This window comes from Paenibacillus sp. alder61 (assembly GCF_020179875.1).
GTDB classification, from domain to species: Bacteria; Bacillota; Bacilli; order Paenibacillales; family Paenibacillaceae; genus Fontibacillus; species Fontibacillus faecis.
Map to the genome: position 1 here is coordinate 1 of NZ_JAIUDG010000008.1, position 57,671 is coordinate 57,671.

At 55.8% G+C, this 57,671-nt stretch carries 50 protein-coding genes (1 of these 50 running past the window's edge); 19 read left to right on the forward strand and 31 right to left on the reverse strand.

What is annotated here, in order from left to right:
• Positions 1-338: 338 nt before the first annotated feature.
• Positions 339-788 carry a V4R domain-containing protein gene (locus LBW89_RS09785; RefSeq protein WP_148453138.1) on the reverse strand — a complete coding sequence of 150 codons (450 nt, stop codon included), beginning with the start codon at positions 786-788 and terminating at the stop codon, positions 339-341.
• Between the two features lie 319 nt (positions 789-1,107).
• Here LBW89_RS09785 and LBW89_RS09790 point away from each other — a divergent pair, with 319 nt between their 5' ends.
• Positions 1,108-1,890, forward strand: a complete 783-nt coding sequence (locus tag LBW89_RS09790) for a Crp/Fnr family transcriptional regulator (RefSeq protein ID WP_225039074.1) — start codon at positions 1,108-1,110, stop codon at positions 1,888-1,890.
• 61 nt (positions 1,891-1,951) lie between these two features.
• Here LBW89_RS09790 and abc-f read toward each other — a convergent pair whose 3' ends face one another.
• The 7 genes from abc-f to cidR form a co-directional block, all read right to left on the reverse strand.
• The gene (abc-f, locus tag LBW89_RS09795; protein WP_148453141.1) at positions 1,952-3,838 is read right to left on the reverse strand and encodes a ribosomal protection-like ABC-F family protein; all 1,887 of its coding nucleotides are present in this window, start codon (positions 3,836-3,838) and stop codon (positions 1,952-1,954) included.
• 407 nt (positions 3,839-4,245) lie between these two features.
• Positions 4,246-6,138, reverse strand: a complete 1,893-nt coding sequence (locus LBW89_RS09800) for an ABC transporter ATP-binding protein (protein ID WP_148453145.1) — start codon at positions 6,136-6,138, stop codon at positions 4,246-4,248.
• A complete protein-coding gene (locus LBW89_RS09805) occupies positions 6,135-7,862 on the reverse strand; it encodes an ABC transporter ATP-binding protein (RefSeq protein WP_148453148.1) in 1,728 nt (575 codons plus the stop codon). The genes LBW89_RS09800 and LBW89_RS09805 overlap by 4 nt, the downstream gene beginning before the upstream one ends.
• Before the next feature lie 24 nt (positions 7,863-7,886).
• Complete coding sequence (locus LBW89_RS09810; RefSeq protein ID WP_225039169.1) at positions 7,887-8,354, reverse strand: MarR family winged helix-turn-helix transcriptional regulator; 468 nt, start codon at positions 8,352-8,354, stop codon at positions 7,887-7,889.
• A gap of 177 nt (positions 8,355-8,531) precedes the next feature.
• Positions 8,532-9,296, reverse strand: coding sequence for a delta-lactam-biosynthetic de-N-acetylase (gene pdaA / locus LBW89_RS09815; protein ID WP_148454483.1), 765 nt, complete (start codon positions 9,294-9,296; stop codon positions 8,532-8,534).
• Between the two features lie 196 nt (positions 9,297-9,492).
• Entirely contained in the window at positions 9,493-10,896 is a 1,404-nt protein-coding gene (locus LBW89_RS09820) for an amino acid permease (RefSeq protein WP_148453154.1), read from the reverse strand.
• A 115-nt stretch (positions 10,897-11,011) separates the two neighbouring features.
• Positions 11,012-11,938 carry a cidABC operon transcriptional activator CidR gene (gene cidR / locus LBW89_RS09825; protein ID WP_211373306.1) on the reverse strand — a complete coding sequence of 309 codons (927 nt, stop codon included), beginning with the start codon at positions 11,936-11,938 and terminating at the stop codon, positions 11,012-11,014.
• A 151-nt stretch (positions 11,939-12,089) separates the two neighbouring features.
• Here cidR and LBW89_RS09830 point away from each other — a divergent pair, with 151 nt between their 5' ends.
• Both LBW89_RS09830 and LBW89_RS09835 read left to right on the forward strand, forming a co-directional pair.
• A complete protein-coding gene (locus tag LBW89_RS09830; protein ID WP_148454488.1) occupies positions 12,090-12,455 on the forward strand; it encodes a CidA/LrgA family protein in 366 nt (121 codons plus the stop codon).
• Positions 12,452-13,135 (forward strand): CidB/LrgB family autolysis modulator, encoded by a 684-nt coding sequence (locus LBW89_RS09835; RefSeq protein ID WP_148453157.1) that lies wholly within the window; start codon positions 12,452-12,454, stop codon positions 13,133-13,135. Before LBW89_RS09830 ends, LBW89_RS09835 begins: the two co-directional genes overlap by 4 nt.
• A gap of 1,064 nt (positions 13,136-14,199) precedes the next feature.
• Here LBW89_RS09835 and LBW89_RS09840 read toward each other — a convergent pair.
• Positions 14,200-14,610, reverse strand: a complete 411-nt coding sequence (locus LBW89_RS09840) for an exosporium protein C (protein WP_148453160.1) — start codon at positions 14,608-14,610, stop codon at positions 14,200-14,202.
• Positions 14,611-14,934: 324 nt separating this feature from the next.
• On the opposite strand from LBW89_RS09840, the gene LBW89_RS09845 reads away from it, so the two are divergent.
• Together LBW89_RS09845 and LBW89_RS09850 are read left to right on the forward strand one after the other, a co-directional pair.
• The gene (locus tag LBW89_RS09845; protein WP_148453163.1) at positions 14,935-16,317 is read left to right on the forward strand and encodes an MBOAT family O-acyltransferase; all 1,383 of its coding nucleotides are present in this window, start codon (positions 14,935-14,937) and stop codon (positions 16,315-16,317) included.
• A gap of 50 nt (positions 16,318-16,367) precedes the next feature.
• Positions 16,368-17,780, forward strand: a complete 1,413-nt coding sequence (locus LBW89_RS09850; protein ID WP_148453166.1) for a stalk domain-containing protein — start codon at positions 16,368-16,370, stop codon at positions 17,778-17,780.
• 57 nt (positions 17,781-17,837) lie between these two features.
• Here the strand turns inward: LBW89_RS09850 and LBW89_RS09855 are convergent, their stop codons facing one another.
• Positions 17,838-18,815 carry a Gfo/Idh/MocA family protein gene (locus tag LBW89_RS09855; protein WP_148453169.1) on the reverse strand — a complete coding sequence of 326 codons (978 nt, stop codon included), beginning with the start codon at positions 18,813-18,815 and terminating at the stop codon, positions 17,838-17,840.
• 191 nt (positions 18,816-19,006) lie between these two features.
• On the opposite strand from LBW89_RS09855, the gene LBW89_RS09860 reads away from it, so the two are divergent.
• On the forward strand, positions 19,007-19,651 hold the full coding sequence (locus LBW89_RS09860) for a nitroreductase family protein (protein WP_148453172.1): 645 nt from the start codon (positions 19,007-19,009) through the stop codon (positions 19,649-19,651).
• A gap of 356 nt (positions 19,652-20,007) precedes the next feature.
• Entirely contained in the window at positions 20,008-21,387 is a 1,380-nt protein-coding gene (gdhA, locus tag LBW89_RS09865) for an NADP-specific glutamate dehydrogenase (protein WP_148453175.1), read from the forward strand.
• Between the two features lie 111 nt (positions 21,388-21,498).
• On the opposite strand, the gene LBW89_RS09870 is transcribed toward gdhA, so the two are convergent.
• The 3 genes from LBW89_RS09870 to LBW89_RS09880 form a co-directional block, all read right to left on the reverse strand.
• A complete protein-coding gene (locus LBW89_RS09870) occupies positions 21,499-22,677 on the reverse strand; it encodes an NAD(P)/FAD-dependent oxidoreductase (protein ID WP_148453178.1) in 1,179 nt (392 codons plus the stop codon).
• Positions 22,678-22,737: 60 nt separating this feature from the next.
• Positions 22,738-23,187, reverse strand: coding sequence for a DUF1641 domain-containing protein (locus tag LBW89_RS09875; RefSeq protein WP_148453181.1), 450 nt, complete (start codon positions 23,185-23,187; stop codon positions 22,738-22,740).
• Between the two features lie 232 nt (positions 23,188-23,419).
• Positions 23,420-24,322 (reverse strand): LysR family transcriptional regulator, encoded by a 903-nt coding sequence (locus LBW89_RS09880; RefSeq protein ID WP_148453183.1) that lies wholly within the window; start codon positions 24,320-24,322, stop codon positions 23,420-23,422.
• A gap of 293 nt (positions 24,323-24,615) precedes the next feature.
• On the opposite strand from LBW89_RS09880, the gene LBW89_RS27480 reads away from it, so the two are divergent.
• On the forward strand, positions 24,616-24,741 hold the full coding sequence (locus tag LBW89_RS27480; protein ID WP_263639110.1) for a hypothetical protein: 126 nt from the start codon (positions 24,616-24,618) through the stop codon (positions 24,739-24,741).
• Between the two features lie 292 nt (positions 24,742-25,033).
• Here the strand turns inward: LBW89_RS27480 and cydC are convergent, their stop codons facing one another.
• The 8 genes from cydC to LBW89_RS09920 all read right to left on the reverse strand — a co-directional run bounded on the left by cydC (position 25,034) and on the right by LBW89_RS09920 (position 36,305).
• Entirely contained in the window at positions 25,034-26,824 is a 1,791-nt protein-coding gene (cydC, locus tag LBW89_RS09885; protein WP_225039075.1) for a thiol reductant ABC exporter subunit CydC, read from the reverse strand.
• Complete coding sequence (gene cydD, locus LBW89_RS09890) at positions 26,821-28,560, reverse strand: thiol reductant ABC exporter subunit CydD (protein WP_225039076.1); 1,740 nt, start codon at positions 28,558-28,560, stop codon at positions 26,821-26,823. The genes cydC and cydD overlap by 4 nt, the downstream gene beginning before the upstream one ends.
• Positions 28,560-29,576: a cytochrome d ubiquinol oxidase subunit II gene (cydB, locus tag LBW89_RS09895; protein ID WP_148453195.1), complete on the reverse strand. Its 1,017-nt coding sequence runs from the start codon at positions 29,574-29,576 to the stop codon at positions 28,560-28,562. Before cydB ends, cydD begins: the two co-directional genes overlap by 1 nt.
• Positions 29,563-30,966, reverse strand: a complete 1,404-nt coding sequence (locus LBW89_RS09900) for a cytochrome ubiquinol oxidase subunit I (RefSeq protein ID WP_148453199.1) — start codon at positions 30,964-30,966, stop codon at positions 29,563-29,565. Before LBW89_RS09900 ends, cydB begins: the two co-directional genes overlap by 14 nt.
• A gap of 223 nt (positions 30,967-31,189) precedes the next feature.
• Positions 31,190-31,744: a nitrous oxide-stimulated promoter family protein gene (locus tag LBW89_RS09905; protein ID WP_225039077.1), complete on the reverse strand. Its 555-nt coding sequence runs from the start codon at positions 31,742-31,744 to the stop codon at positions 31,190-31,192.
• Positions 31,745-32,202: 458 nt separating this feature from the next.
• On the reverse strand, positions 32,203-33,870 hold the full coding sequence (locus LBW89_RS09910) for a hypothetical protein (RefSeq protein ID WP_148453205.1): 1,668 nt from the start codon (positions 33,868-33,870) through the stop codon (positions 32,203-32,205).
• A gap of 3 nt (positions 33,871-33,873) precedes the next feature.
• Entirely contained in the window at positions 33,874-34,662 is a 789-nt protein-coding gene (locus LBW89_RS09915; protein ID WP_148453208.1) for an ABC transporter ATP-binding protein, read from the reverse strand.
• A gap of 176 nt (positions 34,663-34,838) precedes the next feature.
• Positions 34,839-36,305: a catalase gene (locus LBW89_RS09920; protein ID WP_276508698.1), complete on the reverse strand. Its 1,467-nt coding sequence runs from the start codon at positions 36,303-36,305 to the stop codon at positions 34,839-34,841.
• 182 nt (positions 36,306-36,487) lie between these two features.
• Between LBW89_RS09920 and LBW89_RS09925 the strand changes: the two genes are divergently transcribed.
• A complete protein-coding gene (locus LBW89_RS09925) occupies positions 36,488-37,585 on the forward strand; it encodes a serine hydrolase (RefSeq protein WP_170287098.1) in 1,098 nt (365 codons plus the stop codon).
• 109 nt (positions 37,586-37,694) lie between these two features.
• On the opposite strand, the gene LBW89_RS09930 is transcribed toward LBW89_RS09925, so the two are convergent.
• Genes LBW89_RS09930 through LBW89_RS09945 form a run of 4 tightly spaced genes read right to left on the reverse strand, consistent with a single transcriptional unit; the run spans position 37,695 to position 41,391 of the window.
• The gene (locus LBW89_RS09930) at positions 37,695-38,717 is read right to left on the reverse strand and encodes a siderophore ABC transporter substrate-binding protein (protein ID WP_148453214.1); all 1,023 of its coding nucleotides are present in this window, start codon (positions 38,715-38,717) and stop codon (positions 37,695-37,697) included.
• A gap of 31 nt (positions 38,718-38,748) precedes the next feature.
• A complete protein-coding gene (locus LBW89_RS09935) occupies positions 38,749-39,507 on the reverse strand; it encodes an ABC transporter ATP-binding protein (protein ID WP_148453217.1) in 759 nt (252 codons plus the stop codon).
• Positions 39,501-40,451 (reverse strand): iron chelate uptake ABC transporter family permease subunit, encoded by a 951-nt coding sequence (locus LBW89_RS09940; RefSeq protein WP_148453220.1) that lies wholly within the window; start codon positions 40,449-40,451, stop codon positions 39,501-39,503. Before LBW89_RS09940 ends, LBW89_RS09935 begins: the two co-directional genes overlap by 7 nt.
• Positions 40,441-41,391 carry an ABC transporter permease gene (locus tag LBW89_RS09945; protein WP_148453223.1) on the reverse strand — a complete coding sequence of 317 codons (951 nt, stop codon included), beginning with the start codon at positions 41,389-41,391 and terminating at the stop codon, positions 40,441-40,443. The genes LBW89_RS09940 and LBW89_RS09945 overlap by 11 nt, the downstream gene beginning before the upstream one ends.
• Positions 41,392-41,779: 388 nt before the next feature.
• Between LBW89_RS09945 and LBW89_RS09950 the strand changes: the two genes are divergently transcribed.
• The 3 genes from LBW89_RS09950 (at position 41,780) to LBW89_RS09960 (ending at position 45,593) form a co-directional block, all read left to right on the forward strand.
• Positions 41,780-43,498, forward strand: coding sequence for an ABC transporter ATP-binding protein (locus tag LBW89_RS09950; RefSeq protein ID WP_148454492.1), 1,719 nt, complete (start codon positions 41,780-41,782; stop codon positions 43,496-43,498).
• Entirely contained in the window at positions 43,495-45,345 is a 1,851-nt protein-coding gene (locus LBW89_RS09955) for an ABC transporter ATP-binding protein (protein ID WP_225039078.1), read from the forward strand. Before LBW89_RS09950 ends, LBW89_RS09955 begins: the two co-directional genes overlap by 4 nt.
• A 119-nt stretch (positions 45,346-45,464) precedes the next feature.
• A complete protein-coding gene (locus LBW89_RS09960) occupies positions 45,465-45,593 on the forward strand; it encodes a DUF4023 family protein (protein ID WP_148453229.1) in 129 nt (42 codons plus the stop codon).
• A gap of 69 nt (positions 45,594-45,662) precedes the next feature.
• On the opposite strand, the gene LBW89_RS09965 is transcribed toward LBW89_RS09960, so the two are convergent.
• The 3 genes from LBW89_RS09965 to LBW89_RS09975 form a co-directional block, all read right to left on the reverse strand.
• Positions 45,663-45,851 (reverse strand): hypothetical protein, encoded by a 189-nt coding sequence (locus LBW89_RS09965; RefSeq protein ID WP_148453233.1) that lies wholly within the window; start codon positions 45,849-45,851, stop codon positions 45,663-45,665.
• 466 nt (positions 45,852-46,317) lie between these two features.
• A complete protein-coding gene (locus LBW89_RS09970; protein ID WP_225039079.1) occupies positions 46,318-47,046 on the reverse strand; it encodes a DUF6081 family protein in 729 nt (242 codons plus the stop codon).
• Between the two features lie 66 nt (positions 47,047-47,112).
• Positions 47,113-48,039, reverse strand: a complete 927-nt coding sequence (locus LBW89_RS09975) for a prenyltransferase (RefSeq protein ID WP_225039080.1) — start codon at positions 48,037-48,039, stop codon at positions 47,113-47,115.
• 199 nt (positions 48,040-48,238) lie between these two features.
• On the opposite strand from LBW89_RS09975, the gene LBW89_RS09980 reads away from it, so the two are divergent.
• From LBW89_RS09980 to LBW89_RS09995, 4 genes are all read left to right on the forward strand, one after another.
• Complete coding sequence (locus tag LBW89_RS09980; RefSeq protein ID WP_148453242.1) at positions 48,239-48,748, forward strand: hypothetical protein; 510 nt, start codon at positions 48,239-48,241, stop codon at positions 48,746-48,748.
• 510 nt (positions 48,749-49,258) lie between these two features.
• A complete protein-coding gene (locus tag LBW89_RS09985; RefSeq protein WP_148453245.1) occupies positions 49,259-49,789 on the forward strand; it encodes a PadR family transcriptional regulator in 531 nt (176 codons plus the stop codon).
• Positions 49,790-49,887: 98 nt separating this feature from the next.
• Positions 49,888-50,586, forward strand: coding sequence for an ABC transporter ATP-binding protein (locus LBW89_RS09990; RefSeq protein WP_148453247.1), 699 nt, complete (start codon positions 49,888-49,890; stop codon positions 50,584-50,586).
• 14 nt (positions 50,587-50,600) lie between these two features.
• Positions 50,601-51,377, forward strand: a complete 777-nt coding sequence (locus LBW89_RS09995; RefSeq protein WP_148453250.1) for an ABC transporter permease — start codon at positions 50,601-50,603, stop codon at positions 51,375-51,377.
• Here LBW89_RS09995 and LBW89_RS10000 read toward each other — a convergent pair.
• The gene (locus LBW89_RS10000; protein ID WP_148453253.1) at positions 51,370-52,539 is read right to left on the reverse strand and encodes a Gfo/Idh/MocA family protein; all 1,170 of its coding nucleotides are present in this window, start codon (positions 52,537-52,539) and stop codon (positions 51,370-51,372) included. The genes LBW89_RS09995 and LBW89_RS10000 overlap by 8 nt on opposite strands.
• Before the next feature lie 173 nt (positions 52,540-52,712).
• On the reverse strand, positions 52,713-53,663 hold the full coding sequence (locus tag LBW89_RS10005; RefSeq protein WP_148454494.1) for a 1,4-dihydroxy-2-naphthoate polyprenyltransferase: 951 nt from the start codon (positions 53,661-53,663) through the stop codon (positions 52,713-52,715).
• Positions 53,664-54,194: 531 nt separating this feature from the next.
• Here LBW89_RS10005 and LBW89_RS10010 point away from each other — a divergent pair.
• The 3 genes from LBW89_RS10010 to LBW89_RS10020 all read left to right on the forward strand — a co-directional run bounded on the left by LBW89_RS10010 (position 54,195) and on the right by LBW89_RS10020 (position 56,575).
• Positions 54,195-54,488 (forward strand): hypothetical protein, encoded by a 294-nt coding sequence (locus LBW89_RS10010; RefSeq protein WP_148453256.1) that lies wholly within the window; start codon positions 54,195-54,197, stop codon positions 54,486-54,488.
• Positions 54,489-54,507: 19 nt separating this feature from the next.
• Positions 54,508-55,695 carry an LCP family protein gene (locus LBW89_RS10015; RefSeq protein ID WP_148453259.1) on the forward strand — a complete coding sequence of 396 codons (1,188 nt, stop codon included), beginning with the start codon at positions 54,508-54,510 and terminating at the stop codon, positions 55,693-55,695.
• A gap of 205 nt (positions 55,696-55,900) precedes the next feature.
• Complete coding sequence (locus LBW89_RS10020) at positions 55,901-56,575, forward strand: hypothetical protein (protein WP_148453261.1); 675 nt, start codon at positions 55,901-55,903, stop codon at positions 56,573-56,575.
• Between the two features lie 287 nt (positions 56,576-56,862).
• Here LBW89_RS10020 and LBW89_RS10025 read toward each other — a convergent pair whose 3' ends face one another.
• On the reverse strand, positions 56,863-57,671 hold the final stretch of the coding sequence (locus LBW89_RS10025; protein WP_148453264.1) for a glycosyltransferase. The gene runs 2,017 nt beyond the window's last position; the window shows 809 of its 2,826 coding nt (coding positions 2,018-2,826); its start codon lies beyond the right edge, outside the window; its stop codon occupies positions 56,863-56,865.

Consider the following 57,671-nt stretch of genomic DNA (forward strand, 5'->3'; position numbering starts at 1 on the left):
ATCGCTTCTTTCACAACTTTTAAACGTTTTTCTTCATTCAACCTTTTTCCCATACCGATCATCTCCCTTTGTCCTAAGTTTAAATTATTGGGCAGGGAGACTCCAGTTTAATTAGGGGGCCTTAGAGAATCTGCAGGTATTTCTACCGTTTTCCGAGGGAATAGGACGAATTGATGCAAAAGTGCAGGAATTTTGCCCTTTTTCCAGAGCATCGCATCTTTCACTCGGTAATTCCTGCAGATTTGCAGGAATTCCGCAATTCACGTCCCTTTCCCGAAAAAAACCTGCAGATTTGCAGGAATTTTGATCAGAAGTGTTCGGCAAACTCGCAAGTTACCTCAATAGATCCGCACCTCATATTCGCAGTGTTCGTCACCGCTTACGTTGCATTTGGTTTCCCTGACACTCACTTTTCGTTCCATAATGCGGCCCAGTGCTCCTTCGAGAATCGCTCCTTCCAGGTCACACACCTTTTTTCCCTCCATCAACGGTAATCCCTTGCAAAAACAGTCCTCCACCACGATCCGAATCAACTTGTCATCCCGATACACGATGCGCGGGAGTCCGATTTGCAGCGCGGCAAAATGGTCAAGCAGATCCTCCAGTGTACTTACCGGCAGACTCTCGCCGATTTTACGGCCGATGGATGCCGTCGTGCCCCTGCCTTCCAGCGGCAGCCCCTCACGCATCCCGATGAGTCGGATAGCCCGGAACAACTCAAGCGGTACCTCTTTCCCCAAGGTTTTTCTGTCGATTTTCCGCATATCCTCAAATGTAAAACGCTCCATGTTCATCCATCCTTTCATCTGCTAGGGAATGATCCGGGACTCGGAGTTCCGGGCGGTACTTCCCGTGACGGCACTTCTGGGTCTGTACTTTCCGGTCTGTACTTTCCGGTCGGCACTTCCGGGTCTGTACTTTCCGGTCGGTACTTTCCCGCCCGCCTCCTTCTCGCCCCCTTCTTCTCGCTGCCTCTATTTAACTTCACTCCATCAAAGAAATCCTTGATATGGGTCAATGAATATCCCTTAACTTTGTGATGATAGTCACAAGTCAAACACGGATCGGCTGATAGATTTAAGGAAAAGAAGACAATGGAGGCGATGAATGATGAATATGGTCTTTACTCACACGCCACCTGCCATAGCCGGCCCCTGCACCTCGGAGACCTCCTCGGCTTCCGCAATCTGCGCGCTCTCCCGTTCCTCCGGCCGTCCCGTACCTTCCTGCCTCTCCCGCGTCCCGGTCTTCAGCCAGCTACGGCCGGAGGAAGTCCATCTGCTTCACTCCGTCATGCGGCCCCGGCATTCGTCCAAAGGCGAGGTTATATTCCGGGAAGGAGACCGGTCGGATACCCTATACGTCCTGAGCCGGGGAGTCGTCAAGCTGACCAAGTTGGCGGACAACGGCAAGGAGCATATTTTGCGCCTGCTCTTCCCGGGCGACTTCTTCGGGCAGTTCTCGCTGCTGCAGGAAAAGCCTCACTATGCCAACGCAAGCACGGCCGACGAAGCCGATATCTGTCGGATTCATCGGGCGGATTTCCTGGAGGTGCTGCGTCGCAGCCCCGACACGGCAGCGCGGTTTATGAGCGCCTTGAGCTCGCAGTTGGAAGAGGCCGACAGTTGGGCCTCCGTGCTGACGCTGCTGGAAGCCGAGCGGCGGCTGGCCAAAATGCTGCTATATTTCCGGCAGAAAACTGATCCAAGTGCGAATGAATTCAAGCTGCCGGTCAGCAAAAAAGAGCTTGCGGGAGTGATCGGCGCCACGCCGGAAACCCTCAGCCGCAAGCTGGGACAACTGGCTGACGCGGGAATCGTGTCCGTCAGCCGAAGAGTGATCCGCATTCGGAAGGAGGCCGAATTGCGCCGCCTTGCGGGGGAGGACTAGCCCGCACCTCGCGGCCGGCTATGCCTGTCCCTCCTCCGCCAACCCGGGGAGGGCTAGCCCGCTATTCCTTCGCCAGCTCGGCGATCCGGTGCCGGAGGTCGCGGACTTCGGCCATCAGCCGTTCGCGCTCCTCGGCTTCCTCCGGCTCCGGGCTGCTCATCAGCGCGGTCAGCCGGAATCCGAGCTGTTCGCGCCGGTTCGCCCGGAGCTGTTCCTCCCCGCTCAAAGGCCGCTCCCGGCGGTCCGCTTCATATTCTTCGTAGGTCCCTTCGTAAAGACGAGGACCCGACGTTCCGCCGAGAAGAAGCAGCCGGTTCGCGGTCTTGCGGGCCAGATACCGGTCATGCGTGACCAGGATCATGGCCCCCGGGTAGCCTTCCAGCGCCTGCTCCACGCGTTCGCGGGTGTCTACGTCCAGATAGTTGGTCGGCTCATCCAGTACAAGCAGGTTGGCCTGGCCGAAAAACAGCTTAAGGAAAGCTACGCGGCATTTTTCGCCCATGCTGAGATCCCGGATCGTCTTAAATACATCCTCCCGCGAGAACAAAAAACAGCCCAGAATGGTGCGCGCATAGGACTGGGTCATCCCCGGCAGGACGAGCAGGCTGTCCAGAATCGTCATATCCTCGTCCAGGTCGTCGAGCTCCTGGGCGAAGTAGCCGATCCGGGTCTGCGGATGCGGGACGACGCGGCCCTCGGTCGGGACCAGCTGGCCCGTCATCAGCTTCAGCAGCGTCGATTTGCCGGACCCGTTCGGCCCCAGGACCGCGATGCGGTCGCCGCGGCGTACCGCAAGGTCCAGCCCGCTCACCAGCGGCTGCAGCGACTGCGTCGGCCGGACTGCACCGCCTTCATCGGCTTCCCCTTCTCGGGATGCGATCGCATAAGCGAAGCCGACGTTTTCGCAGCGAAGCAAGGTGGAAGCCTCAAACGCCGCTTCCTCGAGCCGCATCTTCAGCCCGGCCTTCTCGCGCGGCTTCTCCACGCCGTCCTTCTCCAGCCGCTGCAACGCGGTTTCTTTGGCGTGGAGGCGGGAGACGTTCTTTTTCGACTTCGCCCGTAAAAAGTCGTTCTGTCCCGCCGCATGGTGCGCCTGCTGAAACCACTCGGAGTAGCGCCGGATGCTCTCCAGCAGCTCCTCCCGCTCGCGTTCCTGTTTCTTGTACAGCGCCTCCTGGCTGCGAAGCTCCAGCTCCTTTTGATTTCGGAACTCCGTATATCCCCCCGGGTATATCCGGCACCCGTCCGGTTCCAGTTCCAGCACAGCCGTAGCCGTCCTGTCGATGAACGTCCGGTCATGGGAAACGTACAGAATCGTACCGGTATAATCCCGAGCCCATTCCTCCAGCCACAGCAAGGAGTCCGTATCCAGGTGATTGGTCGGCTCGTCGAGCAGCACGAACCGCGGCTCCCGGACCAAAATGGACGCCAGCTGAGCCCGGGTTTTCTGGCCCCCGCTAAGCGCGCTGAACGGGAGCGGCCATAGTTCGGGAGGAAGGTTCAGGCGGCCGAGCGTTTTTTCCACTTGGACCTCCCACGCGTAGCCGTCCAAAACCAAATAGCGTTCATACGCTTCGCTGTAGGATTCCAGCGAACCCGCCGTCCCCCCGTTCGCTCGCAATTCGGCTTGCAGTCGCTCCATTTCCCGCTTGACGGCATAGACTTCGCCGCATCCGACTTGAACAAATTCCAGAAGCGGACGGTCTTGCGACCCGTCCAGAACATGCTGGTCCAGCCAGCCCCATTCCCGGACGGGCAACAGCCGCTGAACTTCCCCTCCCTCAAAAGGGAGCCTTCCCAGCAATCCCTGGAGCAGCGAGGTTTTGCCGACGCCGTTGCGGCCGAACAACGCCAGCCGGTCTCCTTCCCGCACGTCAAAAGACACGTTCGAGAACAGCGTGGTGCCGTTCCACTCTTTTTGCAAATTTTTAGCTTTGAGTATAAACATAGGTCATTCCCCCATATCGTGATCTGTCGAAACACAAAAAAACCGCAGCCAGCGGCATACGGTTTTTGGATACGCGGAAATAGGGGGAAGCAGCGGCAGGCGGTCAGACCGCCCCCGTCATCTCCTGTTGTGACACAAAAAGATAGACCCCTATATGGACGCACGTATCCCTGACCGGCGCTGAGGATGCTGAAAATCTTCGCTTAAGCAGCCTCGAGCGCACCGCTAGCCTCGCCTGCTGAACAGGCGGTGATGGTTAACTAGTCAGGAATTCCGTGCTTAGTTCATCGTCCAGGGGTCCTCCGTTAATTCTCTAAGTTTAATATGCGTTTATTATAAAGTGCCACTGCACTCATTTCAAGTTTCTTCCACCAGCTCTGCAAAAAAGAGCGGGAAGAGAGTCCGGTTTACCCGGCCTCCTGATCCATGCCGCCTTTCGAGAACTGACTGTTGTACAGATCGGCGTAAAATCCGCCCTGTTCAAGCAACTGCTCGTGCGTCCCCTGCTCGATCACCGTACCGTGATTCATCACGAGAATGAGATCGGCATCCCGGATCGTCGACAGCCGGTGGGCGATAACAAAGCTCGTTCTGCCTTTCATCAGCTCATTCATCGCTCTCTGGATGTAAACCTCCGTCCGCGTATCGACGCTGCTGGTCGCTTCGTCGAGAATCAGAATCGCCGGGTCGGCCAGGATCGCCCGTGCGATCGTTAGCAACTGCTTCTGGCCTTGCGAAATGTTCGACGCTTCTTCATTCAGCACCGTGTCATAGCCCCCGGGCAGCGTGCGGATGAAGTGGTCGGCATGGGCCGCCTTGGCGGCTTGCACCACCTCTTCTTCCGTAGCACCCTCCCGGCCGTAGGCGATATTTTCACGGATCGTACCGTTGAACAGCCAGGTGTCCTGAAGCACCATACCGAACAGGCTGCGCAAATCGCCGCGCTTCATTTCGGTAATGTTCACGCCATCGATGGTGATCGCGCCGCCTTTCACTTCGTAGAAACGCATCAGCAGGTTAATCAGCGTCGTTTTGCCCGCCCCTGTCGGTCCGACAATGGCGATGGTTTGTCCAGGGGATACGCGGATGTTCATATCCTCGATCAAGCTCTGATTCGGCTCATAGCCGAATTTCACATGATCGAACACGACATTCCCCTTCGGCTCCTCGATCCGGGCCGGCTTCGCGGCTTCCGGCGTCTCCTCGGCCTCGTCCAATATTTCAAACACGCGTTCCGCCGAAGCCACGGTGGATTGAATAATATTGGCGATGTTCGCGGTCTGGGTGATCGGCATCGTAAACTGCCGGGCATATTGGATAAACGCCTGCACATCGCCGATCTTGATCGTCTGTTTGGTGACGAGAATGCCGCCGACTACCGAGATGAGCACATATCCGATGTTGCCGATAAAGCTCATGATCGGCATGATGACGCCGGAAATAAACTGCGCCTTCCAGCCGGCCTCGTACAGCCGGCCGTTGATTTCATCGAATTGCTGCTGCGATTTGCGCTCGCGGCCGAACACTTTAATGATCTTGTGCCCGGTGTACATTTCCTCGACGTGACCGTTCAGTTGGCCCAGCTCTTTTTGCTGCCGGACGAACTGTTTCTGCGACCGCTTGGCGATCGAGGTGATCGCGAGCACGCTGACCGGCAAAGTCAGGATTGCGATCAAGGTCAGAAGCGGGCTGATCGTCAGCATCATCACGATAACGCCGATGATCGTCAGGATCGAAGTGATCAACTGGGTCAAACTCTGCTGCAAGGTGTTGCTGATATTGTCCACATCATTCGTAACCCGGCTCAGAATTTCCCCGTGCGTCCGGGCATCGAAGTATTTCAGAGGCAGCTTGTTCAGTTTCCCGTTGACGTCCTGGCGCAAATCGTAGACGGTCTTCTGGGCCACGCCGGCCATTAAGTACTGCTGGACATAGCTGAACAAGGAACTGAGTAAATACAGACCAATCAGATACAGAACGATTTCCCAAATATATTGAAAATCGATGCTTGCCCCGGGAATTCCCTGTAGCTTGCCGTATATCCCTTCAAACAGCTTCGTTGTCGCCTCCCCCATCACTTTGGGGCTGACGATACTAAAGATCGTGCTTAGTACGGCCATCGCCAAAACGGCGATGAGCTGCAATTTATGGGGACGCAAATAACGGATCAGCCGCTTTAACGTCCCCTTGAAGTCCTTGGCCTTCTCCACCGGCATCGCCATGCCCGGTCCGCCAGGCCCATGGCCCCCGCGTCTTCCTCCGCTGCGCTGCGGCATCTTTTCCGATTGTTCCCGGCTCATGCGATCTCCTCCTCCGAAAGCTGCGAATACACGATTTCCCGGTAAACATCGCAGGTTTCCATCAGTTCGCGATGCGTGCCGATCCCGGCGATCCGGCTCTCGTTCATGACGATGATCCGGTCCGCATCCATGACGGTGCTGACGCGCTGCGCCACGATAATGACCGTCGATTCGCGGGTTTCCTCCTTCAAAGCGGCGCGCAGCTTGGCATCGGTTTTAAAATCGAGCGCCGAGAAACTGTCGTCGAAAATGTAAATTTCCGCGCCCCGCACCAGCGCGCGTGCGATGGACAACCGCTGCTTCTGTCCGCCCGACACATTCGTGCCGCCTTGGGCGATGACGGAGTCATATCCGTTCTCCATTCCGCCGATAAAATCGGCGGCTTGGGCGATTTCGGCCGCGTGCCGCACTTCCTCGTCCGTGGCGTCCTCTTTGCCGTAACGGATATTTTCCCGAATCGTTCCCGAAAACAGGACGGCCTTCTGCGGCACGAATCCGATCTTGGAGCGGAGATCCGCCTGCGTCATCTCCCTGACGTCCACCCCGTCGACCAGCACCTGGCCGCTCTCGACGTCGTAGAACCGCGGGATCAGGCTGATGAGCGTCGATTTGCCCGAGCCCGTTCCTCCGATGATCGCCGTGACTTCTCCGGGGCTGGCGCTAAAGGAAATATGCTGCACCGCCGGTTCCTCAGCCCCCGGATAACTGAAGGTCACATCGCGGAATTCCACATAGCCTTTGCGGGACTCCGGCGTTTTCGTTACCCCCGTGTCCTTGATGATCGGCGCCATTTCCAGCACTTCATTGATCCGTACCGCCGAAGCTGAAGCCCGGGGCACCATGACGAACATCATGGACACCATAATCAAAGAGAACATGATTTGCATCGCATACTGCAAAAAGGCCATAAGATCGCCGACCTGCATGTGGCCCGCATCGATTCTCAACCCGCCGAACCAGATGATCGCGACGGAGGACACGTTCATGACCAGCATCATCACCGGCATCATGAACGCCATGATTTTGTTGACCTTGATCGACGTCTCCGTCAAGTCGGCGTTCGCCGCTTCAAAGCGTTTCTCCTCATGCTGGATCCGGTTGAAAGACCGGATAACCCGAATCCCGGTCAACGCTTCGCGCATGACCAGATTGAGGCGGTCAATCTTCTTCTGGATCGCCTTGAACAGCGGGATACCTTTGCCGGCAATCAGGAAAATCGCTCCCGCAAGCACGGGCATGATGACAACGAAGATCAGCGACAGTTTCGCATCCTTGGATACCGCCATAATGATCCCGCCGATACACATCATCGGCGCCATGACCATCATCCGCAGCATCATGATCAGCACCTGCTGGACCTGGGTAATATCGTTCGTGGTCCGGGTAATCAGCGAGGCTGTCCCAAGTTTATCGAACTCCTCCAGGGAAAAGTTGGTCACGTGACCGAATACCTTGGCCCGCAGGCTCATCCCGAATCCGGAAGCCGCTTTGGATGAATAATAGCTGGCCGCGATCGAACAGGCCATGCCTCCAAGCGCTACCAACAGCATAAATAGACCCACTCGCCAGATGTACGGCGTGTCGCCCTTGACGACCCCGGTGTCCACGATATCGGACATCAGCGTCGGGAGGTACAGTTCGGAGAGCGTTTGAAAAAATACGAACACCAATACGGCCGCCACCAGCCACCGGTATGGTTTCAAATGTCGGAAAAGCTTGATCATTCCCCATCATCTCCACTTTTATCTTTAAATTTCGGATTGCTCCGTCTCCCGCTTATGCTTCTCCTCCAAAAAGCGGTATACGAGTTCCAGCAAATCGGCCAGTTGATCGCTCCGGGCTTCGCCTAAATAATCGTACAATTCCTTGAAGTGACGAATGTACACCTCCCGGCTTTCCCGGCGGATTCGCACCCCCTTCTCCGTAAGCCTAACCCGGACGACCCGCCGGTCTTCCTCGTCATGCGAACGGACGATCAGGCCATTGGACTCCAGACTGCGGACGAGCGGAGTCACGGTGGGGGGGCTGACCCGCATCAACTCGCTGATTGCCGAGATGGTGACGCCCCGCGCGTCGTCGAGGCACCCTTTTTCAATCATGGAAAGAACGCGGAGCTCGCTGGGTTTGTAACCCTCGAGGACCTTCTTGTGCCAGTCCGCCCTCCTGAAACGGGCAATCGACTCCATCAGTCGCTGGGCTCCCGGTTCACCGCCCATATTCACTTGATCCCTCCTAATATTTATACAGTTTAATATTTAGCTTTAATATTTATTAGCAAACCTAATTATAGGAGCCGCCAAGTGTAAAGTCAAGAAGCCTGATTTTTCCGTTCAATATAAAAAAACCGCTTGGAGCGCGGAGTTGAAGGGTCTCCGGCTCAAGCGGTCGATGATTTAGCGGGTAGGTTGTCCGGGCGATGCGGGAGATGGTTTCTCCTTCCGGCTGCGCATCAGATCGTCCAGGCTTCGGAACTCATAACCCTGGCGTCTGGCTTCATCGATGATCGCCCCCAACGCGGCGGCGTTATCCTTGGACACCGAGTGCAGCAGGATCACCGCCCCGGGATGCAGCTGATCGATGACTTTGCGGTAAGCGTAAGGCGCTCCTTTCTGGTCGTTCACATCCCAGTCTTTGTAAGCGATCGACCAAAAGACGTTCGTATACCCAAGTTCCCTGGTGACCCTGAGCACACGTTCGCTGAAAATCCCCCGCGGCGGCCGGAGATAGGCCATGCGATCCGTTCCCGTCAACTTGGCGGAAGCCTGCTTTACGCGATCCAGTTCGTCCTTGATTTGACTGTCGGAAATCGTCGTCATGTCCGGATGACTCCACGAATGATTTCCCACCAGATGGCCTTCCGCGGCCATACGTTTCACAAGCTCCGGCTGATCCTTTACATAATGGCCTGTAATAAAGAAGACGGCCGGCACCTTTTTCGCCTTCAAGGTATCCAGAATCGGCGCCGTATATCCGTTCTCGTACCCGTTGTCGAAGGTCAGGAACAGATCTTTGCGGGTCGTGTCGCCGAGAAAGATCGCCCCGTGTTTATCCACGATCGCTTTAAACCCCTCTTGGTCAATAGAAGGAAGTTGTCCGCCGACGCTCTTTTTGAAGCCAAAATGAAAAGGCGTATCGGCAGAGGCCGCAAGAACCGCCATGCTATCCGATTTGGCGGACGTGGCCGGGACTTCAGCGCCATGCGCATCCGCAACCCCTCCGCTCAACGGGCTTAGAAGAAAAGCGGCGAGCAGCCCCAAAATCAAGGAATCCTTCATAAGGAAAGTTCTCTCCTTCATCTTCTTGGAATGTTCGTACCTCCGCTTTAATTTCAACCGTTTTCTACCGGAATATGCATTAATCCGCCGGCTTGTCCGCCAAACGGCTGTGTCTGCGTCCATAGGCAAAATAAACGATCAACCCCAGCGCCATCCAGATGAGAAAAGCGATCCAGGTGATTTGCGGCAGATTGATCAGCAAATACGCGCAGGATACCACCGCGAGAAGCGGAATCCAAGGCACGAGCGGCACCTTGAACGCACGCGTCAGATCCGGACGGGTCTTACGCAAAATCATCACCCCGGCCGAAACGGAGATGAACGCAAACAACGTTCCGATGCTGACCAGATCCGCCAGCTTGTTCAGCGGAATCAGCCCCGCGAATACGGCGACGGCAATGCCGGTCGTCCAGGTGCTCACCGAGGGTGCCCCGGTTTTCGGGTGCAGCCGGGACAGCTTCTCCGGAAGCAGGCCGTCGCGGCCGATCGCGAAGAAGAGCCGTGCCTGCCCGAACAGAAGAACGAACAGCACCGTGGTAATCCCGACGATGGCCCCCAGCGAGATAAAGCCCGCCACCCAGTTCTGATGAATAAACTGCAGGGCGAAAGCGACCGGATTTTTGACATCGAGCATGGTATAAGGGACCATTCCCGTCAGTACGGCTGTTACCGCAATATACAGAATGGAGCACACGACAAGCGACCCGATGATCCCCCTCGGCAGATCTTTTTGCGGGTTTCTCACCTCTTCGGCGGCCGTCGCCACAACGTCAAAGCCGAGATAAGCCAGAAATGCGGTGGCCGCCCCGGTCACGACGCCCCCGAAGCCGAACGGCATGAACGGCGTCCAGTTGGAAGGTTTGATATAAAAGGCGCCGATGACGACGAACAGGATAATGACGGCCACCTTTACGAGCACCATCAGCGAATTGAGCCGCGATGACTCCTTGGCTCCCCGCGATACGATATACGTCAGCAGAAGCACGATGACCACGGCGGGCAAATCCAAATAGGTGCCGGCTCCGGGATTCAAGGCGCTGCTGAGCGCCTTCGGAATTTCTATGCCGAATCCGGCGAGAAGCCCCTGGACGTAGCCGGACCAGCCGCTGGCGACCATCGAGGCCGCAAAGCCGTATTCCAGAATCATATCCCAGCCCAGGACCCAGGCGATAATCTCGCCGAAAGTCGCGTAGCTGTAGGTGTAGGCACTCCCCGACACGGGAACCATCGAGGCGAATTCCGCATAGCACAACGCGCAAAAGGCGCAGAGGATTCCCGCCAGCAAAAAGGACAGGATCAGTCCGGGCCCGGCGTGCTTGGCGGCGGCCACCCCGGTAAGCACGAAAATCCCCGTCCCCACCACGCAGCCGACGCCGAGCATCGTAAGATCGAACGCACCGAGTTCTTTCCGCATTCCCCGGGAACCTTCCGCCGCCTTTTCTTGTAGCATGAATGCAATTGATTTTTTTCTGAACACGCTCATTCAGGTTCTATCCCCTATAAAACGAATTTAAAAATCACATTCAGCTATTATATAAAAACTAGACTGGTATGGATAGTTCGGATTGCATGGGTAGTTTATCCAATAGATGAACATTCTATGGTTTTTTGCTCCGGCGCATTTCCCCCGAACCGCTTGAAGGGGAAGAGAGAACCTCTTGCGCAAAGCGGATCCACTCCCGGGTCGCGAACGACAAATAGCGGTCTTCCCGCCAAACTAGACCCAGCTTCCAGGGAATGACCGGATGAATCAAGGATAAGATCCGCACGCGTTCTTCATCGATTTCCCGGCAGATCGTTTCCGGCAATAGCGTGATTCCCAGCCCGACCGCCACCATTTCGCTAATTAAATCCCATTGCGAGCTTTCGTATATGACTCGGGGCTGAAAACCCGCCTTCTTGCATTCGCCGATAATCCGGTCATGCAGCGTAAAGTCCTCGCGGAACAGGACGAATCCTTCCTCGGCCAGTTCGTGCAATTCAACGCGCTTCCTGTCGGCCAGAGGATGATCCGTCGGCACGACGAGCTTCAGTTTCTCTTCCACAAAAGGGAAGCTGCTCAGCCCCTCTTGTACCGTGGGGAGCACAACCACGCCGACCTCCAACAGCCCGTCCGCCACATCGGACTCGACCTTTTTCGCCCCGTCCTCAAACAATTGGATCGTAATCTCCGGGTAGCGCTGATGAAACTGGCCGATGACCCGCGGAAAAAAACTCGAGCCAACCATCGGCGGAAGGCCGATCCGGATATGGCCTCTTTTCAGATTGCGCAGATCGTCCAGTTCGGCCGTCAAGTTTTGAAAAGAAGCGACGATTTGCTGGGCCTGGGCCACGATCAGCTGCCCCGCATCGGTCAGTTCGACCCTTTTTCCGACCCGGTCAAACAGGACCACCCCGAGCTCCTCCTCCATTCCTTTGATCGTTTTGCTGATCGAAGGCTGCGTAATATAAAGGGCGTCGGCCGCTTTTGTGAAGCTCTTGAGCCGGGCCACCTCAATCAGGCACTGCATTTGCCGTACATCCACCGTTAACCAGCTCCTTTTCCCCGCTTTTTCCATAACCATATGGAATCTCATCCATTCAGTATATTCATTTTACTCATGAAAGCAATTGATGTAATATTTCATTACCAACTTTACAACAAGAAAGGAGCCACACAGCGTGGGAAATCTAAAAATGATCGGCCGCATTGTGCTGCAAATCGCCGTTCTCATTCTGTTCTCTCTGGGCATGAACTTCCTTGCGCAGGCGCTTCATTTGCCGATTCCGGGCTCCATACTGGGCATCGTTATTTTGTTTGCTTTATTGAAGACGGGCGTCATCAAACTGGCCTGGATCGAGCAAGGGGCCAATTGGCTGCTTGCTGAATTGCTGCTGTTCTTCATTCCGGCCGCGGTCGGCGTGATGAAATACATTCCGCTGCTGGAACACGACGGGGTCCGGATTCTGACCGTCGTCATTCTCAGCACGTTGACCGTTATGGTCAGCTCGGGGCTGATCGCCTCGCGCATCGCCAAAAGAAAGGAGCATAAACCGTCATGATTCAAGGCTGGATTTGCCTGTTCGTCACCCTCGCCGTCTATGTCGTATCCAAGCAAATTTACCGCATACGGCCGCGGGTTTATTTGTCCCCCTTGTTGATTACGCCGCTCGTGCTGGTGATCGGTCTGCTCTGGATCGACGTTCCTTACGAAACCTATCACTCCGGGGGGAAATGGCTCAGCGCCATGCTGCAGCCGGCGACGATCGCATTCGCCGTTCCCCTTTACAAATACTATAATGTCCTGAAAAAACACGCCGTCGAGATTCTCGTCAGCGTGCTGACCGGCTCCGTCGTCGCCATGTGCACCTCGGTGATCCTGGCGGAGTGGATGCATCTCGACAACCGGTTGATCAGCAGCCTCGTTCCCCGCTCGGTCACAACCCCGATCGCCATGAACGTGTCCCAGGTCATCGGAGGCGTCCCGAACATTACGGCCGTCTTCGTGATTATCACCGGCCTGCTGGGGGCTATGCTGGGACCGCTGGTCGTCAAAATGTTCCGCATCGAAGGCGAGGTTGCCCGCGGCGTCCTCTTCGGCACCAGCGCCCACGGAACCGGTACATCCAAGGCGTTTGAGCTCAGTTCGCTCACGGGCACGATCTCCAGCATCTCGATGATTTTGGCCGCCCTGTTCACGCTGGGCGTAGCCCCGATCCTGATTTCCGTACTGATTCGTTAAGTACGGTCAACCCTAACCCCGGTTTCCTCCTAATGTTCACATATAGATTTCTCTTATGGACCCTGCCTTTCGGCGGGGTCGATTTTTATTTTGGGCTTTAGCCAGTTGAGCTCGCGAAGCGTGCGAAACAAAAACCACCTGTCTGTGCGGGTGGTGTAGTGATGCTTGTAGCAAAAAAGCCTAGTGTGCTTTCAGCTTCCAACTCCAAAAAGATGCAAATCTGCAGGTATTTAGGCCGATCCCCGCGGGGGAAGACGAAAAAGATGCAAATCTGCAGGAATTTCCAGCGAATTTAGTGAAACGATCCGGTTTCGTCGAAAATTCCTGCAGATTTGCAGGGATTTTGAAATTTTGAGTCCAAACAGGAAAAAAACATGCAGATATGCAGGAATTTTATGTTATCAAGGTTGTTTGACGAGGTATTAGGGGTTTAGTAATAATCGCACCCTTCCGGGGTAGTCAAAAGCCGCAACGGCATAGTAGCTTGAACGCAGCGAAAGCAAGCGCCTTTAGACGCGAGCCGCTAATAAAGGCTTATAGCCTTAGACAAACCACCCGTTTGACGGGTGGTTATGATCCGTCCGCTATAATAGCGGCGATTCGGGCTGCTATTATAACGGGCGGCAAGTGAGATTGCGGAGTCGGCAGCACCATGTCAGGTTTAATGCAACGCCAGTGCGCTTTTCCCTAAAATAAAGCCCCAAAGGACCTCTATTTCTCAGCGAAGGGACGAATTCGACAAAATCACGCCTCAAAAAGCCCTTATCCACCCACCCGGCTTCTAAGAGAGGCGGTTACGGCTTTAGACCCTTCGGGTTAATGCAACGCCAGTGCTTTTTTTACCGCTATTATCCCTTGAGAGCTGGAATCCGCCACAATAGCGCCTATAAATGCCGCTATTACAGTGCGGCTAGCCATTTCGGCGAAGGGCACCGGCAGAACTGCATCTTTCCCGTTCGAGATAAGCTTGCGATATGTACCCGTCAAGGAATACAAAAAAACGCAGGGACCGCGCTTAAAAGCGCGGCCCTGCGATAGCGGTCCTTCGCGATCCGGTTGTTCGATTAAGCTGTAGCCAAAGCGGTAAAGACGATCGGGCCGATGACTCTGGCTTGAGTTCCCGCCGCCAGGTTTTCCACGGACAGCACATAGTCATGAACCCCCGGGGCTACATTCACGTCAGCGGCAATCAGGGAGGTGAGGTTCACATTTTCAAAGTCGGTTTCAACCGCTTGAACCGCATAATAAATCTCGTGGCCATCCCGGAAAATGCGGAAAAGCACTCTCGGAATTCCCGTGATTCCCTGCAACCCTACTGTAGCGTCCAACTGTACCTTGTTCGCCGGGCGGTTTGCGGGGATGGTGACTCTCACTAGGGCAATCCCTTGCCCCGCCGGCGTCTGCGGCACGTTGATGGCGGCACCGTTCGTAATCGGGGTGGGCACGTTAACGACATGATCCAAAAGCTCTGCCATTCTTTCTTCAACTCCTTCCTGGAATTACTACATTCTATGAAGGGCTGCTAGATTAGGAATGGACGAGTTGACTGATATATTTGCATATTTTCATGATTTAATAGACTCCTGCGTTTATGGGACTATCATGCAATCTTAATGTTCGCTTTCCTTCACAAAGTTCGCACTTTTTTTAAAGAAAAAGGGAACTTTTTGCGGACTTTTTTTGTCTAATTATATGTATCGCTCCCGTGGAAGCCCCGTACATTGTCGAATCGGGCCAACTAGGGTATGATCATATTATTTGGGTGTGACTTTTATTCCAGTAAAGAGGTGTGCTAAGGTTTGCTTTTTAACTCTTACGAATTTTTATTCGCCTTTTGGCCCATTACCTTTGTCGTCTACTTCTTAATGAACCGTTTTTGTCCGCCTATTGCGGGGAAAGTCTGGCTCGCGGCTGCTTCTCTCTTCTTCTATTCCTGGTGGAGTATCAAGTCGCTGCCTTTGATTCTCGCTTCGATCGCTTTTAACTACATCATGGGGCGGAGCATCAGCCACGCCCGGCAATTACGAACGCGCAAGCTGCTGCTTACGTTGGCGATCGTCGGGGACGTTCTTTTCCTGGGCTACTATAAGTATGCCGACTTCCTGATCAGTAACGTAAACTCGCTGTTTTCCGCGCAGATCGATTTGCTCCGGCTCGCACTGCCGCTTGGCATCAGCTTCTTTACCTTTACGCAAATCGCCTACTTGGTCGATGCTTATCGGGGAACGGCCAAAGAATACAGCATCGTTAACTATGTTCTGTTCGTCACCTTTTATCCGCATCTGATCGCCGGACCTATTCTGCATCATAAAGAGATGATGCCTCAGTTCGACCGCGCCCGCAGCAAAGTGATTATTCCCGGCAATGTCGCCCGGGGGTTGTTCATCTTCTGTATCGGTCTGTTCAAAAAAGTGGTGATTGCCGACACGCTGGCGCCGATCGCCACGCAGGGCTTTGACGTATCGACGAACCTGAGTCTGGTGGAAGGCTGGACGACTTCGCTGGCCTACACGATGCAGCTCTACTTCGACTTCAGCGGTTATTCCGACATGGCGATCGGGATAGCGCTGCTCTTTAATATCAAGCTGCCGATCAACTTTAATTCGCCGTACAAGGCCGTCAGCATCCAGGACTTCTGGCGCCGCTGGCATATGACCCTGAGCCGTTTTCTTAGAGACTATATTTACATCCCCCTGGGCGGTAACCGCAAAGGGCATTTCCGTACCTATTTCAATCTGGTGGCCACCTTCGTCATCGGCGGGATTTGGCATGGAGCCGGCTGGACCTTCATCGCATGGGGGCTTTTGCACGGGATCGCTCAGGTGATTCAGCGGCTGTGGAAAAAAACCGGCATCGTCCTCCCGCACTGGGTCGCCTGGTTTATTACCTTCATGTTTATCAACTTCAGCTGGGTGTTCTTCCGCGCCAAGGATTGGGACGATGCGCTCAAAGTGCTGCGGGGAATGTTCAATTTCGGCCACATCGGCGTGTCCACGACGCTGCTGGGACAAGTCGCCCTGGTCGGCGCCGCCATACTGGTTGCCGTGTTCGCCCGTAATTCGATGGAGATGAAGATGAAATTCCGGCCCAACGTCCGATATGCCGCGTTCATCGCGTTTCTGTTCGTTTTTTCGGTGCTCTACTTTAACCAGGTCAGCGAATTCTTGTACTTCACTTTTTAATGCCGTCGGGACGTATAAATTCTCTGTGATTCAGAAAGGGAGATCACCTCTTGAAGAACTTGCGTTTTATTGGTACGTTTCTGGCCTTTGTGCTGCTGTTTGGGGCCATTGTCGGAACGTTTGTCTTTGCCGTGGATCCTCTGCAATTCTATCGGAAGGCTTCTTACCCGCCTCTCTTTTCGCGGGAGCAGCGCTATCAGAACCCGGGCCTGGCCAAAAATTACGATTATAATATGATTATCATCGGCAGTTCCATGACCGAAAATTTTCTCCCCACCGAGGTTGGCAAAAAACTGGGCGGGGACGTGCTCAAGCTCTCCACGGAAGGATCGACCGCCAAAGAGCAGCGGATGATGGCCGACTTGGCCGTAGGGACGGGACAGGTCAAAAAAATCCTCTGGGGGCTGGACTACTTCTCCCTCCGCGAAAATTCCGTAAGGGACGAAGCGTCCTTTCCGTTCTATCTGTATGATGACAATGTGCTGAACGATTATAAATACATTTTTAACATTTCGAACGTAAGACATGCCTTCGGCGCCTTGTTCCTGCCCAAAGACCAGAAGCCGCAGTACCGTAATTTGGAGACGCTCAACAACTGGAGCTACATGTCTTCCTACGGAGCCAAAAAGGTTATGGCCAAATGGAAGGAAGCTTGGCTTGCCGAACAGACCTCCGGCACTAGCGAGCCTTCGCTCGACCTCGTCAAGGAGAGATTTCATGAGAACATTCTCAGTTTGGTAAAGGCGCATCCCGAAATCGAATTTATTTTCTATTATCCGCCGTACTCCGTCATCCGCCAGCAGGTTTGGTACAGTCTGAACCCGCAGCGTTTCGCGAATCAGCAGGAAATGAAAGTCTATATGTACGAGCAGTTAAGCGCATTTGACAATGTCAGCATCCATGATTTCCAAAGCGACAGCTCCATAACTTACGACCTTACGAAGTACAAGGACCTGTCTCACCACTCGGGATCGATCAATCAGCGGATCGTCGATGAAATTGTCGGGGGGACGCATAAAGTGACCGCCTCCAATCTGGAGCGGTTTAATCAGGACTTGGAGCGGCAGGTAAGCACTTTGGTCATCAATGAGAACGGACCGATTTTCTCGCTGACGATCACGGTGAACGGGCAGCCGGCCACCTTCGGCCAAGTCCCGACGACTTCCAAAGACCAGGTGCGGGTTCCGTTGAAAGATTTTGCCGAGGGGATCGGAGCGGAGTTCGATTACGACACCGGTACCAAAGAAGCGACCCTTATCAAGGGAGGGAACAAGCTTGTGTTCAGCGTGGGAGATCCCATCGCCAGTCTGAATGGACAAGCTGTTGAGCTGAAGTCACCGGCGGTTATCGTTAAGGAGCGGTTGGTCGGACCGGTGAAGCAAATCACCGAACTGCTGGGCGGCCATGTGACCGAAACGGAAACGGACGGTCCGTACTTCCTTAATTACGATTTGTCTTTCTAAAAAGATAGGGGCGATACCGCGAGCACCTGAGTGCAACGGTATCGCCCCTTCTATTTATTAATTTTCAATCTTGACCGGTTTACCGGTCGAAGCCGATTCCAGAGCCGCGCATGTGACGCGCTGGGTCTTCAAGGCGTCGGCGTAGTCGGATAGAATCCCCGAGGTATCCCCGGTGCGTAAGGCGTGAATAAAGGCCTCATTCTCTTTAAGATACGGATTGTCTCCGAGCTTGTAAGAGGTGCTTTCTTCCGTTCCGACGATGTCCAGGCGATCGGGATTCCAGTGCAGCATCCCCGACCCGGTGTACAGTTTCAGGCCGACTTCGCCCACGCCGCCCGGCAGCGCACAGGTGTTGGAAATGTTCGCGATAGCCCCGCTGCGCAGTTTCAAAGTAACGGTGCCTACATCGGGAACGCCCACCTGCTCGAACTGAGTATGCACGATGCGGTTCGCATAGGAGGCGTACACTTCTTCGACTTCACCGGCCAGATAACGCAGCAGATCGACGATATGGGTCGTTTGCTCGATAAACTGTCCGCCGGAGCCCTCTTGTCTTCTCCACCAGGAAACTTGCGGCATATCTCCCATCCAGGTTCCCAAGGCCATCGCGAGCGTCTGGCCGGCCATGCGTTCCTTCATCATCTGAATCGTCGCTTTATAACGAAAATGATAGCCTACCGCATGGACCAGCGGTTTGCTTTGCAGCTTGCCGGAAATTTCCGTGGGAATATCCATATTCGTACCGATCGGCTTCTCCACCAAAAAGGGGATCCCCCGCTCGATCAGTACAGATTCAATTTCCCCATGCGCCATGGGCGGGACACAGATATAGACCGCGTCAAGTTTTTCCCGGTCCAGCATTTCCGTCAAGCCGGCATACCCGCGCGCCCCCGGGTAACGGACTGCCATCGCTTCCGCCTTCGCCTCGCTGGTCCCCAATACGGCGGCGACCCGGACCCGGTCCATCCCGGCCAAGATGTCTCCATGCACTTTGCTGAACCAGCCTGTCCCAATGATTCCGATATTTAAATCCACTTGCTGCAGCCTCCTTTGCCCTCGGCATATGGTTTCTTTAAGCGTAGCGCTTCCATGAAAGAAGCACAAGCGAAACCATTCCAAAACTTTATTCGCTTTCCTCAAAACTGTACTTGAAAAGTTAACAGTTAACCCGTATACTAAATTTACCTAAAAATTAAGATGTAAATATAAGGAGGATTCGGAGAGAGATGAGTATAACAGAGAACGTGAATTTGAATGATTTTTATACGGTATTAAAAGAACGGCATTCGGTTCGAGCTTATGATCCCAGCGTAGAGATCTCCAGAGAAGAAATGACGGAAATGCTGGAGCTCGCTTCTTCCGCCCCTTCTTCTTCCAACCTGCAGCCATGGCGTTTCCTCGTCATCGACGACCCGAGCTTGAAGGAAAAGCTGCTGCCCATCGCCAACAACCAGCAGCAAGTGGTCGATGCCGCGGCCGTCGTTGCCGTGCTTGGCGATTTAAAGTCCTATGAACAGGCGGATGCGATTTATTCCAAAGCGGTCGAAGCCGGATACATGGACGAAACGACGAAAAATTCCTTTGTGGAACGGCTCCAAAGCATGTACGGCGGACTGAAGCCCGAACTGCTGCACCAGGTGAACGTGCTTGACGCGGGTCTCATTTCGATGCAATTCATGCTTATTGCGAAGGCAAAGGGTTATGATACCGTTCCTATGGGCGGTTATGATGCCGTTAAATTTGCGGAAGCCTTCAACCTGCCAGAAACGCTGAAGCCCATTTTGCTGATCGCCGTGGGGAAAGCCGCCAAACCGGCACATAGCACCGTTCGCTTGCCGATCGGGCAAATCACCCACTGGAACAACATATAAGTCGCGTTTCCCCGTTAATAGAAAGATCATCCACACCGGCCCGCATGGGCCGGTTTTCTATTTCCATTTTTACCATGTCAAAGCTGGTTTTGATTGGGGCTTATGGTGACAATGTGCAGTATTATGGAGGGACGGACGCGAGAAAATAACGGGTGGAGGGAAAGCGCCTAAGTCCGTAGGTCCGGTTCCAATTTCCAGGAAAATCTAACATAGGCTGTAAAGTTCATCTCAAATGGTCATCAACTTCATCTAAATAAAGTTTTGTTTATATCTTACATGGATATTACAATAGGAGTTAGAAAAATCGTGAAAATTGGAACAAATGATAGGTGACAAAACGAAAGGTGGAGAAAAGATTGGCTATTACAACACAATCGAGCCCTGAACTTCAAGCGGCCCAGTCCTATGTGAATGAAGTGTATGAAACCGTCAAGAAGCGCAACCCGGGAGAAAGCGAATTTCACCAGGCCGTTAAGGAAATTCTTGACTCCCTTGTGCCGGTTTTTGCGAAGAACCCCAAGTACAAGAACCATGCGATCCTGGAAAGAATCGTCGAGCCCGAAAGACTTATTACCTTCCGCGTACCTTGGGTTGACGATCAAGGGAACGTGCAAGTCAACCGCGGTTTCCGGGTACAGTTCAACAGCGCCATCGGCCCGTACAAAGGCGGACTTCGCTTCCACCCTTCCGTAAATGCGAGCATCATCAAATTCCTCGGCTTCGAGCAAATTTTCAAGAACTCCTTGACCGGTCAGCCGATCGGCGGCGGTAAAGGCGGTTCGGACTTCGATCCGAAGGGTAAATCGGACAACGAGGTTATGAAATTCACGCAAAGCTTTATGACGGAACTGTCCAAATACATCGGTCCTGACGTTGACGTACCGGCGGGCGATATCGGTGTAGGCGCCCGTGAAATCGGCTTTATGTTCGGGCAGTACAAACGCCTCCGCGGCGGTAACGAAGCGGGTGTCCTCACGGGCAAAGGCCTGACTTACGGCGGAAGCTTGACGCGTACCGAAGCGACCGGTTACGGCCTCGTTTACTTCACGGACGAGATGCTGAAAACCAAAGGCGAAAGCTTCGCCGGCAAAACGGTCGTCGTTTCCGGTTCCGGCAATGTGTCGATTTATGCGATTGAGAAAGCGCAGCAGCTCGGCGCCAAAGTCGTGGCCTGCAGCGATTCGAACGGATACGTATACGACAAGAACGGCATCAACCTTGATACCGTGAAGCGGCTGAAAGAAGTGGAAAGAAAACGGATCAAGGAATACGTGAACGAACATCCGTCGGCCGAATATCATGAAGGCTGCGAAAATATTTGGAACATTCCTTGCGACATCGCGCTGCCTTGCGCAACGCAAAACGAAATAAACGAAGAGGCGGCCAAAACATTGGTGGCCAACGGCGTAAAATTTGTTGCTGAAGGAGCCAATATGCCTTCCACCCTGGAAGCGATCGAAGTTTACCTCAGCAATGACGTGTACTTCGGACCGGCCAAAGCGGCCAATGCCGGCGGGGTTGCCGTTTCCGCTCTGGAAATGGCACAGAACAGCGCCAGACTTGCCTGGTCCTTTGAGGAAGTGGACGCCAAACTGAAGGACATCATGAAGAACATTTACAGAAACAGCGTGAATGCGGCTGAAGAATACGGCCATCCGGGCAACCTGGTGGTTGGCTCCAACATCGCCGGCTTCCTGAAGGTCGCCGACACGATGGTAGCCCACGGCGTTATCTAATCGCATTATCTAATACAGATGTCTGTCGGCCAATGAGGCCGGCGGGCATTTTTTTATAAAAAAGAACCTTCCCTCGATCAATGAGGGGAGGTTCTTTCGATTCAAGTGAGATCAGTATGCCAAAGCGTCCAGCGCTTTGATGTGGGACAGGTAGCGGATGTTGCTCGCTTCCTTCATCAGCGTGGCCGGCAATCCGCGCAGTTGCGTGTTGCTTGCGCCGATCGTCGCCACCGCATCCTTGCGGCCCAAGCTTGCCAGCGTACCCGAGTTCACCGGGCTGAACGTTTCCATATGTCCGCCAGTCAGGTTAGCGTACAGGTTGTAGCCGATCAGCTCGCCCATTTGCCAAGCGATTTGCGCCGTTGGCGGGTACGGACGACCGTCCGCGCCGAAGTATACGGCACTGTCGCCGGCGACGAATACGTCTTTATGCGATGTGGATTGCAGGAATTCGTTGACCGTCGCGCGGCCGCGGTTGACCTCGAGGCCCGATTCGCCGACCAGCGGATTTCCTTGCACACCGCCTGTCCATACGAACGTGTTCGCCACGATTTTTTGCCCGTCCTGCAGATCGATCGTGTTGCCTTCCACTTTCGTTACAGGCAGCCCGGTCAGGAATTTGACGCCGCGCTTCTCCAGGCTTGTCGTTGCGCGTTCGATCAAGTTGTCCGGCAGTACCGGCAAAATTTTAGGGCCGGCTTCGACCAGCATCAATTGAACTTCTTCTTGTTTGATGCCGTATTTCTTGCTCAGCTCAGGCAGCTTGTCGGCGATCTCGCCCACCAGTTCGACCCCGGTCAAACCGCCGCCGCCGATCAAGATCGTAGCGTCCGCCGGATTTTTCGATTTCGCGTATTCCGCCAGTTTCTCTTCGATATGACGGTGGATGCGGTTGGCGTCATCGGCCGATTTCAGCACCATGCTGTACTGCTCCAGCCCCGGAATCCCGAAGTAAGCCGTGATGCTGCCAAGCCCTACAACCAATGCATCATAAGTCAAAACCGTGCCGTCGTGCAATTTAACTTGCTTGTTGTCGACCGAGAAGCTGTCGACTTTGGCGATACGAAGGTCGATGTCTTTGCCCTTGAACAGTTTCTCGAGAGGCAGCGCCACCGCGCGTTCCGCAATACTCCCCGCGGCCAGGCGATGCAGCTCGGTAATAATCTGATGTGTCGGATATTGGTTAACAACCGTAACCCGTGCTTGTTCTTTGGTCATGTATTTCCGGATATTCAAAGCGCTCAGTACGCCGCCGTAGCCGGCGCCCAGGATGACAATATGTTTAGACATAGTAATTCTCCGTCCTCCGTTCTGACAAATTGAGATGGTAACACCTTAAAGATAGCGCGTCTATTTTTGTTGTTGTCTGCTCTTTTCGCCCGCGACTTGAAGATAAGCGTTCACGAAACGGAACAGCTTTTGCGCTTCCGGGTCCTTGAGCATTTTGAGCAGCCCGAACAGACCGATAACTTCTTGACTTGCGTCAGCACGGTCTTTGGCTTCAATCACGGTAGCTGCGATATTTTTAACCGTCCCTACAACAGGACCGGCGATTTCGGAAATAGCGCCCACCGTGTCGCTCTTTAAAGTTTCATCCGTCGCAACGGTTTTGGCAAAATCATAAGACTTCGTCAGAATATTCACCAGCTCGGTCAATTTCGGCAGCTGTTGAACCAGGACTGTCAAGGATTCCTGAACCTCAGGCTTGAGCAGTTGATCAACGATATCGCGTTGCGCATTGTCGCTGGACGTGATCGTCGTTTCTTGTGCAGATTTTGTTTCCGTGTTCGCTTCCGACATACCAATTCTCCTTTACATTAAGCCACAGTGCTTGAATTTTGGGTTAGAAGGGTCCCAATTCCCTCACCGAACTCGCTAGAGTTAGTGAAAAATTGAACATTTAATCAGTAAACAACCCGTAATAGATTGTAACATACTTTCAACAAAAATAGTCATTAAGTTTTAACTTAATGACTATAATCTGAGATTTTTATCATAGTTTGTCCGATTCTAGGAATCGTATTCGGCACGGTTAATATTTAAAATCGAATCGGGGCGCGATCTCTTGTAAATAATCATAAAAAAGCTTCTCCGTCGGCGGCAGCTCCCGGGTAGCCGGTACGATCACCCCTACGTCCCGGGTGACCTCCGGCTCCGTGATCGGTAAAATCACAATGCTGGAGGCGATATGCTCGCTGAGCGCGATCTCCGGTAGAACGGTGAGACCCAGTCCCGCCGACACAAGGCCTTTGATCGCGTCCAGATCATCCCCCTCAAACGCCACCTTGGGCTGAAAGCCGAGATTGCCGCAGGCTTTCACGACGATGTCGCGCAGCACGAAGCCTTCGGGAAACAGCACGAACAAGTCCTCTTTCAGTTCGTTCAAATTGAGCGATTCTTTCTTCGCCAGCGGATGGTCCGCCGGAAGCAGGGCGACGAATTTCTCCTGAAACAGCACCGTTCCTTTAATTTGCGCTTCCTGCTGCGGGACGGGGCCCATGATCGCCAGATTCAGGTCGCCTTTGGCCACCCAATCGACCAACTCCCGGTAAGAGCCGTGCTGCAGTTGAAAATGCACCGCCGGATACCGCTCCCGGAAGCCTGAAACCGCCTTCGGAATCATCTGCGCCGCCATACTGCTCGGAAAGCCGATCCGCACCGTCCCCCGCTCGGGGTCCAAATATTCGCTGATTTCCTGCTGGGCGTTTTCAATCACCTTCATCAGGTGCTCCATATGCCCGAGAAATAACCGCCCGATCGGGGTCAGCTTCACCTTGCGTCCTTCATGAATGAACAGGTCCACCCCCAGCTCGGCCTCCAGCTTGAAAATTTGCCTGCTCACCGCCGACTGCGAAACATGCAGCGCATACGACGCTTCGGTAACATGCTCCAGCTTCGCGACCTCGATGAAATATTGGATTTGCCTCAGTTCCACGTCCGCACCTCCCCTAACAAAGAACGTCAGGTCTTTCAGGTTTTAATCCCCATTATATAGGTTAACCGCCGGGAACGGAAGCCCGCGGGATTCGCACCAGGAAAAGCCCGGCGCAGAGCCAGATGGGACCGCACGCTCAGGGGCAAGCGACAGGGCGGGTAGAGCCTCCGGCGACCAAAGACTGGGTGGAGTAGCCATATGGGGGGGGGAATAGCTGCGCGGAGGGCGGAGTTACTTCGCGGGAAGCGAGAGTTGCTGCGCCGGAAGCGGGGTTACCGCGCGGGAAGCAAGAGTTGCTGCGCCGGAAGCAAGAGTTGCTGCGCCGGGAGCAAGAGTTACTGCGCGGGAAGCAAGAGTTGCTGCGCCGGGAGCAAGAGTTGCTGCGCCGGAAGCGGAGTTACCGCTTTTCCGGACATTAACGGGATTTTCTCCCGCTAATTTCCGGCAAAACCGCTGTTTCCGTGATTTAACTGGAATTTCTCCAGTTAAATTGGGCAGAAAGAGTTCAATTCTCCCCCGGGGGTACAATTAGCGGGAGAAATTCCAGCTAATTTGTTCAACTGAAGCTGATTCGGCATAATTACCGGGAGTTTTTCCCGTTAATCATCATCATCATTAAGCGGCATCAGATTGGCAGCATAGCACAGCCCCCATCAGCAGCAGCATACCATCGAAAAAGCCCAAAGGACGATATCCTTTGGGCTTCCGAATTCACCATTGAGGGCGATCCAGCTCATACAGGTTCCGGTACCGCGGCTCTCGCTCCATCAGTTCGGCGTGAGTCCCCCGCATGAGCACGCGGCCTTCCTCCATAAAAAGGATCTCATCCATCTCTTCCGCAAAAGCGAGATGGTGCGTGACCCAGATGAGCGTTTTGCCCGCCGTCGACCGGAAAATGGTCGACATCAGCTCACGTTCGGTTCGCGGGTCGAGCCCCACCGTCGGCTCGTCCAGGATCAGCACCGGCGTGTCCTGCAGCAGCACGCGCGCCAAGGCGACGCGCTGCCGCTCCCCGCCGGAGAAGCGCTGCCCGGTCTCCCGCATCGGCGTTTCCAGCCCCTGCGGGAGACCGGCGAGCAGTCCGCCGAGCTGCGCCCGCTCCGCGGCTCGGCGAATATCCTCCATCTCCGCGTCCGGACGACCCAGCCGGATATTGTTCGCCACCGTCGTGTCGAACAAATGCGGGCTCTGGTTCAGCACGGAGATGATGCGGGGGATGCCGTCCCCGTAGGCGGCGGACGGCACCCCGTTGATCGTGACGGCCCCGGCCGCCGGGACCAGGGCCCCCTGAATCAGCTTCAGCAGCGTCGACTTGCCCGCTCCGCTGCGGCCGATAACGGCGACCCGCTTGCCCTGCGGGAGATCCAGCGTCACGCCGTCCACGGAGCGCGGCCCCTCCGTGCCGTAGGCGAAGGAGGCCCGCTCCAGCTTGACGTGCGCCCGCCGGGCCGCCGTCTCAAGCTCGGCGGCAGAGGGAACCGCCGCCGCAGCGCCCCCCGTTCCGCCTGTCGGCGCGGCATCCGCCGCGTTGGCCTCTTCGCTAGCGCCGCCGCCCGAAATCCGCTCCAGCCGGTTCAGCGATTCCCGGTATTCCGGCAGGCGCTGGACGGCCTCGGATACCGGCAGGAACGCATCCGCCAGCGGGAAAACGACCAGCACAAAAGCGGCGATCAGCGTCGGGTTCAACTGCCCGGCCGCCACTTGGCCGCCGGACCAGTAAATCATCGATACGACCGTCAGCCCGACGACAAGCTGGCCGATGAAGGCCCGCCAACGCGCCCAGGCTCGCAGCTTCCGCTCCTTGCGAAGCACGGCTTCCTCGTCGCGTTCGTAGTCGTTCAGAAAGTCGGCCGCTCTTCCGCTGATCACCCAATCGCCGATCCCCATCACCGCATCGGTCAGCTTTTGATACAGCCCGTTTCGCTCCCGCTTGAGTGCGGCGTCGGCTCTCCGGGTCAGCATCAGCGAGATATAAGGCAGAACGGCGACGAGGATTAAAATGTAGAGGGCGACCAGAAGCGCAAACCACAGATCGAACACGCCGAGCGCAATCACCGCGGTCGCGTACAGCACCAATGCGATCAGGCTGGGGAAAACGGTGCGGATGTATACGTTTTGCAGCTGTTCGATATCGTCGGCCAACGCGCCGAGAATGTCCCCGGTCCGGTACCGGGAGCGGATGAACAGCGCCTGCGGTTCCAGAATCCGGTACAGGCGCACCCGCATTTTGGACAGGATCCGCAGGACCGCGTCATGCCCGACCAGCCGCTCCACATAGTGAAGAACGGCGCGGCCGATCCCGAAGGCGCGAACGCCGACGATCGGCACGTAAACGAGCAGGATATTGTAAGGCATCGTCGCCGATTTGGAGATCAAAAAACCGGAGGTAAACATCAGCATGGACGCCGCCAAAAGCGTCAACACGCCGAGAAGAAGATACAGGGCGAACCGGCCGCTGTACATTTTAAAATAAGGAATGATCCAGTCTTCCCGCCGCTTCATGCGTTCATCCCCTCCTGCTGCAGCGTCGCCAGCTTATAGTAGGCTCCCCGGCGGGCCATCAGCTCTTGATGGGTACCGCTTTCGGCCACCTGTCCCCGCTCCATGACGATGATCCGGTCCATCTCCCGCATCCAGTGCAGGCGATGAGTGGCCAGAATGACAAGCTTGCCGGAGAACAGCGGAAGCATCGTTTCCTTCAGCTCATACTCCGTCTCGATATCGAGATGGGCGGTCGGCTCATCGAGCAAAATCACCGGCCGCTCGCTGAGCAGCGCCCGAGCCAGCGCCACGCGCTGCTCCTGCCCGCCGCTGAGCGGACGCCCGCCGCCGCCGATCGGCTCGTCCAGCCCGCGCGGCAGGCTGGCCACCAGGGCGCCGAGGCCGGCGGCTTCCGCGGCCCGCAGGACATCGTCCGGCCGGGCATCCGGCTTGTTAAAGCGGATATTGTCAGCCAGCGTACCGCTGAAAATGTAAGGCTTTTGCGGGATATAGGTGATTTGCTCCCGCCACCGTTCCGGGCTCAAATCGCCCAGCCCACAGCCGTTCAGCTCGAAGCTGCCCGAGGTCGGCCGCAGGAAGCCGCCGAGCACGTCGATCAGCGTCGACTTGCCCGCCCCGCTCTCGCCGATAATGCCGATTCGGCCCATACCGCTGAACGTCAAGTTCACCCCGTCGAGGGAGGGATCTCCCTCTTCCTCGTGGCGCACCCCGATCCCCCGTAGCGCCAACGTGCTCCGCGGGGTCCACGTCAAATCGGCGCCGGCCGGCACCGGCGAGGCCTTCGCCGCCTCTTCCCCGGCGGCTCCGATAATCGCCTCCATCGCTTCGCCCGCCTCTTTGCCGTCCAGCGTCGCATGGTAGTCGGCGCCGACCATCCGCACCGGCAGGAAATACTCCGGCGCCAGGATCAGCACGGTCAGCGCAGGCAGCAATTCGATGCGCCCCTCGATTAGCGGCAGGCCCAGGCTGACGGCCACCGAGGCCACGGACAGCATCGTGATGAAATCGAGCGCGAACGAAGACAGGAACGCGACGCGCAGCGTCCGCATCGTCGCGGAGCGGTAGGAATCGCTGACGCGCTCGATGGAATCGATATGCGTTTTGCTCCGCCCCAGAAACTTCAGCGTCTCCAGGCCGCGCAGCGAATCGACGAAATGATTGGACAGGGTCCGGTAGGTCTGCCACTGGCGCTCCGTCTGCTTCCGTGCCGCCAGCCCGATCAAAATCATGAACACGATCAGGATCGGCATCGTCACCATCAGGATAATCGCCGAAGTCGCATTGAGCGTAAAGACGTACGCCAGCACCAATACCGGCGTTATTCCCGTCGCGAGCATCCGCGGCAGGAACAGCTCCAGGTAGTTCCGGAATTTCGTCACGCCCTCCAGCACCAGTGTAACCAGATTCCCCGTTCCTTCCTGTCCGGCAAACCGCGGACCCAGCTCAAACAGCTTGGCCAGCACCTGCCTGCGCAGCGACCGGCCGGTCTGCTCGGCAAAGCGGTAAGCTGTTTTTTGCATGAGCAAACCACATCCCTGCCGGACCAAAAACGCAAGCAGGAACAAACCGACCCCGCCGGCTTGTTCCTGCAGCTTGGCGCCGGCAAACAGGGCGGAGACGACCTCCGCCAGCCAGGTTGCCTGCAATATGATAGCGATGCTTTGAATCAGGGTCAGTCCGGCCATGATCGCCATGACCGGCTTGATTCCCCCGTACTTCATTAGTCCGCGACCCATTAGTACTCCAGATGCTCCTTTTCATGAACCCGTTTATGGAAAACAAAGTAGCTCCAAATCTGATATCCCAATACGAACGGCAGCAGCGTCAGCGCTACGATGGTCATCACCTTCAAGGAATATGGACCAGATGCCGCATTATTAATTGTAAGCGAAAACGTCTCATTAATCGAGCTAATCATAACGCGCGGGAACATTCCGACAAACACGCCGGAGATGGACAGCGCGATCAGCGCCCCCGTCATCCCGAAAGCCCAGCCGTCCCGCTGCTTCGACATGAACATGCCCGCCAGCAGGAAGCAGACGACGCCGACGACGGCCATGGCAGTCAAAATCCCCCCGCGGACTTTAAAGACGTCCGTTTGGAAGTAGGTCATGACGGCGAAGATGACGAACAAGGCGGCCAGCGGAATCAGCAGTTTTTGCGCCAGCTTGCGCGCACGCTCTCTCAAACTTCCCGTCGTACGGAGCGAAGCGAACATCAAACCATGAACCAGGCACAGAACGACAACGGTCACGCCGCCGACCAATGTATATAGATTGACCATATCGAACAATCCGGCTTTCATCTCCATATCCGCGTCGATCGGCAGGCCTTTAAGCAAGCCTGAAAATACGACGCCAAGGAGGAACGGCGGCAGGAGGCTGCCCGCAAAGATCGCGACATCCCAGGTACCCTTCCATTTTCCGTTGGCCACTTTGCCCCGGAATTCAAAAGCCACCCCGCGCGCGATCAGGGCAAGCAGCAGAACGACAAGCGGAGTGTAGTATCCGCTGAACAGCGTGGCGTACCAGTTCGGGAAAGCCGCGAACATCGCGCCGCCCGCGGTCAGCAGCCACACTTCGTTGGCATCCCAGAACGGACCGATCGAGTTGATCAATACGCGGCGTTCCATATCATTTTTGGCGAGGAAACGCGTACTCATACCGATCCCGAAATCGAATCCTTCGAGAAAGAAGAAACCGATGAACAGGACGGCTACTAGCACAAACCAAAGTTCATTAAGAGACAGCATGGTAACCCTCCTTCGCATAAGGATCGGACGAATGATCGTCGCTCGTGTTTTCGGCATTCGGACCCTTCTTGATCGTCTTCACGAACAGATAAACCATAACGATCGCCAAGGCGGTATAAATCGCGCAGTACGCGATCAGGGAGAACAGCAGTTGCCCGGAAGTGACGCTAGGCGAGACGCTGTCTTTTGTCTGCATCAACCCGAACACCGTCCAAGGCTGACGCCCGATTTCCGTCATAATCCAGCCCGCGGTGTTGGCGATGAACGGAAGCGAGATGCCCCACAGCATAAAGCGATAAAACCAAGTGTTCGGTTGATCCAGCTTTTTGCGCCAGGCCAGATACGCGCCGTACATACCCAACAGGATCATCAGGCAGCCTGCGGCGATCATGATCCGGAAACTCCAGAACGTCGTTCTTACCGGAGGGATATAGTCGCCGGGTCCATAGGTTTGCTCGTACTCCGCTTGAAGCTCGTGCATCCCTTTCACTTCACCGGAAAATTTGCTGTAAGACAAGAAGCTGAGCAGATACGGAATTTTGATTTCAAACGTGTTGCTCCCGCTGCCTGGATCAATATGGGCATACACGGTCCAAGGCGCGGGATCTCCGCTCTTGCCCCAAAGCCCTTCGGACGCCGCCATTTTCATCGGCTGGGTTTTCACCAGGTATTGCGCCTGCTGATGGCCGAACAGCGCCGTCGAGAAAGAGGCGATCAGGCCGACGATCACGGCGATGGTGAACGATTTTTTGAAAAATTGTACATCCTGCTTGCGCAGCAGCTTATAGGCGCTGATCCCCGTGATCATAAACGCGCCGGTTGCAAAAGCTCCCAATACGGTGTGCGGGAACTCCACCCATAGCTGACCGTTCGAGATCAACGCGAAGAAATCGTTCATCTCGGCCCGGCCGTTGTTGATTTCAAAGCCAACCGGTCTTTGCATAAAGGAGTTGGCCGCCAAAATCCAGAACGCGGAAACCGTCGTTCCGAGCGCCACCAGCCAAATGCTGAGCAAATGAACCTTCTTGGACAATCGGTCCCAGCCGAAGATCCATAGCCCGATAAAGGTGGACTCCATGAAGAAGGCGAACAAGGCTTCGACCGCCAGCGGGGCGCCGAAGACATCGCCGACGAACCTGGAGTAATCCGACCAGTTCATCCCGAACTGGAATTCCTGAATAATCCCCGTAACCACCCCGACGGCAAAGTTGATCAGGAACAGTTTTCCCCAGAACTTCGCCATCTTCTTGTACTCCTCTTTGCCTTTGACGACGTACATCGTCTCCATGATGGCCACGAGCAGCACAAGCCCGATGGACAAAGGCACGAAGAAGAAGTGAAAAATGGTTGTCGCTGCGAATTGAAGTCGTGCAAGCATTAACGGATCCATATTTTTCTTCCCTCTTTCTAATAATTCTTAACTAATGTGAATTCTATCACGGAATTATGAAGATACACGGGGTAAAAGTAATAATTTTGTGACAAGAATCACATGATAGATGTCACAATGGTGAACAAATTTGAAAAACCTTGATTTGACGCGGCTTTGCGACATGTACCTTATCTGTGAAAAATATGTGTCAGGGCGAATAAGCGGACAAAAAAGACCCGCGCTAATGGCGGGTCCTTCCATCGATCAAATGCCTTACTGTCAGCACGGGGTGGGTCCACAGCATCCGGGGTCCGGCATAACGCATCACCTTCCTGATAGCCTCCCTGGGCTCCGGCGCGTAGCAGTGAACCGGACAGGCGGCGCAGGTCGTTTTGTTCTCGCCGAAACGGCAGTACGTCAACCGCTTAAGCGCGTAAGTCAGCAAGTCCTCGCATTCCCGGCATAATCGCTTTCCCTCGAGGCCGGGTGCGGAATCCGCCGCCTCTAAGGGCGCGGGTCGGGTCGCGGACCCAGGACCTGGTTTGGGTGCGTGTGCAGGTCCGGGTGCAGGTTCGGGTGTGGGTCCGGGTGCGGGTGCTGGTCCGGATGCTGGTCCAGGGGCGGACGTCGGCACGCCTTCCTCCGCTTGCGGTGCATGCGCTATTTGCGCCTGAGAGCGGTGCATCCTACCGCAGTAAAGGGCGATCATATGCTGCACCGTTTTTTTCTCGCGGCGGATTCGCGGTCCTTCCAGTTCCCGGCTCAAGGCTTGCTGCGTATCGTTTGCGTGACTCATAGGTCTCTCTCATCCTCCAGTGGGGTGATAGTGGGTCGATAGTTCCGGCCCGGAAAGCCGGGCGGGTGGATAAGGGCCTTTTTGGGCATTATTTTGTCGAATTTGTCCCTTCGGTGAGAAATAGCGGTCTTTTGGGGCCTTATTTTAGGAAAAAACAGGCCGAAACCTGATTTTGGGACCCGTATCAGTGAAATAAGGCCCTTTTTCGCCGCTATTTTTCCCAAAAAGGCGAATCGGGGCGAAATAACGGCCCAAAACGCCGTTATTATAACGGGCGGCAAGAGAGATTGCGGATCGGCAGCGCCATGGTCAGGTTTAAGGCAGCGTCAGTGCATAAAGAGCCCTTATTTACCTGCCCCGCTGCAAAGGGAGGGGCTGGGCTTGTCCGCCGCCGAACTTGTTTGTTGTTAAATCTCTTAGTGCTATGCCCCGAGCCAGCTCCGGCCATCCCCCCGCGCCTAACCGCGCGTCTTGACCGCGAACCCCCGCTGCCACAGCACCCAATTAGCCGCCAGCAGCAAGGCGGCGTAAATATAGACGCCAAAGCTCAGCAGAGTTGCCGCGTAATGGACGAGCGCCATTCCCCCGAGCAGCAGCATAAGCGGAATCGTCCGAAGTCCGTCGCTCTGCTGCGCCGTTTCGAATCGTTCCGAGAACGGCAGCGCCTTACTCAAGTATCCGAAACAGAGTACCGAATACACCAGAATCGCCAAGCCGGCGACGATCAGATCGGGGAGGATTCTCCAACCGAACAACACCGTGAACAAGGCCGCCTCCAGCACATAAACGGGCAACACCAATCGTACTATGGCCGCGATCAGCGTCCCGCGATAGATCGGAACCACGTCCTCTCCCAAAGGAAGCACCCGATAAACCCAGGCCGCCTTATAACTTCCCGAGTAGCGAAGCATGATCAGAACCGAAGGGACCAGCAAAGCGCAAAAGTAAATAAACAAGTATTTCGAGGTTCCCGGCAGACCGGCAAACCCTCGGCCTTCGCCCATAGCGAACAGGAAAATCAACGGAAAAATAAGCGAAAAACCAAGGGAAGGGTACACCTTCAGCTTAAACTCCCGCTCGTTTCCCATCATTGTCCAAGCGAAGCGGAAAAATACTTGTTCCTTCGCACTTGCGCACAGCAGCCGGGAGATGGTTTTCACCGCTTTTCCCGCGCCCTCTTTTTTCCGGGTGCCCGGATCGGCCAGCTTCTGTAAATATTTTTCCAGGGAAGGCATCACCCGAATGTAAACCAGAATCGCCGCCACAGGCACGAACAGGGCCAGCAGGGAAAGTACCAGAAGCACCCGGTTGCTGTCTCCATGGATCAGCACTTCATAAGGGGCTCCGAACCAGACGGGGGGGACCAAAAACTGCCACCATCTAGGCTGGATAGCCGCCTGCAGGTCGACAAACTCAAACAAGCGGAATAACAGTTGGTAGCCCAGCGCCAGGCCGATGGTCAGACCGATCTGCACATAATTGATCAGATCCTTGAGCCGCTCCCCGTCAAAAAATTTCAACACGGCCAGGTACATCAGCGCCGTAAACACCACGATCAGCAAGTCCATCCATATCAGTTCAGCCACAAACAGCAGCGCGAAGACAACCCCATGGCGATACAGGCCCACGGCAAACGGAACGACGCCTAAAGCTCCGGTTAGGCAGAACATGTAGATGAAGATATGCAGCGTTTTTGCCATCCCGATCGTCCTGGGCGTCACCGGCTTACTGAACAGAATGTGCCGGTCCCTGATGTCCAGAAGCACGGAGGAGAAATCCGAAATCAGCGAAGTCATGACCATAAACATAAGAATGCCGAACACCAGACTCATCTGAAAAATAAAGTTGTCTCCCAACGCCACAAACATCGAGCTTAGCGCCCCAAAGATGAGGTAGAGCCAAAGTGAGCTGAAGAATTGATTTTTCTCCGCTTCCTGTCCGTCATAGAGTTTATGGCCGGCCCGGTCCGCCTTCTTGCGGGCTTTCCCGATAATGGTAGGCACCCTGCGTCCGTCCATAGTCAGCTTGATTTGAAGGATGCGGCGCATCACCGGATAGTCCACGCCAAACCTCTCGAACAGTCCGCGGAACCCATCGAGAAATTTTAGTAGTCTCATCTCGTTCATCGGCTACACCTCTTGCACGATCGCCACGAATTGATCCGCGATTTCCTGATGCCGGTCAAATCCGGTGAGCTGATTAAAGACCTGTTCCAGCGATCCTTCCCGGCCTTGACCCTTCAACTCCTCAAAACTGCCGTCGGCCACGATCCGCCCGCCGTCCAGCAGAATGATCCGGTGGCTGATTTTTTCCACGACGTCCATAATGTGCGAGGAATAGAAAATCGTCTTCCCCTGCGCCGCCAATCGCGCCAGGATTTCCTTCACGACCATCACGCTGTTCGCGTCCAGCCCGCTGAGAGGCTCGTCCAGAAACAAAATATCCGGGTTATGCAAAAGGCTGGAGATCAGCAAAACCTTCTGCTTCATCCCCTTGGAAAATGTGGCAATGCGAACGTTGAACACGTCCTTTAAACCGAACTGCTCCATCAGAAGGCGGGCTTTCCGCTCGGCCGAATCTTCCGAAAGACCGTAAAGCTCGCCGATAAACGTTAAATACTCCTTGGCCGTCAACGTATCGTACATCTCCGCCGTCTCCGGCACGTAACCGATCCGTTTTTTGTATTCCACGCCGCCGTCCTGCGGGCGGGCTCCCAATATCCGCACCTCGCCGGTGTACCCTTCTACCAGTCCCAGCATAATTTTGACCGTCGTGCTTTTCCCCGCGCCATTCGGCCCGATATATCCGATGATTTGTCCGGGATGCACCTCCAGATCGATCCCGTTCAGCACAAATTTCTCGCCGAATCGCATTCTTAAATCCCGCATGGTGATGATAGGTTCGTTAGCGACAACCATTCTCTCAACCCTTTCTACGTGATTTTGTGCCTTATTTTTTCTCCTTCCCCTACTCCTCTAGGGCACCTCAATTAAAACCAATTATCCCGAATCAAAATAAGGAAATCAATTACATAAGGCATAAAAAAACGGAACCCATCGGCTCCGTCTATCATAGTTATGGTGTTTTCCGTCGATTACTCCCGCGCTCCCGCACCCGGCATAACCCCGCTGATGTCGACGCCCAGGCCTTGAGCTACGCGCATCCCATACTGAATGTCAGCCCGGAAAAAGTTGCAGATCGCCCGCAATTGCGTTTGTTCCGGCGTTTGACGCAGGTCATTGACGAGATTGCTGATCAAATGGGCCTGCTCTTCCGGCGTAAAGCTGCGATACAGTTCACCCGCCTGCGTAAAGTCGTCGGTTTTGGCGATCCGCTCACGGCCGATCTGTCCGCTAACCGGAACAACGCTGTCGCGGTAGCGCGGATCCTCCTTCGGGCTCTCCTCCGAGCTGTTCGGCTCGTAATTGACCGGCGACGGATCCTGCATGACATTCATCAAGCCGTCCCGCTGATGATTGCGAACCGGGGCGTACGGGCAGTTCACCGGAATTTGCAGGTAATTCGCCCCCAGGCGGTATCGCTGCGTATCCGGATAGGAGAACAGCCGCCCTTGCAGCAGTTTATCCTCCGACGGCTCAATCCCCGGCACCAGAGCGCTCGGCGAGAAGGCCGACTGCTCCACTTCGGCGAAAAAGTTGCCGGGATTGCGGTTCAGCGTCATCGTCCCTACCGGAAAAAGCGGGTAATGGGATTCCGGCCACACCTTGGTCGGATCGAGCGGATCAAATCCCCATTGATCCAGATCTTCCACCGGCATCAATTGGACGTTCAGCTCCCACTGCGGAAAATTCCCTTCTTCGATCCGATCGTACAGATCGCGGGTCGCGTGGTTGAAATCGCCGCCCTGGACTTCGCGCACTTCGTCCGCCGACAGGTTCACTACGCCCTGCTTCGATTTCCAGGTATATTTGACGTAACAGATATCCCCTTCGGCGTTGATCCATTTGAAGGCGTGAACGCCGAACCCGTCCATTTGCCGATAGTTCGCCGGGGTCCCGTTGTCGGAGAAGACCCAAGTCATCATATGGGTCGATTCCGGCGACAGGGTCATGAAATCCCAGTAGCGGGCCGGATTCTGGATATTGGTATCCGGCGCAGGCTTCAAGGAATGCACCATATCCGGAAACTTGATGGCATCGCGGATAAAGAATACGGGGAGATGATTCCCGACCAGATCGTAGTTCCCTTCCTCCGTGTAAAATTTCACCGCAAATCCCCGCGGATCCCGCGCCGTTTCCGGCGAGCCTTGGCCGTGGATCACCGTGGAAAACCGGACGAATACCGGTGTCTCCCGCCCGGCTTCCTGCAAAAAATGCGCCTTAGTGAACCGCGACATGCTGTGCTCCGTCACAAATACCCCATGGGCTCCCGCGCCGCGCGCATGGACGACCCGCTCGGGAATCCGCTCCCGGTCGAAATGCGCCAGCTTCTCCAGCAGATGGTAATCTTCCAGCAAGGCCGGCCCGCGCTGTCCCGCCGTTCGTGAATTTTGGTTATCGCCGACCGGGGCCCCCTGATTTGTCGTTAACCTGTTGTTCATATATATCATCCTTTCATGCTCGTTATTATATTTAGACTTGATCTAAGTTCTAAAATAGATTCTAACATGTTCATTGAACTATTGCATGAAGGTTAGATGAGGGATGGATGAAGTTAAATTTTGAATCTTTTCGTTGGGACGAGGCGTATATTAATAAAATTAATCATTCGGGAGGTCTCCGATTGTTCATTCTAGTTCTCGTAGTTGCCATCGTTATACTGGCCTTGCTCCTTTTCGCGGGATTAGCCAAATATTTAAAGAAGAAAGATGCCCAAAAAACGGAGCAGGACGTTCTGAAGTTTATCGCCAATCATCCGGAGCGTGTCTCCATGCACGTTATTGAAAATGGGGAAGAAACCGTGTCCTATGGGGCCGATCGCAAGCGTCCGCTGGCCAGTGTGGTCAAGCTCGTCATTGCGGCCGAATTTGCCGAGCAAGCGGCGGAAGGAAGAATTTTAGCGGAGGAAAGGGTCCACTTAAGAAATCTGGAGCGGTTTTATATCCCAGGGACGGACGGAAACGCCCATCCCGAATGGCTGGAAAGCCTTGGGGACATCTCGGCCGCCGAAGCCACGGTTCCGCTGCTTGAAGTGGCCCGGGGCATGATCCGCTTCAGTTCCAACGCCAATACCGAGTACTTGCTGGAAAAATTGGGACTGGATCGGGTCAATCGGCGGATCGGTCTGCTCGGTTTTAAAGAACATGATCCGGTCTACCCGATTTCTTCATCCATGCTGAGCTACAGCTATCTCATGGAGACCCGGGAGCTGACGCACCGTCAGGTCTTGGACGTAATGAAGCGGTTTTCGTATGAGGACATGGCGGATCTGGCAAAAGACATTTTCGTCCGGATCTCACAGGATTCCGCCTGGTTGCAGAGATTAAGCCGGACACGGTCCCCGCTGGCCGCCCAACGGATTTGGTCCGCCAAACTCCCCGGAGCGACGGCCCGGGAGTATGCGCATCTGCTGCGGAGCATCCAGCGCGGCGACCTGCTGTCTCCCCGAGCGGCCGAAATCATGCTTGACCTGCTCGGGCGTCCTCAATCCCCCGACTCTCCGTTTCAAGCATTGGGCGGCAAAGGCGGTTCGACCCTGACGATCCTCAACCAGGCGCTGTACTGTGAGGACGCCTCGGGGAATCAAACACAGCTTGCGGTGTTTATCCATGATCCCGACGGGATGGAACTGCTCTGGCTGAACCACAAGCTGGATCTGTTCCTGCGGGAATACCTGACCAATCGGAGCTTCAAAGAAGAGGTGAACCGGACGTTAAAATAACCGCTATTATTTCCACCGGGCTGCCCGCTACGACCACAAACGCTGCCAAAAACAAGCGAAAAACCCGGACCGCCAATAGGTCCGGGTTACGCTTATTGCCCCAATTAAATTACTTGATTCCCTCTTGCACTTCCTTCAGCATTTCCGGAACGGACAGCAGGCCGCCGCCGGACAAGTACCAGTAGTTGGCGTCGAGATAAACGATGTGGCCGTCTTTATACGCGTTCGTCTTCTTCACGAGGTCGTTCTCCACCAGCTTGGCCGCGGGTTCGGCCTGCTTGCCTTCCTCGGTCACGACCGCGTCGCGGTCCACGACGAACAAGTAGTCCGGGTTCTTCTCGGCGACGTATTCAAAAGAGATCGAATCCCCGTGCGTATCCGCTTTGATATGCTCGTCGACCGCCGGAACGCCGAAGACGTCATGAATGATGCCGAAGCGTGAGCCGGGGCCATAGGCGCTGACTTTGCCGCCCGTCGTCAGAATGATCAGGCCCTTCTTGTCGCTGCCCGATGCCGAATCATGCAGCGCTTTGATCGAATCGTCCAGCGCCTTAAGCTCCTGCTCCGCCTCGGTTTCTTTGCCGAAGATCTCGCCGAGCGTTTTGACGTTCTCCGTGAAGGAGCCCATATAGTTGGCCGTATCGACGCCCATAAAAATCGTTGGCGCGATCTTGTTTAACTCTTCATAAGCCTCGGAGGAGCGACCGGAGATAAAGATCACGTCCGGTTCGAGCGCGTTCAGCTTCTCGAAATCCGGCTCGAACAGGGTTCCCGCGTTCGTATATTTGCTGTCTTCGTATTTCTTCAGATGCGCCGGCAAGCTGGCCTGCGGCACGGCGGCAACTTCCACGCCCAACTTGTCGAGCGTTTCCAGCACACCGTAGTCAAAAACCACGACCTTGCCGGGATTCTTCTTCACCTTGGCTTCGCCCAGTTTGTGTTTGATCGTCAGTTCACCGGCTTCGGACGTGGTGGCGGCTTCCGCCGGCCCCGCCGTATTGGCCGTACCGCCATTGGCTCCCGAAGAGCCTTCGCCTGCATTGCCGCCGTTCTTGCCGGACCCGCAAGCCGCCAAAACCGCAATCATCAGAACCGTAGTGAGCAGCAAAGCTATTTTCTTTCCTTTATACATCTGAATTACCCCCATATTTCCAAAGTTATTTTTAAGCAAAATACACGCAAATTTTGTTGCCCCCAATGTCCTGCACCGGAATCTCCATGTCATAAACCTCGCGCAGGACCGCGGTGTCCATAATTTCCTCCGTGGTGCCTTCCTTGACGACAGCGCCGTCCTTCAACGCCACGATGTAGTCCGAATAGCAGGAGGCGAAATTGATGTCGTGAATGACCAGCACGACCGTTTTGCCAAGCTCATCGACCAATCTGCGCAGCACCTTCATGATCTGGACCGAATGTTTCATATCCAGATTGTTCAGCGGCTCATCGAGCAGAACGTACTCCGTGTCCTGGGCGATGACCATGGCGATGAAAGCCCGTTGCTTTTGCCCGCCGCTGAGCTCGTCGAGGAATTTATGCTGCATCGGCTCGAGATCCATATAGCGGATCGCTTCCCGGACATGGGCTTCATCCTCCTTCGTCAGCCTGCCCTGCGAATAGGGGAAGCGCCCGAAGTTGACCAGATCCTTGACCGTCAGCCGGATGTTGATATGGTTGGACTGCTTGAGAATCGAGATTTTCTTCGCCAGGTCGTTGCTCTTCCATTTCCCGATTTCCCGGTCCTCGATCAGAATGTCGCCCTCATCCTTGGCGATCAGCCGGCTGATCATCGACATCAGCGTGCTTTTGCCGGCTCCGTTCGGCCCGATAAAAGAGGTGATTTTGCCCTTGGCGATATCGAGCGAAACGTTATCGATCACTTTTTTGCCGCCGTACTGTTTGGAAACTCCTCTGACCTTTACCACGATTTATTCTCCTTTAGCAGCAGATAGATGAAGTACACCCCGCCGATAAAGTTGATGATTACGCTGAGCGAAGTGGAAAAAGTAAACACTCGTTCAACCAGCAGCTGACCGCCGGCGAGGGCGATGTAGCTGATCAGGGACGCGCCGAGGATCAACGTTTTATGGCGGAAGGTGTTCAGAAACTGATATGCGACATTCGCGACCAGAAGACCGAGAAACGTAATCGGCCCGACCAATGCGGTGGAGATCGAGATGAGCACCGTAACCACAATCAGCATGCGTTTAACGACATATTCGTAACTGATGCCCAGGTTCACCGCATGATCCCGGCCGAGGGCGAGCACATCCAGATACTTGGTGAAGCCCGCAAAGTAAATCCCCGTAAGGACCACTCCCACCGCCGACAGCAGCAGGAGATCGGAGTTCACATTATTGAAGCTCGCGAACATTTTGTCCTGAACGACCATGAACTCGTTGGGATCCAGCAGTTTTTGCATAAACGACGTAACGCTGTTGAAAAAAGTGCCGAAGATCAGGCCGATCAAAAGCAGATGATAAATGTTGCGGCCCTCTTTCTTAAAAAGCAACCTGTACAGCAGCAGGGAGAACACCACCATCAGCGCGACGGTCCCCACAAACCGGAGGTTCTGGTTCATCAGGGTCAGGGTCGCTCCGCCGAGCAGAAAGACGATCAAGGTTTGCAGCAGCATGTACAGCCAATCCAAACCGATGATGCTGGGCGTCAGAATACGATTGTTCGTAATCGTCTGAAACACCACGGTGGAAAAGGCGATCGCCGTTCCGGTGAGAAGGATGGCAATCAGCTTCTTTCCCCTCCTCGGGAGAATGTAATCCCAGTGCCCTCCCGCATCGATCGTCATGAACACGACCGTCAGCAGCACGGCGATGCCGGCAAGGAGCCAAAGTTTTGTTCTATTGCTCATAGGTCCGTCTCCTCATCAGCAAATACAGGAAAATGCCGCTGCCGATCACGCCAACCGTCAAGCCGATCGGGACTTCATACGGATAGATGATCACCCGGCCCAAAATATCGCAGGCCAGCACGAACACCGCGCCCAACAAAGCCGTATGCGGCAGATTCTCTTTCAGGTTGTCTCCCCGGTACATCGTAACCAGGTTCGGGATGATCAGCCCGAGAAAAGGGATCGAGCCCACCGTCAGAACGATGACCGAGGTGACGAGCGCCGCCAAGACCAGGCCCACATTGACGACCTGTCTGTAATTCAGGCCCAGGTTGACGGAAAACTCCTCACCCATGCCGGCTACCGTAAACTTGTTGGCGAAGACGTACGCCACGATCACCATCGGCACACTGATGTAGAGCATTTCGTAACGACCCTGCATAATCATGGAAAAGTCCCCGTTCAACCAGGCGGACATGCTTTGAATCAAATTGTATTTATACGCGAAAAACGTAGTCGCCGACTCGACGATGCCGCCGAACATCAACCCGACGAGCGGGATAAAAATCGTATCCTTGTATCGGACCCGGTCCAGGATCTTCATGAATATGAACGTTCCCGCCAAGGAAAAGACAAAGGCTACCGCGATCTTGACAAGCGGCCCCGCCGATGTGAACACCAGCAGCGATACCATAATGCCGAAGCTGGCGGAATCCAGCGTACCGGCTGTCGTAGGCGACACAAACTTATTCCGGGTCAGCTGCTGCATGATCAAACCGACGATGCTCATGCTGGCACCGGCGATCAGAATGCTGACAAGCCGCGGAATCCGGCTGATCCAGATTAACTCCCAGGCCTCGCCGCCGAATTGCAGCAGCTCGGCGAATGAAATGCGCTGAGCTCCGATAAACAGAGAAGCGATAGATAATAGAATTAGTAATGATGCCAGGATTCTTTTCATGGTTGGATTCGTCCTTACTTGACTTCCTCTGGCCTGGAGGAAGATAAAGTGATAACCTGCCGGCAAGACAGACGATCTCGTTATTAATAATGATATTCATTATCAATTAGCTAGATTGAATTATACCGTCCTGTTTTTCCGACTGTCAATCGTTTTCAAATTAAAAAATTTATCCGGTTCCGGGGACGCAGGTCATAGAATCTATTGTGCGAACATATGTTTTGAATTACAATAAATTGGAGATATCGGGAAATGTTATAAAGTGCCTTTCAGTATAACCATACATAGGAACCAACACTGGGAAGGAGTGGACGATTTGTCGGAACAGATCGAGAAACTTGACGGAACCCGCAAGCGAAGGAGGCGTTCCCTCGCCCATTACCGGGAAATGCTCGAAAAGTATGTTTTTCCCCAGCGGAAGCTGCTTGGGGCCCTTGCCGTACTTCTTACGGCGTCCATCGTCCTGCAGCTGGTAAATCCGCAAATCATCCGCTATTTTATCGATACGGCCCAAGGCGAAGGCAGTCTGAAAGCGCTGTATTACGCGGCGGCGGTCTTTATCGGCTTCTCGCTGGTGCAGCAGCTCGTCTCCGTCTGGGCCGCCTATTACAGCGAGAACCTCGGCTGGACAACGACCAATCTGCTGCGGGCCGATCTGGTGCGGCATTGCCTCTCGCTCGACATGTCCTTTCACAAGAAACATACGTCGGGGACGCTGATCGAACGGGTGGACGGGGACGTAAACTCGCTCGCCAACTTTTTTTCCAGCTTTATCATTCATCTTCTCGGCAACTTGATTCTCATGCTCGGCATTCTTCTCCTGCTCTTCCGGGAAAATATCTGGATCGGCGTCGTTATGACCTTGTTCGTGATCGGAGCGGGCTTCGTCCTGCAATGGATCCGCAAGATCAACGTCCCCGTCTGGAAAAAATGGCGGGCTCAGAACGCGGAGCTGTACGGCTTCATCGGCGAGCATCTGGAAGGCACCGAGGATACCCGGGCCAACGGCGCCGCCGGCTACGTCCTGAACCGTTTCTACGAGCTGTCGCGGCGCATGCTTCCCGTCCGGATCCGGGCGTTCCTCGGCTTCGGCATGATGTGGAGCACCACGATCGTGGTGTTCGCGCTCGGGAACGCGGCGGCTTTCGTCGTCTGCGCCTGGCTATGGAAACGCGGCGAGCTGACGCTCGGTTCCATTTATCTGGTGTTCTACTATACGGAGCTGCTGGCCAAACCGATCGAGAAAATCCGCAGCCAATTGGAGGATTTGCAAAAAGCCGACGCCAGCCTGATCCGCGTCCGCGAGCTGCTCGCCACGAAGCCGCGGATTTCCGACGGCCCGGGGGCTCCGCTGCCGGCCGGCCCGCTGTCCGTGCGTTTCGACCGTTTGACCTTCGCCTACGAGGAAGACGGGGAGCCTACCCTGCACGGACTGGATTTCACGCTCAAGCCGGGGCGGACCCTCGGCTTGCTCGGGCGCACCGGCAGCGGCAAGTCGACGCTCGCCCGGCTGCTTCTGCGCTTTTACGATCCGCAGGAGGGAGCCATCGAGCTGTCGGGCGTCGATATCCGCCGCTGCAAGCTGCATGAGCTGCGCGGCGGGGTCGCGATGGTGACGCAGAACATCGAGATTATGGAGGGGACCGTCCGCGACAACCTTTCCCTGTTCGACGAACGGATTCAAGATGAGGACATTCTCGCCGTGCTGAAGGAGATCGGTCTTGAGGAGTGGTTCCGCTCGCTGCCGGACGGCCTGGACACGGTCCTCTCCTCCGGCGGAGGGAGCCTGTCGGCGGGCGAGGCCCAACTGCTCGCTTTCGCCAGGGTCTTCCTCAGCGATCCGGGGCTTGTCATTCTGGACGAGGCTTCGTCCCGTCTCGACCCGCTGACCGAACACCGGATCGAGGCGGCGATCAGCCGTCTGCTCGAAGAGCGGACGTGCATCATGATCGCCCACCGGCTGGCGACAGTGCAGCGCGCCGACGAGATCGTGATCCTGGAACGCGGGCGGATTATCGAACACGGCCCGCGCGAACGATTGGCCGCCGACCCCGATTCCCGGTTCAGCCGGATGCTGGCCGTCGGACTTGAGGAGGTGCTGGCATGAATACGCGGCATTTTTTTTGGAGGCTGCTCGCCTATCGCCCGGTTTACTATCTGGCCAATCTGCTGGCCTGGACCGTCATTCATATGGCTCCCTTGCTTCCCGGCCTGATCACGAAGGCTTTCTTCGATGATCTTGAAGGGAGTTACAATTTCCCTTACGGCGTTTGGGGAATCGCCGCCCTGCTCGTGGGAGCCGCGCTGGCGCGCGTGGCGCTGATCGCCGCGGGCATGTGGACCGACGCCAGCTTCCGCTTCCGCATCAGCGCCCTGCTGCGCCGGAATATGCTGGCTCACGTGCTGCAACAGCCCGGCGCCAAAGCGATCCCGTTCTCACCCGGAGAAGGGATCAGCAATTTCCGGGATGACGTCGACCAGACCGAAGAAGCGGTGAGCTGGTCCGTCGATACGCTCGGCCTGGTCGGCTTCGTCATCGTCTCCAGCTATATTTTGATCTCCATCGACGCGCAGATGACGTTCTTCGTGTTCGTCCCGTTGATTCTGGTCGTCACGGCGGCGCAGGTGGCGACGGCGCGCATCCAGAAATACCGGGCGGCCAGCCGCGCGGCCACGGCCAAGGTGACGAGCTCGATCAGCGAGATGTTCTCGAACGTCCAGGCGATCCAGGTCGCCGGGGCCGAGGCGCGAATCGTGCGCCGGTTCGAAACGCTGAGCGACGAACGGCGGCGGACGATGGTCAAAGACAAGCTGATGACCGAGGCGCTGTCTTCCGTCTTTACGAATTCCGTGAACCTGGGCACCGGCCTGATTTTGGTGCTCGCCGGCTACAAGATGCGCAGCGGTACGTTCTCGGTGGGGGATCTGTCCCTGTTCGTGTATTATCTGACTTTCGTTACCCAATTAATTTCCAACGTCGGCAATTTTATGACGTTCTACAAGCAGATGGCCATCAGCTTCGGCCGCATGAAAACGATGCTTCAGGGGGCTTCCGCCCGGGTCTTGACCCTGCCGGCGTATATCGGGATCGGGAAGCGGCGGCTTGTCGAGGATGAGGCCCACGAGGGCAGCGGCGGCCAGTTCGCCGGAGACGGCAATGCGGCGACACCGGCACAGGCGGAGCCTTTACGGGTGCTGGAAGTCCGCGGGCTCACCTACCGCTATCCGGAGACGGGCCGGGGGATCGAAGCCATCGATCTGCGGCTTGAGCGCGGATCGTTCACCGTGATCACCGGCATGATCGGCTCCGGCAAAACGACGCTGCTGCGGGCGCTGCTCGGCCTCCTGCCGGCGGAGTCCGGCGAGATCCGCTGGAACGGCCGTCCGGTGGAGGCACCGGCCGATTTCTTCGTGCCGCCGCAGAGCGCCTACACGGCGCAGATTCCGCGCCTGTACAGCGATAAGCTGCGCGCCAACATCCTGCTCGGGCTGCCCGAAACCGGGGACAGCCTGGCGCAGGCGCTTCACGCCGCCGTCATGGAAGACGACGTGGCGCAGCTGGCGGACGGCCTCGACACGATGGTCGGGCCGCGCGGCGTCAAGCTCTCCGGCGGCCAGGTCCAGCGGACCGCGGCCGCGCGGATGCTCGTGCGCGACGCACAGCTGTACGTGTTCGACGACTTGTCGAGCGCGCTCGACGTCGAAACCGAACGGCAGCTGTGGGAGCGGCTCTTCCGCGACCGAGGCGAGGCGACCTGCCTCGTCGTGTCGCACCGCAAGGCCGCGCTCTCGCACGCGGACCATATCATCGTGCTGAAGGACGGCACGATTGAAGCCGAGGGCACGGCCTCGCAGCTGCTCGCCGTGAGCGACAGCTTCCGCCGCCTTTGGCACGGCGAAGACTCGGCCGCGGCCGCGGAGTCGAGCGCTGCGCCCGGCGGTTCCGGCCGCTGATGCGCCGGGGCACGCCAAACGCCGGACCCTGACCGAGGCTAACGGATGAAACCCGCTGGTTTGTGGCATTATAACGCAGGGAGCACTTATTTTGATCCTTGCGAAGGGGGAACACCAGCGTGGAGAACTTGCATGAATTCGTGGAGAAGGTCCACGACAAGCAGGAGAAAGACGCCCGTAACCGCAAGCGCGGCAAAGGCAATCCGGCGGGCCAACTGCCGACCAAACAGCACGGCACGCAAAAATAACGCTTTTACCCAAAAACAGGAAAGCCGTCTTCCCCGCGTGATGCGGAGGAGGCGGCTTCTTGTCAATCCTTAGGTATGATCATAGCTGTCCCGTCCCGAAATAAATTCGTCCGGCGTACTTCCCCCGGTCGAGGAATGATTTTTGATCTGGCTGAGCCGTCCGGACCTTCCTTCTCCGCCATTACCGGTCGTGGCGTTCTGGGCGTTGCTGCTGCCGTTGCCCACCCGCCGATTGTACTTCTCGCCTTTGTTTGCCATGTGCATGCCCTCCCGAAGTCAGTCGTAGCTGAAGCAGGCCAGTCGCTTAGCCTGATCCTAGCATTTGAAAGGGGGAGCTTTTTTATTCCGTCAGTCGACGGGAAGGCGGTGGTCGGCGGTTGTAATGTCCTTGAATTAACCAATCAACGGGAGAACCTTCCGCTAATGTCCCAACAGGCAACCTTGATAACATAAAATTCCTGCATATCTGCATGTTTTTTTCTGCTTTGGAACAAAAATTTAAAAATCCCTGCAATTCTGCAGGAATTTTCGAAGAAACCGGCTCGTTTCTCTAAAAGCGCTAGAAATTCCTGCAGATTTGCATCTTTTTGAGCATTCGCTCGTGAATCGGTCAAAATTCCTGCAGATTTGCATCTTTTTGAGTTGGAAGGGTTGGAAAGTTTGGAAAGTGTGCTAAGCACCTTGATTGCCGTGGGCTAAATGCGATTTGGATGCCTGCCGCTCCCTATTCCTTGATCGTTACCGTGACCGGCGACCATTCGGCGATGACCGTTTGGCCGTGCACGGAAACGCTGCCTTCGGGCGTGAGATCCTTCTCGGTCATGATGCCGAGCGCGATGGTGAAGCGGTTGAACTTGATCGGAATCCCGCTCTCACGGCGGATCTCCGTCCCGTTCAGGCAGAATACGGCTTCATCCGTGCCGCGGTTATAGGTGATTTTGTAGGTATTGAATTCCCGGGCTTTAAAGTCCGTATCCTCTTTGAACACGCAGAAATATTTGGTTTTGTCGCTGGCCGGCACCTGTACGCCTGGAAAAGGAAGCACCGCATACACGCTGGCATATTTATCGTTGCCCGCGAAGAAGTCGAGCGCGGCGCCCGTCGTAAAATCGAGCAGGTTCAGCGAGACATAGCCGTCGTACAGATCGCCGGGGACTGTATTTTGGGTCCGGGCACGAATTTGCAGCTCGAAGCTGACCTCCCCCGCCTCCGGCACAACGACCTCCTCCACGGAATAGTACATATGCTTCGCATTGTCCAAAATCTGCACCTGATGATGCTGCCGGCTCAGCGGCGCCCGTACATACAGCATTCCGTTACGCACAATGACCACAGCCTCCGGTTCCCGGTATTCCCAGAAGGATCCGTCAGGCAGAGGAAAACCGCCGATCTTCCAAACTTGTCCTTCATTCAGAATTGTATGAAAATCGCCGAACACTTTTTGCTGTTCCATTCTGCTTCGCCTCGCTTTTTAAAATGACTTTTTACGATGATGAAGATGACGATAAAGCTCTAACCCCTATCCCAGTTGAATCAGCCCCTGCACCAGCAGCGCCGCCATCATGATCAGACCGCAGCGGATCGAGGCCTTCAGGGATGCGCCCATGAGCGGGAGGTAAGCCGCGGAAGGGTTATGTTCCTTCAGCCGCCCGTAAACCCGGTACAACGGAATGGCGGTAAAGAGCGCCAGCAAGGCATAAACCGGCACCACTCCGCCGATGACGCAGAGGATCAAAAACCCGTAGGCCAAAAACAGCAGCGCCTTGGAAAAATGAAGCGCCCGCTGTTCGCCCCAAACGACGACGAGCGTATTTTTGCCGGCCTGCCGGTCCGCCTGCCAATGCAGGAAATGATGGTTGAACAGCACCAGCGTCGTCAACAACCCGACCGGCATCGAGAGCAGCGCCGCGGATAGCGACAACTCCCCCGTCTGCACATAATAGGCCCCCATGACCGGAAGGACGCCGAAGGACAGCAGAATCGCGACTTCGCTGAGCCCCTTTCCACGGTATCCGAACCGGATCGGCGGAGCCACATAGAAATAGGCGATCAGGCCGCCGAGCCCCCCAAACAACAGAACGGGCCAGCCGCTGTAAACACTGAGAACAACGCCGCACAGCACCGCGACTCCGAGCAAAAGCCAGGTAATCCCCGCAAAGGTTCTTTCCGACATGAGCCCGCCGGACAGAAAGCCCGAGTTGGTCGTAATGACTTCCGGCGTTTCTTTCGCTGTCACATCCGCTCCGTTGCGGTAATCCCATAAATCGTTGATCATGTTCGAGAACAAATGGGCCGCCCCCGCACCGATCAACGTCAATATAAACAGCATCGGGTGAAACACGCCTTTCCGCATAAAGGCCCCCAACGCGCCCAAAAACACGGGTACCAGCATCACCGGGATGACCTGAAACCGGGATGCTTTTCTAAAGGTTGTCCATAGGTCCACCGGTTCTTACACGCTCCTCTTTTTTAAGTGTGTTAAAAATATCACTATTTCATTATACATCATATCAAAGGGCGCGTCGGACCCGGGATGAACTGGACTTAGGTCCAGGATTTTACTTCCCCAGAGACCGAAGATGGCTTACCATTTTTGTAGTATGCTGTGACAAGATGAATCAAGTATAAAGGAGCGATTGACTTTGATGAGTAAAAAGACCACCTGGCTCGGCCCCGTGCTGATCCTGCTCGGTTTCTATCTGTTCTTCTTCCGCAAGGAGGCGATCAGCACGGGCACATTGTTCGGGACATTTTGGGCCACCCTCTTCATTATCCCGTTAGGGCTGTTCTTCCACTGGTTGTATTTCTCCATGACGAACCGGAGAGCGACCGGATTATTGATCCCCGGAGGCATTCTGTTTACGGTCGGCCTGGTCTGCCAAGTCGCCACCCTGTTCGACAGCTGGCAATATCTATGGCCCGGGTTTATCCTCGCTCCCGCCGTCGGCCTGTTTGAGTTCTATTGGTTCGGCAACCGGAACAAATACCTGCTGATCCCGATTAATATTCTGGCCGTCCTGTCCCTGCTGTTTTTCGCCGTATTTTCGTTCGGCACGCTGTACAACCGGATGATTTTCGGACAACCCGTACTGGCGATCGCTCTGATCGTTATCGGCGCAGGCGTGATGGTCGCTCCCAAGAAAAAACGGTACTAACGCACAGCCAGGCGGTTTCTCCAAAGCAAAGAGTATCGCGGAAATTGACCGGAATAACGGTCTTTTGGGCCGTTATTTCGCCCCGATTTGCGTTTTCGGGAAGAATAGCGGCGAAAAAGGGCGTTATTTCACTGATACGGGTCCCAAAATCAGGTTTCGGCCCGCCTTTTCCTAAAATAAGGCCTCAAAAGACCGCTATTTCTCACCTAAGGGACGAATTCGACAAAATAGTGCCTCAAAAAGCCCTTATCCACCCGCCCGGCTTCAAAGGGAGGCGGTTACGGGCACTAGACCCTTCGGTTAATGCAACGCTAGTGTCGAAAAAGGCCCTAAACTTTCCGGTCTCCCGCTTTTTTGGCGGGAGGCCCTTTTATGCTGCGGCGAGATCAAGGTCCAACAGGAGCAAGATCTCCCATTGACATCCTCCCATGCCATTTTTATAATAAAGCTAAAATAACCAATGTTGGATATGTGCCAGAAATTACTCTACATCCGCAAAAGGAGATCCCCGTGACCAATCTGATTATACTGGCCCTGCTTCGCGAACGTCCGATGCACGGGTACGAGATTCAACAAATGATCCAGACGAGCCGGGTGGACACTTGGGCTAACCTGCTGTCCGGTTCGATCTATTACGCATTGAACAAAATGGAGCAGGAGGGCCTGATCCGGACGGAGGCCGAGGAACGCACCGGAGCGCGGCTGCGGAAGATCTACGCCATCACCGAAACGGGCGAAGCGATGTTCCAGCGGATGGTCCGCGAGTCGCTGACGATCACCCCGCACTCTGTAAAGAGCGATTTTTCTTTGGCGCTCAGTTGGGTGACCACCGTCCCCAAGGAAGAATCGATTCCTCTTTTGCGGCAAAATTTGCAGCAGTTGGAGGAAACGCTGGAAATGTGGCGGGTCGGGCGGGAAGTCAAGGGGGCGTACGGCGTGCTGAACGGCTTCACCGAAGCGGCCTTCGACAACGCAATGGCTCTGCTTGAGCTCGATATCGATTATCTTAAGCGGATCATTGCGCTCGTGGAGGAGTCATAGGAAAAAGAAAAGCAGCGCCTGGACAGGTGTTGCCTCTTTTTTACCCTTATAACCAACATTGGATATAACACATTGGTCAAAGAGGAGGAACTTCAAGCATGTCTCTGTTTATCGAAGCAAACCAATTAAAAAAGCGCTATGGGCAAAAGCAAGCCGTCAACGGGCTCAGCCTGGAAATTCGCCGGGGGGAAGTACTGGCCATGATCGGGCCGAACGGCGCGGGCAAGTCCACCACCCTGGATTTACTGCTGGGGCTTCGCCGCCCGGACGAAGGCTCGGTGCGCTACTGGTGCGCGGAGCCCCGCCAACATATCGGCGTGCAGCTTCAATCCACGCCGTTCTTCTCCGGCTTCACCGCCCGGGAGAACATGGCGATGTTCGCCGCCTTCTACGGCGTCCGGCTTTCGCGGCGGCAGATCAACGATTTGCTGACGCGCTGCGGGCTCCAGGACGCCGGCAAAACCCCGGCGGAGCGGCTCTCGGGCGGGCAGCAGAAGCGCCTGGCCATCGCGATCGCGATGGCGCATGAGCCCCAGCTTCTGTTCCTCGACGAACCGACCGCCGCCCTTGATCCGCGGGCGCGCCGCGAAGTCCGCGAGCTGGTCACTTCGCTGGCCAAGGCAGGCACCTCCGTCGTGTTCACTTCGCACGACATGGAAGAGGTGCACAAGCTGGCGACGCGGGTCATCATGATCTGCGGCGGGGCCATCATCGCCGAGGGCATGCCGGATCGCCTGCTTAAACAATATCAGGCGGGCGATTTGGAGGAATTATATATCCGGTTATCCGGCGAATAAAAGGAGGACACCCCATGTTTACCATTTTTAAAACGATGCTGCTTGGAATCGTGCGCGATGCTCATACTTTGTTCTGGACGATTCTGTTTCCCGTCGCCATGCTGTGCGGGCTGGGGCTGTATTTTGACGATCCCGGCTACGCGGAGCGGCTGCTCGCCGGGGTGCTCGCCATGAACGTGCTGTTCGGCGCGACGATGGTCACCGCCTTTAACGTGATGGCCCAGCGCAACCGCGGCGTCTACAAGCTGCTCCGGGCGACGCCGTTCTCCACCGCGGCCTTCATCGCGGCGATGACGGGAGCACGGACGGTGCTCGCCCTGACCGTCAGCGTCTGCATCCTCGTGACCGCCGTCCTTCTGTTCGGCGTCAGCCTTAGTCTGGCGGGGCTGGCCGGGATCCTGCTGGCGCTGTTTCTGGGAAGCATCTGCTTTACGGCGATCGGTTTCTTCGCCGCCAATTTGTCGCGGGACGAAAGCAATGTCAACATGATCTCCAATCTGATCAGCTTTCCGATGCTGTTTGCCAGCGAAGCTTTCTACAGCCTGCATAACGCTCCGGTTTGGGTCAAAACCGCGGCGCAGGCGCAGCCTTTTCACTATTTCGTCAAGGCCCTGAACCTTGCCGTAACGGACGGGCGCTTCTCCGGCGAGCTGTGGACCGCCTTGGCGATGCTCACCGGCTTCGCCGCCCTGTTCCTGGCCGCGGCGGCGTTCACCTTCCGCTGGGATACCGAAAGGGCGTCCAGAGGCAGAGCCTTGTACCGGACTTCCCAGCGTCACAGCCCTATGTAGCCGCCCATGGCTGCCGCACGGAGACGACGGTGCGTCCCGTTTGGATCGCCTCGGCCATCAGCAGGCTCAGATACTGATCCTGCGAAGCCTCAGCCAGACTGTAGAAGGATGGCCCCCCGTGCGCGTAATCGGCCATGTTCCGGAGACAAACGGCCATCGCGATCTCTTCGTCGCTGAGGCGCGCCCCGGGGAACGGATTCCGGTACACCCAGTCCGAACCGCAAAGGACGCCTTCATGGTAATAACCCTCCAACGTCCCGTCCTGCCCGGCGTCAACCCGGCGCAGTTCCAGGGCCACCGGGGTCCGGTAATCGCGGAGAAACCGGACCTCCCGCCCATCGATTTCACCGCGATGGCCCCGGATGAGGACCCGATGGCCCCGAATCCGAGAAAAATACTGGTCGTAGGTGAAATCGTACAGGGCGGTCCGGCCGCCAAAACGCAGCAGCGCCAGGTCCTGACGGGAATCCGTCAGGACCTCTTGCGGCGGCAGGCCATGGCGGTTCGGCCCTTGGATCAGCGGGCTCACGATCTGCTCTCCGCGGATTTCGGCGTCTTCGAAGCCGATCCCGAGCAGATGCCGGATGAGGCTGATCCCGTGGTATCCATGTCCGGCGGACACCTGGACATGGGACACGCCGCCGAGCAGCCCGGAGCGGGCTACCGCCAGCCGCGCGGCATGCATCGGCTGGCGGATGAACTGCTCGGCCACCTGCACCCGGCCCGACGGCCCGACCCGGTCATAAAGCCGAAGCAGGCCCTCCAGGCTTTCGGCGGGCGGCGTCTCCGTCAGCACGGGGATGCCCAGCTTCACCAGCCGCTCGATGTAAGCGGCCGCCACATTGCGGGTGAGCGACAGCACCGCGAAAGAAAAGGCCCGGCGGCCCAGAAAACCCTCGAGATCTGCCGTCGCCTTTACGCCCCAGCGGGCTTCCAAGTCCCGGGCCTTCGCCTCATCCCTCACCCAAATTTCGCCGACTTCGAACTCATCGGGAAGCGCTTTCGCAATACGTAAATAAAACTCGGCTCGCCAGCCTCCGCCCAGAATTCCGAAGGTGGTCTTTTTACGACTTCCTTGTTCGTTTGCGTTTGCGTTTCCGTTTGCGTTTCCGCTCCAGCTTTCACCGCTTTTTCCCGCTGTACTATCGTCATTCCACTTCATCTCAGCCATCTCCTTTAATGCTGTAACGCCTCGTCACTGTTCATTCTTCAAGCTCCATTGTACTACAAAAGCCGATTAGCCGCCGAATTTCGCCAGTCTGTCGCTATACACGGGCAGGTCCTGCCCGCCGGAATTTCTCCGGCTAAGACCGGGACCCGTGAGGCGGGCCCCGCTTACCGGATCGTAAACACCACAGCCAACCCCAAAACGGCGATGCGGGCCGCGTTCGTCAGAATGAAATTCCGGACCGAAAGCGCGAACGTGAATTGCTTGGTCGGTTCCGCGATGAACTTGCGGGTATTTTGACGTACCGGAATTAAAGTGAGTGCGGCAAGGACAAGGAGCAGCAAGGGCACCCGCAGGAACCACAGTACGATCAAATCGGCGTAAGCCGCGTAATAAAGAACCCGGAACAACCGCAGGGCGTGGGTCCGTCCGATGTAAACCGGCAGCGTGTACCGTTTGTTCTCCAAATCTTCCTCCAGATCGCAGATGTTGTTCGCCAGCATAATGTTGGCGATGCCCAAAACCGCCGGAATGGACACCAGAAAAATCCACAGCACCTCCGCGAGATGAACCTGAAGCAGAACCGTGCCCCCTTGAAGCGTCAGGGAAGCCAGCTTCTCCCCCGCATGGATATAAGCCGAAATGAAGATGATGACAAAGCCCATAAACAGCCCGGAAAAAATTTCACCGAGCGGCATCCGGGAAATCGGGATGGGCCCGAACGAATACAAAATGCCGACGGCAAAGGACAGCCCGCCGAGCAGCAAAACGAGCAGTCCCGTTTTGAAAAACAGGGCGATCCCGGCCAAGACCGCGATGAGCAGCAGGGTGACGATGACCGCAACCACGGCGCCGGGGTTCATATGATACCTGACGATGGCATTATGGATCTCATAGCCGTATCCGTCTTTTTTGGCGGCTTTTTTGTAATCGTAATAATTATTAATGGCCGTTGTCGCCATATCAAAACTCAGCAGCGAGACCAGCATGAGCACGAAATGCCAAGCCTGAAACTCGTGAAACCGAAACAGCGCATATACCGTCCCCAACAAAAGCGGGATCATGCTGGCCGCCTTCGTCTGAATCTCCACCAATTTGAAAAACTTTTGCACGACCATTCCCATCATTCCTTTGTCAGCCTTTTCTTAAAATGATGGTATCTAATTTTTAAAGTATCTTCTGTCCGAAATGTCCTTGACAAAGTCGATTCGTATCCCGTCAGAAAACCTTGATAGCTTGATAACATCGAATGCAAATCTGCATGTATTTTTCTTGTTCGGAACGAAAATTTCGAAATTCCTGCGATTCTGCAGGAATTTTCGGCGAGATCGGCTCGTTTCTCTAAAATCGCTAGAAATGCCTGCAGATTTGCATCTTTTTTCGCATCCCCCCCGTTAATCGGCCTGAATGCCTGCAGATTTGCATTTTTTTGGAGGTGGATGGATCAAAAAATACGCTCGGCGCTTTTATAGGCATTTTTTAAAAAATAACTGCATACCTATGGATTACTTGTGTTCTTAAGGAAACCGACCTTAATCTGCCGCGATACTCCGGCGCTGTCCAAGCTCCGGTTTGCGGGCCCATACGCCATAAGCTACAATGCATACATACATGCACAACTCACTCCACTTAAAGCGAGGATGACTAGAATGGGCCCCTTTACAAAAGAAGACCTGATCGGCTCGTTGATTTTCTTGGTCATATTGGTAGTCGTGGCCTGGATCAATTTACGAAAAATGAAAACGGGCTCCTACGATTTCAAGGCGCTTCGCAAGCGGGGACTCATGTGGACCGAAATCGCGGCCGCCCTGTTTCTTCTCCAACTCCTGTTAAGGAAGGGAGATCCGCGATTTTTGCTGGTTCTCGGGATGGTCCTGCTGTTTGCGGCGAGCCAGTGGCTCGGCGCCATCTACTTCGACCGCCGAAATAAACGCGATTCATAGAGGGGGATCTTGCGCCGGGATGAGTATCCGAACAAAAGCGATGGTTTGGGGGGCGGCGCTCCTGCTCCTTATGCTGGGGGCCGGCCTTTATGCGTACGGGAAGCTTGAGCCTTCCCGGCACTTCCGCCAGACGGAGATCCCCGTGCTGGCGACGCCGGACACGGCTGGGGCCGATGCAGCCGGGAATGGATCGGCGGCGGGACCTTTGACGGCGAAGGCAGGTGCCGGTGTCGCTGCAAAGGTCGATAGCGGCGGATCTACCGGTGGCAGCGGATCTGCCGGGAGCATCGGGTCCACCGGGAGCATCGCACCAGGTAGCATCGGACCCGCCGGGAGCGTCGGATCTGCCGGTAACGCCGGTTCTGCCGGTAACCTCGGTTCTGCCGGTTTCCACGGCCCCGGAACATCGGCAAAAGGATCGTCCCAACGGCCGCAGCCTGCCGGCTTCAATATTTTGATTCTCGGCACGGATGCCCGTGACCGGGAAGCTTCCCGTACCGATGTCATCATGCTGGCGCATGTCGATCCCGAACAACCGCTCGTCAACCTGGTCTCGATCCCGCGCGATACCCGCGTTCCCCTTTCCGGTATCGGCTACACCAAGATCAACCACGCCCACGCGCTGGGCGAACTTCACGGCGACACCCGCTCCGGCACAAAATCCGCCGTTCAAGCCGTCAGCAACCTCTGCTCCTGCACGATCAACTACTACATCAAAACCGATTTTGAAGGCTTCGAGCATTTTATCGACACCTTGGGCGGACTGGATGTTCACCTGGATGCCCCCGTCAAACTAACCTATGCCTATATGACCTTGCCCGCCGGGAAGAATCATTTAAGCGGTGCCGAAGCTTTGGACCTGGTCCGTGAGCGCAAGTCGCTTCCCGGCGGCGATTCCGGCAGACAAGCCAATCAGGCCATGGTATTGAAGGAAATCATCCGCAGCGTCATTCAACCGAAAAATCTGAAGAATCTTCCCTCCTTGATCGAACAAGTCCGCGAGGACGTACTCGACACCAATTTGCGCGACGCCGACCTGATCAGCTTGGCCTGGCTAGCCAAAGATCTGAAAGAGGACCAATTCCGGTATGCCCAACTTCCCGGCCAAAGCGGCAAAGCATGGGACCCGCTCGTTAAGAACGAGCTCTATTACTGGGTGCCCGATGCCCCGGCCTGGGAAAAGCTCGCGAAGGAGCTGCTCCAATGAAGGTAAGAACTCTCCAATGAGAGAAGGAGCTGCTCCAATGAAAGTTTCCAGCCTCTGATTGACAAAACGGGAACCCCCGCAAATTCCAAGCTAGCTCTCCGCGCCAACGGACGGTATAATAACCTTAGAGACGAAGCACGTCCCGGTTCATTCCCAAACGAATGGACCGGGGCGTTTTTTTATTTTAAAGGAGGAGGATGAACGGATGGATCATTTTGAGGAAGCGCATGACGCATTTATCAAAGCACACCTGCGGAAAAGAAAGGGGGAACGCAAAGGCCGCCTGGCACGCGGCCACCGGGAGGCCGAGAAGCTGTTTTGCCGTAATGTCTGGTGGCCGGTTCAAGGGGACTTTTCCGGGCTGCATCCGGAGTTTGAAGTGCTGGATTGGCGCGGACTTTCCTACTACTGCGACTTTGCTTATATGACGCCGGCGCTTAAACTGATCTTTGAAATCAAGGGTTTTGGACCGCACGTGCGCGATATGGACCGTCAAAAATACTGCAACGAGCTGAACCGGGAAACCTTCCTTACCGCGATGGGGTATCAAGTCGTTTCGTTTGCATATGACGACGTCGCCCAGCGCCCGGAGCTCTTCATAACCCTGCTCCGGTTATTGTTGGGGCGGTTTCTTGCCGATTCGGCAGCGCCGGACCGGCTTGAACATGTGGCGGAGCGGGAAATTCTCCGGCTGACCTGCCTCCTTGCGAGGCCCGTACGCCCCTGCGACGTTACGGCCCGCTTGAGCTTAAACCACCGCACCGCCATCCGGCATCTCGAGTCGCTCTGCCGCAAAGGACGGCTCACTCCGATAACGGGCCGGGGCGGCAAACATGTCGTGAAATACGCCATGATCCCGGGCGCCATGCTGCATTTGTGAGTGAACGGGAACGAGGAGATGCAAAAACCTGCAAATCTGCATCTTTTTTCGGGCAGTGGCTGCCTCCATCCGCAAATTCCTGCAAATCTGCATCTTTTTTCGGGCAGTGGCTGCCTCCATCCGCAAATTCCTGCAAATCTGCATCTTTTTTTTGGCGCAGCGGCGCGTTTCGGGACCTGGAGGCGGAAATTGATGTATTTTTGCAGGAATTTCCGATTTCGGGCCGCTGAATGAAAAAAATTCCTGCAGATTTGCAGGAATTTTAAATGCAACACCCCAGCCCCCTATCAGGCCTCCTCCGCGGCGGCCGCCGGGGGCGATTCAAGCCGGCCGCGGCCGTGGCCACGTCCTGGCTGCTCGTAGATGTCCGCCCATTGGTCGAGGACCACCTCCAGCTCGAAGTGCTCCTCCACGTAGCGGCGGCCGCGCTCGCCCATCTCCCTGCGGGCGAGGGGCGTCAGCGCCGTCAGCGCCAGCATGCGTTCGCACAGCTGGCGGGGATCGTCCGGGGCGGCGAGCCAGCCGCTCTCGCCGTCCCGGACCACCTCCCGATTGCCGCCGACATCCGTGGCGACGATCGGGAGGGCGCTTGCGGCGGCTTCCAGCAGGACGATCGGCATGCCCTCCCACAGGGAGGACATAACGTAGCCGTCAGCCGCCGCCATCAGCTCGGGAATGTCGCGCCGCATCCCGAGAAAATGCACCTGCCGCTCGATGCCGAGCGAGCGGCACAGCTCCTCCAGCTCCGCCCGCTCGGTTCCGATGCCTGCGATGAGCAGCGCCGGGGAAGCGGGCGCGCACTGCGCCGCATTTGCGGCGGGCGCTTCTGCGGCGATTGCACCACCGGCATTCGCATCTCCGGCTGTCGCTTCCGCAGCAGTCGCATCTACAGCAATTGCACCACCGGCATTCGCTTCCGCAGCAGTCGCACCTCCGGCAGTCACATCATCGGCAGTCGTACCTCCGACAGTCACATCTCCGGCGCTCGTACCTCCGGCAGTCGCATTTGCGGCCGTCGCAGACGGGGCGGCAATGGCCAGAGCGAAAGCGTTCAGCATCGTGCGGTAATCCTTTTCCGGAGCGAGGCGCCCGGCGG

Excerpts from the sequence above, each read along its gene's own strand:
- LBW89_RS09785 (WP_148453138.1), bottom strand. The coding sequence starts at position 788 with ATGGAGCGTTTTACATTTGAGGATATGCGGAAAATCGACAGAAAAACC.
- LBW89_RS09790 (WP_225039074.1), top strand. The coding sequence starts at position 1,108 with ATGATGAATATGGTCTTTACTCACACGCCACCTGCCATAGCCGGCCCC.
- abc-f (WP_148453141.1), bottom strand. The coding sequence starts at position 3,838 with ATGTTTATACTCAAAGCTAAAAATTTGCAAAAAGAGTGGAACGGCACC.
- LBW89_RS09800 (WP_148453145.1), bottom strand. The coding sequence starts at position 6,138 with ATGAGCCGGGAACAATCGGAAAAGATGCCGCAGCGCAGCGGAGGAAGA.
- LBW89_RS09805 (WP_148453148.1), bottom strand. The coding sequence starts at position 7,862 with ATGATCAAGCTTTTCCGACATTTGAAACCATACCGGTGGCTGGTGGCG.
- LBW89_RS09810 (WP_225039169.1), bottom strand. The coding sequence starts at position 8,354 with ATGGGCGGTGAACCGGGAGCCCAGCGACTGATGGAGTCGATTGCCCGT.
- pdaA (WP_148454483.1), bottom strand. The coding sequence starts at position 9,296 with ATGGCGGTTCTTGCGGCCTCTGCCGATACGCCTTTTCATTTTGGCTTC.
- LBW89_RS09820 (WP_148453154.1), bottom strand. The coding sequence starts at position 10,896 with ATGAGCGTGTTCAGAAAAAAATCAATTGCATTCATGCTACAAGAAAAG.
- LBW89_RS09830 (WP_148454488.1), top strand. The coding sequence starts at position 12,090 with ATGATCGGCCGCATTGTGCTGCAAATCGCCGTTCTCATTCTGTTCTCT.
- LBW89_RS09835 (WP_148453157.1), top strand. The coding sequence starts at position 12,452 with ATGATTCAAGGCTGGATTTGCCTGTTCGTCACCCTCGCCGTCTATGTC.
- LBW89_RS09840 (WP_148453160.1), bottom strand. The coding sequence starts at position 14,610 with ATGGCAGAGCTTTTGGATCATGTCGTTAACGTGCCCACCCCGATTACG.
- LBW89_RS09860 (WP_148453172.1), top strand. The coding sequence starts at position 19,007 with ATGAGTATAACAGAGAACGTGAATTTGAATGATTTTTATACGGTATTA.
- LBW89_RS09870 (WP_148453178.1), bottom strand. The coding sequence starts at position 22,677 with ATGTCTAAACATATTGTCATCCTGGGCGCCGGCTACGGCGGCGTACTG.
- LBW89_RS09875 (WP_148453181.1), bottom strand. The coding sequence starts at position 23,187 with ATGTCGGAAGCGAACACGGAAACAAAATCTGCACAAGAAACGACGATC.
- cydC (WP_225039075.1), bottom strand. The coding sequence starts at position 26,824 with ATGAAGCGGCGGGAAGACTGGATCATTCCTTATTTTAAAATGTACAGC.
- cydD (WP_225039076.1), bottom strand. The coding sequence starts at position 28,560 with ATGGGTCGCGGACTAATGAAGTACGGGGGAATCAAGCCGGTCATGGCG.
- cydB (WP_148453195.1), bottom strand. The coding sequence starts at position 29,576 with ATGCTGTCTCTTAATGAACTTTGGTTTGTGCTAGTAGCCGTCCTGTTC.
- LBW89_RS09900 (WP_148453199.1), bottom strand. The coding sequence starts at position 30,966 with ATGGATCCGTTAATGCTTGCACGACTTCAATTCGCAGCGACAACCATT.
- LBW89_RS09905 (WP_225039077.1), bottom strand. The coding sequence starts at position 31,744 with ATGAGTCACGCAAACGATACGCAGCAAGCCTTGAGCCGGGAACTGGAA.
- LBW89_RS09910 (WP_148453205.1), bottom strand. The coding sequence starts at position 33,870 with ATGAACGAGATGAGACTACTAAAATTTCTCGATGGGTTCCGCGGACTG.
- LBW89_RS09915 (WP_148453208.1), bottom strand. The coding sequence starts at position 34,662 with ATGGTTGTCGCTAACGAACCTATCATCACCATGCGGGATTTAAGAATG.
- LBW89_RS09920 (WP_276508698.1), bottom strand. The coding sequence starts at position 36,305 with ATGAACAACAGGTTAACGACAAATCAGGGGGCCCCGGTCGGCGATAAC.
- LBW89_RS09930 (WP_148453214.1), bottom strand. The coding sequence starts at position 38,717 with ATGTATAAAGGAAAGAAAATAGCTTTGCTGCTCACTACGGTTCTGATG.
- LBW89_RS09940 (WP_148453220.1), bottom strand. The coding sequence starts at position 40,451 with ATGAGCAATAGAACAAAACTTTGGCTCCTTGCCGGCATCGCCGTGCTG.
- LBW89_RS09945 (WP_148453223.1), bottom strand. The coding sequence starts at position 41,391 with ATGAAAAGAATCCTGGCATCATTACTAATTCTATTATCTATCGCTTCT.
- LBW89_RS09950 (WP_148454492.1), top strand. The coding sequence starts at position 41,780 with ATGCTCGAAAAGTATGTTTTTCCCCAGCGGAAGCTGCTTGGGGCCCTT.
- LBW89_RS09955 (WP_225039078.1), top strand. The coding sequence starts at position 43,495 with ATGAATACGCGGCATTTTTTTTGGAGGCTGCTCGCCTATCGCCCGGTT.
- LBW89_RS09965 (WP_148453233.1), bottom strand. The coding sequence starts at position 45,851 with ATGGCAAACAAAGGCGAGAAGTACAATCGGCGGGTGGGCAACGGCAGC.
- LBW89_RS09970 (WP_225039079.1), bottom strand. The coding sequence starts at position 47,046 with ATGGAACAGCAAAAAGTGTTCGGCGATTTTCATACAATTCTGAATGAA.
- LBW89_RS09980 (WP_148453242.1), top strand. The coding sequence starts at position 48,239 with ATGAGTAAAAAGACCACCTGGCTCGGCCCCGTGCTGATCCTGCTCGGT.
- LBW89_RS09990 (WP_148453247.1), top strand. The coding sequence starts at position 49,888 with ATGTCTCTGTTTATCGAAGCAAACCAATTAAAAAAGCGCTATGGGCAA.
- LBW89_RS09995 (WP_148453250.1), top strand. The coding sequence starts at position 50,601 with ATGTTTACCATTTTTAAAACGATGCTGCTTGGAATCGTGCGCGATGCT.
- LBW89_RS10000 (WP_148453253.1), bottom strand. The coding sequence starts at position 52,539 with ATGAAGTGGAATGACGATAGTACAGCGGGAAAAAGCGGTGAAAGCTGG.
- LBW89_RS10005 (WP_148454494.1), bottom strand. The coding sequence starts at position 53,663 with ATGGTCGTGCAAAAGTTTTTCAAATTGGTGGAGATTCAGACGAAGGCG.
- LBW89_RS10010 (WP_148453256.1), top strand. The coding sequence starts at position 54,195 with ATGGGCCCCTTTACAAAAGAAGACCTGATCGGCTCGTTGATTTTCTTG.
- LBW89_RS10015 (WP_148453259.1), top strand. The coding sequence starts at position 54,508 with ATGAGTATCCGAACAAAAGCGATGGTTTGGGGGGCGGCGCTCCTGCTC.
- LBW89_RS10020 (WP_148453261.1), top strand. The coding sequence starts at position 55,901 with ATGGATCATTTTGAGGAAGCGCATGACGCATTTATCAAAGCACACCTG.